Source organism: Nonomuraea dietziae, from assembly GCF_014195505.1.
Classification (GTDB): domain Bacteria; phylum Actinomycetota; class Actinomycetes; order Streptosporangiales; family Streptosporangiaceae; genus Nonomuraea; species Nonomuraea roseola.
Window position 1 is genome coordinate 883,956 of sequence record NZ_JACIBV010000001.1, and the last position, 54,465, is coordinate 938,420.

Sequence of the window (54,465 nt, forward strand, 5' to 3'; positions counted from 1 at the left end):
GGCGGCCGAGCCCGACAAGTTCCTCATGCCGTCCGAGAGCGACCTGCGCTTCCACTGGGTGCAGGCGCGCATGGCCGCGCTCGACGAGCCCGAGATGCGCGAATTGGTGACCGAGGCGTGGCGGATGGCGGTGCCGAAGAAGGTCTACGCCGCCTATCTGAAGACGCTCAGGTAGAGCTCGCGCGCCAGCGCGGTGGTGCGCTTCACCGAGTCGCTCCAGCCGCCGCCCGCCGGATGCGCGGTGAGCAGCACCAGGATCAGCCTGTCGTCCTTGCCGACCAGCCCGGTCGTGTGCAGGACCGGCCTGCCCAGGTCGGGAACCCCTGATCGCGCCGCCTGGCTCGCGGGAGCCTGGGCGGCGGGGGCGGCCATGGGGGCGGCGGCCACGGGAGCGGTCGAGGAGAGCGCGGGAGTGGCCGGGGCCGCGAGAGCGCCGCCCGCGGGGCGCCCCGAGCACTTCACCGGCGGCACGGTCCCGAAACCCGACCAGCCCTGCTTGACCGCCCAGGGGCGGGGCACGCCGTCCGGGATGCCGAAGGTCTGGTCGAAGCCGTCGCTGCCGCAGGGGGTCGCCTGCCTCAGGTGCCCGACGATCAGGTCGCGCACCCTCGGCGCCGCCCTGTCCATCAGGTAGCGGTAGGTCCTGGCCACGTCGTAGGCGCTCAGCGAGGTGTAGCCCCAGAAGCCGGGCTTGTCGGCGGGCGGCGGGGCGGTGTCGGCCAGGCCGAGCCGCCTGGCCGTACGGGCCACGATGGCGCCCTTGCCGCCGCGATCCCAGAAGGCCGAGGCCGCGTCGTCGTCACTGGAGCGCAGCATGATCTTGAGCTGCGCGAGGTCGCGGGCGGACGGTTTGGCGGTCCGCTCGAGGAAGTCGATCGCGATGAGAATCTTGATCACCGAGGCGGACCTGAACGCCCTGTGCGCGAGCCGGTGCGCGACGATCTTCCCCGCCACCCTGTCGAAGACCACGTAGCCGGCCGTCGTCCCCGCGGGCACCTTGGGGGGAGCGGCGGCCAGCGCGGGCGTGCCCGCCAGAAGGGGGACGGCGGCGGCCACGGCCAGCCATGGCTTGATTCGCATCCGCCATGTCTATCAGAGGCGGGCCACAACAGCTTTGCCGCAGGCTGGGCTTGTATGGGGAAATGTCCGGCAACGGGCTTCTTATGTCGGATACGCCATTCGGGTCCTTCTTCGGCGACCCATTCAGAGGGTTCGAACAGCTCAGCGGCCGGGTGTTCGGCGGTATGGAGTCCTGGCCTCCCACCCGGCCCAGCGTGCAGCGCGTCGACGTGGGCAGGCTGCTGAGCGAGCCGGCCAGGCAGCTGCTGGCGAGAGCCGTCCAGATCGCCGCCGACAGGGGCGCCCCCGACGTCGACGTCCTGGACCTGCTGGCCGCGGCCACCGAGGAGGAGCCGGGCCGGGCCCTGCTGCTGTCGTCCGGCGCCGACCCCGGCAAGCTGCGCGAGCGCGTCGAGAGCGTGTCCCAGGGCGGGGCGCCGGGCGAGGCGCCCACCACCTTCTCCCCCGCCGCCAAGCGTGCGGTGCTCGACGCCCAGCGCGTCTCACGCGCCCTCGGCGCCTCCTACATCGGCCCCGAACACCTGCTGCTCGCCCTCGCCGCCAACCCCGACTCCACCGCCGCCCGCCTGCTGGCCGAGCAGGGCGTCTCCGCCGGCGAACTGCAGACCGCCACCCTCGCCGAGCCCGAGCGCGGCGTCACGCCGAAGGGGGAGACCCCCGCGCTCGACGAGTACGGCAGAGACCTGACGGAGGAGGCGAGGAAGGGCGGCCTCGACCCCGTCGTCGGCAGGGAGGAGGAGATCGAGCAGGCCATCGAGGTCCTCTCGCGCCGCACCAAGAACAACCCGGTCCTCATCGGCGAGCCCGGCGTCGGCAAGACCGCCATCGTCGAGGGCATCGCCCAGCGCATCGTCAACGGCAGCGTGCCCGACACGCTCAAGGACCGCAGGGTGGTCGCGCTCGATCTGACCGGCATGGTGGCGGGGTCGAAGTACAGGGGCGAGTTCGAGGAACGGATCAAGAAGGTCATCGACGAGGTGCGCCAGCACTCCGACGAGATCGTGGTGTTCATCGACGAGGTGCACACCCTGGTCGGCGCGGGCTCGGCCGAGGGCGGCATGGACGCGGCCAACATTCTCAAGCCTGCCCTGTCCAGGGGCGAGCTGCACGTCGTCGCGGCCACCACCATCGACGAGTACCGCAAGCACATCGAGAAGGACGCCGCCCTGGAACGCCGCTTCCAGCCCGTGCTGGTGCCCGAGCCGAGCGTCGAGGACACCGTCGGCATCCTCGCGGGGCTGCGCGACGCCTACGAGGCCCACCACCAGGTCCGCATCACCGACGACGCCCTCGACGCGGCCGCGAGCCTGTCGGCCCGCTACATCGCCGACCGCTTCCTGCCCGACAAGGCCATCGACCTGATGGACCAGGCCGCCGCCAGGGTGCGGCTGCGCGCCCGCACGCCCGCCGCCGACGTGCGCGAGCTGGAGGAGCGGGTGGCGTCGCTGCGCAGGGAGAAGGACCAGGCGGTCGCGGGCGACGAGTTCGACAGGGCGAAGGAGCTGACCTCGGAGATCGACAGGCTCAGGCCCGAGCTCGAGAACGCCCGTCACGGCCACGACACCGTGCCGGAGGTGACCATGGCCGACATCGCCGAGGTGGTCTCGCGGCGCACCGGCATCCCCGTCTCGCAACTCACCGAGCAGGAGCGCGACCGGCTGCTGCGCCTGGAGCAACACCTGCACGAGCGCGTCATCGGCCAGGACGAGGCTGTCACCGCGGTCGCCGAGGCCGTACGGCGGGCGAGGGCGGGCCTGTCGGACCCCAACAGGCCGATCGGCAGCTTCCTCTTCCTCGGCCCGACGGGTGTAGGCAAGACCGAGCTGGCCAGGGCTCTGGCCGGAGCGCTGTTCGGCGGCGAGGACCACATGGTCCGCATCGACATGAGCGAGTTCGGCGAGCGGCACACCACGGCCAGGCTGGTGGGCGCGCCGCCCGGATACGTCGGCTACGAGGAGGCGGGACAGCTGACCGAGGCCGTCCGCCGCCGACCGCACACCGTGGTGCTGCTCGACGAGATCGAGAAGGCGCACCCCGACGTCATGAACCTGCTGCTGCAGATGCTCGACGACGGCCGCCTCACCGACGGGCAGGGCCGCACGGTCGACTTCACCAACGCCATCGTGATCATGACGAGCAACCTCGGCGCCCAGCTCATCCTGCATGGCGGCGACGACGTCGAGGAGCGGCTCATGGACCTGCTGAAGTCGACGCTCAAGCCTGAGCTGCTCAACCGCATCGACGAGACGATCATCTTCACGCGCCTGGCCGGCGAGCAGCTGCGCCAGATCGTGGACCTGCTGCTGGAGAAGACCAGGCAGCGGCTGCGCGGCCAGGGCATCGAGCTGAGCGTCAGCGACCAGGCCAAGGACTGGCTGGCCGAGCACGGCTACCAGCCCGAGTTCGGGGCGCGGCCGCTGCGCCGTACCGTGCAACGCGAGCTGGACAACCGGCTGTCGTCGCTGCTGCTGGGCGGCCAGGCGAAGGAGGGCGACACCGTGGAGGTGGACGTGAGCGGCGGCGGCCTCGAGGTGAAGGTGGCCGCCGCCCAGGCGGCCTAGCGGCGGCGCAGCCTCGCGTCGGTCAGCGCGGGCGGCTGCCAGCCGCTGTCGCCCGCGTTCAGCGTGACGCCGGGCGGGACGATCTCGTCGATCCTGTCGAGCACGTCGTCGCTCAGCTTCACCTCGTCGGCGCCGAGCTGACCCTCCAGGTGCTCCATGGTCCTCGGTCCGATGATGGCCGAGCTCACCCCTGGATGCCGCAGGGTGAAGGCCAGGGCCAGGTGGATCAGCGTCAGCCCCGCTTCCTCAGCCAGCACCGCGAGCTGTTCCACGACCTCCAGCTTGCGCTGGTTGGCCGGCAGCGACAGGTCGTAGCGCTCGGGGATGCGCGCGGCCCTGCGCGACTGCGGCGTCTCGGCGCCCTGGCGATAGCGTCCCGACAGCCAGCCGCCCGCCAGCGGGCTCCACACGATGGCGCCCATGCCGTACTTCTGGACCACGGGCAGCACGTCGGCCTCGATGCCGCGCACCAGCAGGGAGTACGGCGGCTGCTCGCACACGAACCGCTCGAGGCCGCGCCGCTCGGCCGCCCAGTGCGCCTCGACCAGCTGGTGGGCGGGGAAGGTGGAGCTGCCGACGTAGCGGACCTTGCCCTGCCGTACGAGGTCGGTCAGCGCGCCGAGCGTCTCCTCGATGTCGGTGTCGGGGTCGGGCCTGTGGATCTGGTAGAGGTCGATCCAGTCGGTGCCCAGGCGGCGCAGGCTGTCCTCGACGGCCTGGAAGATCCAGCGCCTGGAGTTGCCGCGCTGGTTGGGTCCCTCCCCCATCACGCCGTGCACCTTGGTGGCCAGCACCACCTCCTCGCGCCTGCCCGACTTGGCCAGGGCCCCGCCGACGATCTCCTCCGACTCCCCCTGGGAGTAGACGTCGGCGGTGTCGATGAAGTTGACGCCCGAGTCGAGGGCGCGCTCGATGATCCTGGTGGACTCCTCCACGGAATGCTCGCCCCATCCGCCGAACATCATGGCGCCGAGGCAGAGCGGACTGACCTTGAGACCGGTTCTTCCGAGTGCGCGGTATTCAGTCACATCTCTCAGAGTGCCTGAACCGCCCTGTCGAGGGGCACGTCGCCCTCCACCAGCTCCAGCGTCATGCCGGCGGTGCGGGGCGCGTCGAGCAGCGCCACCACCACCGCGGCCACGTCGTCGCGCGCCACCTTGCCCCTGGGCACCGGCGACGGCGCGAGCAGGACCCCGCCCGCGCCCGGCTCGTCGGTCAGGCCGCCGGGCCGCAGGATCGTCCAGTCGAGGTCGCGGCCGCGCAGGTCGTCCTCCGCCGCGGTCTTGGCGGCGATGTAGGCCGCCCACACCTCGTCGGTGCCAGGGCGCGGCGGGGCGCCCGCGCCCATCGAGGAGATCTGCACGAACCTGCGCACGCCCGCGCGCTCGGCGGCCTCGGCCAGCAGCACGGAGGCCCCCCTGTCGACGGTGTCCTTGCGGGCCGCCCCGCTGCCGGGACCCGCTCCCGCCGCGAAGACGACCGCGTCGGCGCCGTCGAGGAGCTTGGCCACCTGCTCGGCCGAGGCGCTCTCCAGGTCGCAGACGACGGCCTGGCCGCCCGCCGACTCCACGTCGGCCCGGTGATCGGGGTTGCGGACCAGCCCCACGGCCTGGTCCCCCCGCTCGGCCAGCCTGCGCTCCAGCAGAAGCGCGATCTTCCCGTGTCCACCAGCGATCAGCACACGCATGGCTCCAGCGTTTCACACGGGGAAGGCATGCGTTTCACCCGGTCACCTCATGACAGCGCGCATCTGGGACCCGCGAGCGACCTCCCGCACGCTGAAGCCATGACAAAGACAGCCGCACTCCGCTTCGCCTGGCACTTCGGCGAGATGCTCGTCGCGATGATCCTCGGCATGGTGCTGCTCGGCCCCGTGTGGGACGCGCTCACCTCCTGGCTCGGCCTCGCGGCCCTGTTCGCCAGGACCGACGTCGCGGTCATGGTCATGGCCGCCGACATGACCGTCGCCATGACGATCTGGATGCGCTACCGGGGCCACTCCTGGGCCCCGGTCGCCGAGATGGGCGCGGCGATGTTCGTGCCGTTCCTGCTGCTCCTTCCGCCCCACTGGCTCGGCGCGCTGTCGGGAGAGGTCGTGATGATCGCCGGGCACGTCCTGATGCTGCCCGCCATGCTGGCCGCGATGCTGTGGCGCAGGGACGAGTACACGCGCGGTCACAAGGACCACGCGAGCCCGCCCGCCGTCGGCCGCCCGAGGTGACCTGACCACAATGGAGCAATGGACTACACCGCACCACCGGGGCCCGCCTTCCTGTTCGACCTCGACGGCACCCTAATCGACAGCGTCTACCAGCACGTCATCGCCTGGCGCAGCGCCCTGTCCGGCATGGGGGTCGACCTGTCGGTGTGGCGGATCCACCGCAGGATCGGCATGAGCGGCGGCCTGTTCGTCACCGCCCTGCTCAGGGAGACCGGCCTCAGCCTCACCCAGCAGCAGATCGACGACCTGCAGCAGGCGCACGCCGCCGCCTACCTGGATCAGATCGACACGGTGCGGCCGCTGCCGGGCGCCATCGAGCTGCTGCGCGAGCTGACCCAGCGCCAGGTCCCCTGGGCCATCGCCACCAGCGGATACGCCAAGACCGCCCGCAGGGCGCTGGGCATGCTGAAGCTCCCTGACGACACCCCCATGGTCACCCGCGACCTGGTACGGCGCGCCAAGCCAGACCCCGACCTGTTCCTGGCCGGAGCCGCCCTGCTCGGCGTCGACCCCCGCCACGCCATGGTCGTCGGCGACAGCGTCTGGGACCTGCTGGCCGCCAGAAGGGCGGGCGCGCTCGGCATCGGCCTGCAGTCCGGCGGGTACGGCAGGGACGAACTCGAACGCTCGGGCGCCTTCCGCGTCTACGCCGATCCGGCCGACATGCTCAGCAGGCTCGACGAGCTGGGCGTGCGTCTGGGGGAATAACCGCGGGGCGCCGAACCGATCTGGTGAGGGACGCGTATCTTCCCGCGAACACCTCGCGCGTTCGTGCGAAACAGGAGCTGACATGGATCTGGCAGACATCGGCGTGACGGGGCTGGCCACGATGGGCCGCAACCTTGCCCGCAACTTCGCCCGCAACGGCTACGCGGTCGCGGTGCACAACCGCTCGCACAGCCGTACGGAGGCGCTGGTCAAGGAGTTCGGCGGCGAGGGCACCTTCCTGCCGTCGGAGGACGTGGCCGACTTCGTCGCCTCGCTCAAACGGCCCCGCCGAGCGATCATCATGGTGAAGGCCGGCGCGGGCACCGACGCGGTCATCGACCAGTTGGCCGACCTGATGGAGCCGGGCGACATGATCGTCGACGGCGGCAACGCCCACTTCGAGGACACCAGGCGCAGGGAGGCGGCGCTGCGCGAGCGCGGCATCCACTTCGTCGGCACCGGCATCTCGGGCGGCGAGGAGGGCGCGCTGCTCGGCCCGAGCATCATGCCGGGCGGCTCCCGTGAGTCCTACGAGGCGCTCGGCCCCATGCTGGAGAGCATCGCGGCCCAGGTCGACGGTGTCCCCTGCGCGACCTACGTCGGGCCTGACGGCGCGGGCCACTTCGTCAAGATGGTGCACAACGGCATCGAGTACTCCGACATGCAGCTCATCGCCGAGTCCTACGACCTGCTGCGCCAGGCCCTCGGTGCCACGCCTGCCGAGCTGGCCCAGGTCTTCAGGGAGTGGAACCAGGGCGACCTGGAGTCGTACCTGATCGAGATCACCGCCGAGGTGCTCGACCAGGTCGACGCCGAGACGGGCCGCCCGTTCGTGGACGTCGTGGTCGACCGGGCCGAGCAGAAGGGCACCGGCCGCTGGACCGTCCAGAGCGCGCTCGAACTGGGCGTCCCCGTCACCGGCATCGCCGAGGCGGTCTTCGCCCGCGCCCTGTCGGGCCATCCCGCCCAGCGCGAGGCCGCTCGGGGGCTCGAAGGCCCCTCGCTGTCGGGCGTCGCTGGCAAGGAGCTGGTCGAGGACGTGCGGCAGGCGCTGTACGCCTCCAAGATCGTGGCCTACGCCCAGGGCTTCGACCAGATCGCCGCCGCTTCCAAGGAGTACGGCTGGGACGTCGACCTCGGCGCGATGGCCACGATCTGGCGGGGCGGCTGCATCATCAGGGCGCGTTTCCTCGACAGGATCCGCGCCGCCTACGACGCCGACCCCACGCTGGCCACGCTGCTGGCCGACGAGGGCTTCGCGGGGGCGCTCGCGGCCGCGCAGGAGGCGTGGCGGCGGGTGGTGACCACGGCGGTGAGGATCGGGGTGCCGACCCCCGGCTTCTCCTCCGCGCTGGCCTACTACGACGGGCTGCGCAGGGACAGGCTGCCGGCGGCGCTGGTGCAGGGGCTGCGCGACTATTTCGGGGCGCACACCTACCAGCGGGTGGACAAGGAGGGCGCCTTCCACGTCGACTGGTCGGGCGACAGGGTCGAGCACACCGCGTGAGCGCCTTTACATTGTAGATTTTTCTGGAGCGCCGGGGATTTTACCCAATTCCCGGCGCTCCGGCGTCTTCCCATGCGTCTAACCGTGGACAGCTGACCTGCTAGGTCCTGGTTTCTCACCGTCTCGGCCGAAAGGACAACCGCGCCCCATCTGACGTCAAGAGGCCCGTGACGGGGTACGGGCCTGATGTGACGGCCGGACCGAAGTCCTGCTGGAGTGGCGTGCATGGACAGAGGGTCACCGGTGACTACGGTGGGCTGTCGGAGGCTTGCCGTACAGCGGCGGGCAGGTGAACGTCGGGTGAGCACGCTCACCCGCGGGCACGGCTGCGACGGAAGATGGGTGGGTGAAGTGGCCCGAAGCGGATGTGGTGGGGCCGTGCGTGAGCGAGCCGGTGACGGTCTTCGCCACGGCGGACAGACGTGCGGACGGAGAGCTGGCGCACGAGGGCAACAGGGTTCCGGACATCGCGGTGCTCGATCAGGACACGCTGGTGGTCGGCTGGAGGTCGGGGGTGGCCGACCCCATGGACGCCACACCCGCCGACCAGGGTTCGATCGGCTTCGCCCGCTCGGCCGACGGCGGGCGCACCTGGACCACGGGGACGCTGGCGGCGGCGACGGACACGCACCGCTACCACTACGTGATCTTCCTCAACGACTCCGGTGTGCTTTACGCCCTGCTGGGACGTATCACGATCAGCGACGATCGCGACAGCGCGGGCAACGTCGACGGCTTTCCTGTCAGGATGGTCGCCAAGCGCAGCGCCGACGCGGGTGTGACATGGGAGGACTTTCCCCTCACGGTCGAGGTGCCGGACAACGGCAGGGGTGTCGTCGTGGCCGGCAAGCCGATCAGGCACGAGGGTGTGTGGCTGCTGCCGTTCTGGCGGCAGACGGGGAGCGGCACCAGGGCCGGGGTGCTGCGATCGACGGACCTGCGGACGTGGCGCTCGGGCCGGCCGGCCGAGCCCCCGCGGGGAATCGGGGTGGAGGAGCCTCAGGTGGCGCCCGCCCAGGAGGGTGGCCTGGTGATGGTGGCCAGGGCGCTCGACCTGCGGGGCGGCTCGTCGCCGGAGGCCAGGGACGCGAGGTACCGCGCCCACGCGGCGCACGCGGCGGTGTCGAGGAGCGCGGACGGGGGACTCACCTGGGAACCGATGTCCCTGGACCCCCAGCTCCCGAATTATTACGTCAAGGGGTTCTTCACCACGGATGCCGAGGGGCGGTATCTCACGATCTACAACACCTTGGCGGGCCCTTTCAGGGGTGAGAGGCCCGAGCAGTACCGGGAGGTACTGCACTACAAGGTGAAGCCGCAGGGCCGCCCGTGGGGGCCCGGACGGCTGTTCGCCGACGGGACCAGGCTGACCAGGGGCGCGGCGCGAGGCTGGGACGTCTACGCCAGCGCGCAGGAGTACGCGCCGGGCCGCTTCTTCGTCGTGTGGGAACACAACCAGATCGCGATCAGGGTCGCCAGGCTCGACCTGACCCGCGCCTTCACCGGTGTCCGGCTGTCCGGCCCCGGCTCGGCGCCACAGGCCCCGCCCGCCGGGTTCGTGGCCACCGTGGAGGGCGACGACTTCGAGTTCACCATCGCCGGCCGGATGACCCTCGCGGTGGGAGCGGGCGGCGTGTCGCTGGACGGGCGCGCCGTCCTGGAGCCCGGAGGGACGCGCTGGCGGGTGGTGGCCGACCGGCGCGGCGAGGCCGGTCTGTGGCGCGACCTCACCGACACCGGCCTGCGCTGGCGCCTCCCGCCCGGGCCCGACCTCGGCGAGGTCACCCTGACGGGACGTGCCACGGTCGAGGTCACCGACAACCTCGCGGGACTGCCGTGGGCGGGCTGGACGCTGTCGGGCAGCCGCGTCACCGACGGCAGGCTCGACCTGCGCGGCTCGGCCACCGTCCCGCTGGAGATCGCCGAGTCGTGCGACTTCACGGTGGAGTTCAGTGGCAGGGTCGTCGACGACAGCGCCCTCGACCCGGTCACCGGTCTCGGCGTCAGCCTCGGCACCAAGGTCGCCAACGGCGCCCGCAGGCTCATGATGACCGTCCAGAAGGGAGAGGTCTGGGCGATGCCCAAGGGCTCCTCACGATGGGAACGCGTGCACAGGGGCCGCGCGGGGCTCTGGCGGGTCAGCGTCGACAGCGCGGGGGTGGCCAGGCTGTTCGCCGACGGCGCCGACACCGGCGCGAGGTGGGTGGTTCAGGACAGCCGCGAGCGCCCGCAGGCCACCCACTGGGTGAGCGCGACGGCAGGCGGCAACACCGCCGCCGCCCTCCTCGACTGGACCCTGGTCACCGCAACGCTCGGCTAGGAGGGTTGGCCACCGCCGTCACCGTCACGTACCCGATCGGTCCCTGCGCGTCGTGCATGACGCACTGCCCGAGCGCCACCCCTTCGTTGCCGAGGTGGCCGATGGTCTCCAGCCCGAGTTCGGGACTGCGCGGCAGGCGGCTGAGGGTGAGGGTGTAGTCGGCGTTGATGTAGTGCAGGCCCTCGGTGCCGACGTTGCTGAGCGGGCTGGCGAAGTCGGCGGCCAGCGCGGCCAGCGTGAACGGCGAGACCTCCTCGCCCTCGACCAGCGGGCGGACCTCCCTGACCCATGCCCTGTGCGGACCCGGCCGCTCGCCCCAGCCGGTGAGCTGCCACAGCTCGAACGGCAGCGGCGGCCCTCCTGGCGGCGGCGGGCCCTGCGGCAGCGGCTCCTCCCACGCCCTGGTGTGGGTCAGCGCCCCGGGGGGCTGCTCGCCGTTGCGCAGCAGGACGGCGCTGGCCCTGGCGACCTGGCCCTGCTCGGTCGAGAGGACGGCGTCGGCGACCCTGATCCTGCGGCCGTCCCTGACCCTGACGGCCTCCACCGTCAGCGGGAGCAGCGGGCTGTTGCGGAACAGGTCGACGGTCAGCCTCGCGAAGTGCAACCCCTCCTCGCCGTGCTCGGCCTCGATGGCCCTGGCGGCCAGGCCGCCGAGCAGGCGGCCGTGCAGCATGTCGACGGCCCAGGGGCTGTGCGCGTGCGGCGCGGGGACGTACTCGCCTTTGGTGAGGGCGAAGAACGCCCCGAGATTATCCACAGAATGTGATTCTAAAACGTCGGCGGGGCGAGAGGTGGCGACAATCGAGGTATGAGATTCGGCGTGCTCGGCCCGACAGAGGTCTCCGGCGTCCCTGTGAGAGGCGCGGGGCTCAGCGGCCTGCTCGTGCTGCTGGCGCTGGAGGCGGGCCGGGTCGTCTCCGTCGACCGGCTGGTCGAGGCGCTCTACGGGCCCTCGGGCACGGTCAACGCGCTGCAGTCGCAGGTGTCGCGGTTGCGGGGGCTGGTCGGGGTGCCGCTGGAGCTCGGGCCCGCCGGTTACCGGCTGGTGGTCGATCCGCTCGAGGTCGACGCCCACCTGTTCACGCACGCGGTGGCCGCGGCGCGCAGGGCGTCCTCACCGGGTGAGCGGGCGCGGCTGCTGCGTGAGGCGCTCGGCCTGTGGCGCGGTCCCGCGCTGGCCGACGTCCTGACGCTGCCCTTCGCCGAGGCGGAGGCCGCCGCGCTGGAGGAGCTGCGCCTCTCGGCCGTGGAGGACCGGGTCGAGGCCGACCTGCTCACGGGCTGCGCCCCGCTCGCCGAGCTGGTCTCCGAGTTGGGCGAGCTGGTGCGGCGGCAGCCGCTGAGGGAGCGGCTGCGAGGTCAGCTCATGCTCGCCCTGGCCAGGTCGGGGCGCAGGGCAGAGGCGTTGGAGGTGTTCGAGGAGGCGCGCAAGACGCTGGCCGAGGAGCTGGGCGCCGACCCCTCGCCCGAGCTGGCCGCCCTCCACCTGAGCCTGCTGCGCGACGAACCACCCTCCGCCGTGGCCTCGCCCGCCGCCTCCGCCGGCCCGCTCGCCGTGGGGCGCCTGCCGGCGGCGTCCGTCTCCGCTGAGGCCCTCGGCGCGGCGTCGGCGCTGCGGCCCCGGGCGCCCAGACCGCGGCTGACCAGCTTCGTCGGGCGCGACCACGAGCTTCGCCTGGTCGGCCGGCTGCTCGGCCGAGGCCGTCTGCTGACGCTCGCGGGGCCCGGCGGCGCGGGCAAGACGAGGCTGGCCGTCGAGGCGGTCGAGGCGGCCCACGGCCTCGGGGAGGTGTGCTTCGTCGAGCTGGCCCCGCTCGGCCCCGGCAGCGACGTCGCGCTGGCGGTGCTCACCGCGCTCGGCCTGCCGTACGGCCACTCCGAACCACCGGGCCCGCTGTCGGCCGCGCGCCAGGACCCTTCGGCGTCGATGTCCCTCCCGCGTGGAGTGCCGCCTGTCGACGCGCTGGTGACGGCCCTCGGCGACCATCGCGTCACGCTCGTCCTCGACAACTGCGAGCACCTCGTCGAGGCGGCCGCGCTGCTCGTCGACCGGATCCTCGCCGAGTGCCAGCGCGTGCGCGTGCTGGCCACCAGCCGCGAGCCGCTGAACATCGACGGCGAGCAGGTCCTGCCCATCGCCCCGCTCCCCCAGCCGCCGCACGGTCTCGACCTCGAGCAGGCGCGCGAGCACCCCGCGGTGCGGCTGCTGGCAGACAGGGCGGCGGCCGTCCGCCACGGTTTCACCGTCACCGGCGACAACCTCGAGCCCGTCCTGCGCATCTGCAGGGCGCTCGACGGGCTGCCGCTGGCGATCGAGCTGGCCGCCGCCAGGCTGCGGGCGCTCACCCCCGCCGAGGTCGCCGCCAGGCTCGACGACCGCTTCAGGCTGCTGACCGGCGGCAGCCGTACGGCGCTGCCCCGCCATCGCACGCTGCGCGCGGTCGTCGCGTGGAGCTGGGACCTGCTCGACCCCGCGGAGCGCACCCTGGCCGCCAGGCTGTCGGTGTTCGTCTCCGGCACGACGGCCGAGGCGGCCGAGCGGGTCTGCGGCGGCGACCTCGACCTGCTCTCCGCGCTGGTCGACAAGTCGATCGTGCAGGCCGACGGCGGGCGCTTCGGCATGCTCGAGACCGTCAGGGCCTTCTGCGCCGAACGGCTGGCCGAGTCGGGTGAGGAGCAGCGCGTCAGGCAGGCGCACGCCGAGCACTACGCCCGCATGGCCGCCTCCGCCGAGTCCCAGCTTCGCGGACCCGACCAGCTGCGCCGGCTGGCCGAGCTGGCGGCCGAGCACGACAACCTGCGCGCGGCGCTGCGCTGGGCCATCGACACGGGGCGGGCCGAGATGGCGCTGCGCCTGACCGCCGACCTGTGGATGTACTGGTGGCTGCGCGGCCTGCGGCACGAGGGGGCGCTGCTGTCGGCCGAGGTGCTCGACCTGGTGGGGCCCGAACCTCCCGAGGGCCTGGCGGAGGACCACATCATGTGCGCGCTGCAGATGGTGACGACGGGGCGGCCGCTGGAGGAGGCGCGGGAGCGTCTGGACAACGCCGAGCGCCTTGCGCGCGGTATGGCCGAGCCGCCGCGCCACCCGCTGATCGCCATGGTCAGGCCCTATCCGGCGATCGCCTCCGGCGACTACACCCTGCTGCTGCCCGCGCTGCTGGCCGCCACCACCGCCTCCGATCCCTGGTCGAGGGCCTTCGCCAGGCTGCTGCTCGGCTACCTGCGGCTGGGCGCCGGCGAGGTCGAGGCGGGAGAGCGCGAGCTGCGGCTGGCGCTCGACACCTTCCGCATGGCCGGCGACAGGTGGGGCGTGGGTCAGGCGATGCTCCAGCTTTCGGAGCTGTCGGGATGGCGCGGCGAGCACAAGGAGGCGATAGCGATGGCGGAGGAGGCGCTGGAGGTGATCGCGCCCTTCGGCGCCACCGAGGACACCGCGCTGCTGATGTCGCGCCGCGGAGCCGAGCTGGCCCGCGCGGGCGACCTCGCCGCCGCCGAGGTGGAGCTGGAGCGGGCCGCCTGCATGGCGCGCCACCTGCCGGGCTCGGAGGCGGAGGCGATCGCGACCTACGGGCTGGCCGAGCTGGCCCGGCTGGGCGGCGACCCCGCGCGGGCGACCGAGCTCTACATGGCTGCCCTGGCGGGCTGCGAGGCGCACTGGCTCGGGGCGCACGAGACGCGGGGTCGCGTCCTGATCGGGCTCGGCAGGGTGGAGGGCGACGGAGCGCGGCTGCGCGAGGCCTACGACCTCCTGGTCGACGTCCTCGATCTGCCGGGCGCCTCCGGCGCGGTGGAAGCCATGGCCGAGCTGGTGCTTCGCGAAGGGCCGGCCGCTCGCGCGGCCTTCCTGCTGGGGGCGGCGGTGTCGCTGCGCGGCGCCGCTCTGACCGACGGGCCCGATGTGGTCCGTACGGCGGGCGAGGCCAGGCGGGTGCTGGGCGACGCGGCGTTCGAGCGGTCCTACCAGCGTGGCTGCTCGACACCTCGCGACCAGGTCGCCGACCTGCTGCCCTTCTGACCCCCGCTACCCGTGTCACGCCCTCCCCCGCGCCCGGTGTTCCCGGGGCCGGGAGGGCGGCACCAACCACTCCCACCACACCGGAGGCTGCTCCCGCGCCTCGATGTCGAGCGCGGCCGCGCCGGTCGGCGGCCCGTTGCGCGGGCCGCCGACCGGCTCGTGTCAGCCGTCCTTCTCGCTGGTGCCGGGGCCGTCGGTCCTGTGCTCGGCCTTGCCGCTGGTGCCCTTCTCGCTGGTGCCCTTCTCGCTGGTGCCCTTCTCGCTGGTGCCCTTCTCGCTGGTGCCGGGGCCGTGGCTGTCGTCCCGCTTGTCGATCCTGGACTCCCACTTGCCCGGCGTGGGCAGGGGCATCGGGACCACCTCGCAGGGGCCCACCGTCCCCTCGACCACCTCGAGCGCCATCCCGACCGGCGGCCGGTCGAGGTGCTGCGGGTCGGAGGAGACCGTCATGACGAGCGTCTGTCCCGCGGTGATCTCACCTTGCTTGATCTTGAAGACGATGCCTCCGCCTTCGACGCTGCCGATGCTCGCCTCGAACCTTCCGCCCGAGGCCTTGGCCCTGCCCCTGGGTGCCTTGCAGGTCTGGCCCGCCGGCAGGTAGGTGACGTCGGCGTTGACGTTCTCGTCCCTCAGCCTCCGCTCCAGGTCCTCGGGGTCGCGGAACTCGCTGATCCGCACCTCGATGGAGCCGTCGGCCTGCTTCTCGACGGCGAAGGCCGGGCTCGCCGTCCCGCCGTACAGCACCAGCGTGGTGGCCGCCGCGGCCCCCGTCACCGCGGCGGCCAGCCCCAGCAGGCGGCCGTGGCCGCGCCGCGCCGGCGTCACCGTGACCAGGTTCTGGCTGGCCATGTCGTCCTTGAGCGCGCTGAGCAGGCGCTCCTCGAAGTTGCTCATGCCTGTCCCTCCACATACACAGCCGACGGCGAAACGACCTCCAGAAGGGCACGTCTTGCCCGATGCAGACGGACTCGCGCGGTCACCTGCCTGATGCCCAGGGCCGCTGCCGCCTCCGCGACAGAGAGCTGGTCGATCGCCACGAGCTCGAGTACGGCCCGCTCACCCTCGGGCAGGTCCCGCATCGCCTCCAGGGCGTGCCGCATCTGCCGTTCGGCGTCGATCTTCTCGACCATCCTGCCGAGATCGTCATCGTCCATCAGCCGCCTGCCTGCCACACGGCTGGTCAGCTGGGCCTCCCTCGCCGTCCTGCGCAGCTGGGCGGATACGACGTTGCGCGCCACGCCGTACAACCATGCGATCTCGCTGCCCCTGCCAGGGCGGTAGGTGTGCGCTGAGTCCAAAGCCGCCAGAAAGATGTCGGCGGTCAGGTCGGCGGCCAGGTGAGGATCGTTCACCCGGCGTACGACGAACCGCATGACAGCATCGATGTGACGGCGATAGAAGGCCTCAAAGGCCGCGGGGTCTTCGTTGAGGCGCACTGGCCTCGCTCCCTTCGTCGTTCGCCCTTACATCACTGCTTGGCCTGAGCGAGGCGAAGCGTTTCCTGGCGCGGGCCGGTCCACCACCCCGCACGACCCCGACCACCCTCCATCGGCGAGCCGCCCGCTCGAACCCACCGCCGGGAGAGCGTGCTGTGGGGCGGACCCTACTGCGCCGTCGGGTCTCGACGGGGCGGCGCGGCTCATGTCCGTCCGGCCCACTGCCCATGCGCTCACGGCAGCCCACAGAACCGCCGGTTATACGCGGGCGTGCGGGCTCGTGCGGGCTCGTGCGGGCTCGTGCGTGCGGGGTGCGAGCCGCGTGCGCGCCATGCTCCAGCGTGGACGGCATGACACCCGTGAGCAGGACCAGACGCTGGGCAGCACTGGCCACCCTGTGCCTCGCCGTCTCGCTCATCGCGATCGACGGCACCGTGCTGCACCTGGCGATCCCGCGCCTGACCGAGGCGCTGCACCCGACCAGCACCCAGATCCTCTGGATCGCCGACATCTACGGGTTCGTCCTCGGCGGCCTGCTCATCACCGCGGGCAACGCGGGCGACAGGTTCGGCAGGAAACGCGTCCTGCTCATCGGGGTGGCGGCCTTCGGGCTGGCCTCGCTGGCCACCGCCTACGCTCCCACGGCCGAGCTGCTCATCGTCGCGCGAGCGGTGCTGGGCGTGGCGGGCGCCACCATCATGCCGTCCACCCTGTCGATCATCCGCAATCTGTTCACCGACCCCCGCGAGCGCACCACCGCGATAGGGCTGTGGAGCTCGGTCACGACGGCCGGCGCCGCGGCGGGGCCGCTGCTGGGCGGGCTGCTCCTCGACAACTTCTGGTGGGGCTCGGTCTTCCTGATCAATGTTCCGGTGATGGTCGTCGTCCTGATCGTGGCCGCGCTGACCCTGCCCGAGTCCCGCAACCCCGACCCCGGGCCGCTCGACCTGCGCAGCGTGCTGCTGTCCATCGTCGGCGTGATCGGCGTCATCTACGCCGTCAAGGAGGCGGCCCACGCGGGGCTCGCCCAGACCGGCGTCCTGGTGGCCGCGGCGCTGGGCGTGGGCGCGCTGATCCTGTTCTGGAGGCGGCAGAGCAGGCTCACTCACCCGCTGATCGACGTCAGCCTGTTCAGGCGCAGGGCGTTCTCCGGCGCGGTCGGCGGCGACATGGTCGCGGTCTTCGCGCTGGTGGGCACGCTGTTCTTCCTCTCCCTCTACCTGCAGTTCGTCCTCGGCTGGACACCGCTGCAGGCCGGTCTCGCCCAGCTGCCCGCCATGGGCGCCTCCATGGTCGCGGCGCTCCTCGCGGGCAGGCTCGCGATGGCGTGGGGCAGAGCGGTGGCGATCTCCGTGGGGCTCGCGCTGTCGGCGGCAGGGCTGGCGGTGCTCGTCGTGCTCCCCACGCAGTCCGGCTATCCGGTGGTGCTCGCCTCACTGCTCCTCATCGGCATCGGCGCGGGGCTGTCGTTCACCGTGACCGCCGACACCGTGCTGGCGACCGTGCCGAAGGAGCGGGCCGGCTCGGCCTCCGCGATCGCCGAGACCGCCTACGAACTGGGCGCCGCCCTCGGCATCGCGCTGATCGGCAGCCTGCTCGGCGGCATCTACCGGCAGACGTTGCGGCTGCCGGGCGGGCTTCCCGCCGAGGCCGTCGACGCCGCCCGCGACTCCATCGGTACGGCGCTGCACGCGGCGGCGTCCCTGCCTGCGGAGCTGGCCGCCGGCGTGATCGCGGCGGCCTCGGCCGCGTTCGTGCAGGCCGTCAACGTCACCTCCCTCATCTGCGGTGTGGCGGTGGCCGCCGTCGCCGTGACCGCCCTGTTCACCCTGCGTGGCCTTGGCACCGTCATCGAGGAACACCCGCTGGATCGTCCACTTTCGTCTCAGAGCACCGAATCCAAACAAGGAGCAGACCGATGAGAGCGATACCCACAGACCGAGGCGCCTGCCCGTTCGACCCGCCCGCCGGAATGGCCGACGAGCCGCTGAGCAAGGTGCGGCTGTCGAACGGCGACCAGGTCTGGCTGGTGACCAGGCACGACCTGGTCCGGCAGGTCCTGGGCGACACCCGTTTCAGTTCGGAGATCGACGGCGGCTTCCTCGACGTGCCGTTGCATGCCGTACAGCCCCAGCCGGGCATGTTCATCCAGATGGACCCGCCCGAGCACACCAGGCTCAGACGGCTGCTGACCGGACGGTTCACCGTCCAGCGGATGCAGCGGCTGCGGCCGAGGATCGAGCAGATCGTCACCGAACGGCTCGACGCGCTGGAGCGGGCGCCGCGCCCCGCCGACCTGGTGGCGGAGTTCGCGCTGCCGATCCCCTCGCTGGTGATCTGCGAGCTGCTCGGCGTGCCCTACGCCGAGCGCGCGTCGTTCCAGGAGGCCGGCGCCAGATTGCTGACCCTCACCGGCACCCAGGAGGAGCTGGAGGAGGCGATGATGCGGCTCGGCGGCTACCTGGCGGAGCTGATCGCCCGCAAGCGCGCCGAGCCGGGCGAGGGCCTGCTCGACGACCTGCTCGACAGCGGCCTCAGCGACGAGGAACTGGTCGGGATCGCGATCCTGCTGCTCATCGCGGGTCACGAGACGACGGCCAACATGATCTCGCTCGGCACCCTGCTGCTGCTCCAGCATCCCGACCAGCTCGCTCTCGTACGGCAGAGCCCCGAGGCGGCCAGGACAGCGGTCGACGAACTGCTGCGCTACCTGTCGATCGTCGACGTCGGAATGTTCAGGCGCGCCTCCACCGACCTGGAGCTCGACGGGCAGATCATCAAGGAGGGCGAGTTCGTGACCTGTTCGCTGGCCGCCGCCAACCGCGACCCCGCCCTGCTCGACCGGCCCGAGGAGCTGGAGGTGTCCAGGCCGAAGGCGCCACACGTGGCGTTCGGCTTCGGCCCGCACCAGTGCCTGGGGCAGAACCTGGCGAGGCTGGAGATGGAGATCGCCTACCCGGCGCTGTTCCGGCGGCTGCCTGACCTGCGGCTGGCCGTACCGCTGGAGAAGGTGCCGTTCAAGAGCGACATGGCGATCTACGGCGTGCACCGGCTGGAGGTGGAGTGGTGATCAAGGTAGACCGCGAGCGCTGCGCCTCGTCAGGCCAGTGCGCACTGACCGCGCCCGAGGTGTTCGCTCAGGACGAGGAGGACGGACGCGTGGTGCTGCTCGACGAGCACGCCACGGGTCCCGAGGTACGGCGAGCCACCACCGGCTGCCCCACCCAGGCGATCAGCTCGGACTGAGGCAGTGGCAGGTTGACATCGCGTTCCGGCTGGCGGAGGTCTCACCCCACTCGCGAACCGGAACGCCCCGCCACCTCGCGGTCGCGTGCGGGCATCCACCCAGAGCACACCGGCACGCGGACCTCGACTCCGGCCGGGAGCCGCCGGAGCACGAGGACGCTACGGCCCCGCGGCAGGGCCGTTCCCGCCCCGCAGGGGGCCGTTCCCGCAGCCCCGCGGGGAGTCGTGTTTCGACGGCTCCCCGCGGGACTACGCCACCTCGGCGCGCTCCTGGCGGACGAACGGAAGCGGCGACACCTGCCGGGCCGGGTCACGCGGCGATGCAGAAGACGTGCCCCTCCGGATCGGCCAGCACGATCCACTCGCCCGCCCCCGGCTGGAAGTCGGGCTTCGTCGCGCCGAGGTCGAGCAGTTCCTTGGTCGCCGTCTCCAGGTCGGTGACCTTGAGGTCGAGATGCGCCTGCTTGGTGCCGCCCGGCCAGGCAGGAGCCTGGTGGCCCTCGACCCGCATGAAGGACAGCTGTGCCTGGCCCGCGTCCAGGTAGGCGGAGTCGTCGTCGCTGTGCGTGATCCGCCCGCCCAGAACCGAGCGATAGAACTCGGCCAAGGAGGCGGGACGCGCGCAGTCGATGACGTGGGCGGATATCTCAGCGATCGCGGGTGTGTGCGTTGTCATGCGTCCAGGCTGCCCCGCCGCTCCTCCCCCGGTCTTGAACATCCTTGCGCCTGACCCGCTGAGCCCTCCGAGCGCCGCGGTCCAGAGTCGCAGTGCCACCGCCCACGAAGCTGGTCACCGTCGCCCCGAAGCTGAGAACGGCTCCGTCAGCTTCTCCGACAAGGGCAGGGAGGCCGCTCTCGCGCTCGCTGCCGGCGAAGGGTGAACGCCGTCACCCCCATGAGGCGAACACGAAGGCGAGGCGGCGTGGGGCGCCCCGCCTGTGATAGCCGTCGACAAGACGGCCACTGCCCGAACCGGGGTGGGGCCCGGCGTAGACGTCCAACCAGAACGGAGCAAGAGCGTGATCGACCCCCAGCTCTCCGGGCAGAACGTGCTCGTCACCGGCGGAGGCGCCAACATCGGCGGCGCGATCAGCCGGGCCTTCGCCGCGCAGGGGGCTCGCGTCGCCGTCCACTATCTCGCGCAGGAGCCACCCGCGCCCGACGGTACGGCGTGGGCCCACCTCACCCCGAGCGCCGCGTCAGCCGAGCGGCTCGCCACCGAGATCGGCGGGGTCGCCGTCAGCGCCGACCTGTCCCACCCCGACTCCGCCAGGCAGCTCGTCGACGCGGTCGAACGACGTCTCGGGCCGATCAACGTGCTCGTCAACAACGCCGCGCACTGCGAGAGCGCCGACACCCTCGACACGTTCGACGCCGCGTCGTTGGAGCGGCACTACCGCGTCAACGTCGTGGCCCCGGCCCTGCTGATCGCCGAGGTGGCCAGGCGCCACACCGCGGAGGTCCCGTTGTGCGTCGTCAACGTCTCCACCGATGCCGCGCGCGCCTTCCCTGGGCAGATCGGGTACGGGACCTCGAAGGCCGCGCTCGAGGCCCTCACCCGGGCCACCGCGCTGGAGCTGGGGCCTCGAGGGATCCGGGTCAACGCGGTCGCGCCCGGCCCCGTGCAGACCGGCTGGATGACGGAGGCCATCGTCGAGCACTCCACGTCGGTGATCCCCATGGGACGTGTCGGAGAGCCCTCCGACATCTCCGACGCGGTCGTCTTCCTCGCCTCCCGTCAGGCGCGGTGGATCACTGGCCAGGTGCTCCAGGTCGCGGGAGGCCACGCCCTCTGACGTGGTCCGTGATCCAGGCGAGGGGCGCGGAAAGCGGTGGTGTTCAGCCTCGGGACCAGTCTGGAGCGCGCCCCAGGACGGCGACGATCTCGTCGAGACGTGACCCGCTCGACCACGCCACTTCCGGCGCGAAGGCGGCGCCGGGGCCGAGACGGCTTTCACCGCCCGGTACGGCCCTGGCGACGGCGAGCGCCACGTCGAGCAGTCGGGGCTCGAACTCCACCGCGAGGTCCAAGGTCTTCGCCACGTCCCAGGAGTGCACGACGTAGTCGATGAAGTGGAAGCTGATCGCCCGCGCCGCCGGGAACGGCCGGTCGGCGCTGATCTCGGGCAGCGGGAACGACCGGCTGAGCACACCGTCGGCGGCGAAGGCGGCCAGGACGTGCTCGGCCGCGGACCGGTAACTCCCGACCGGGTCGTCACCCAGGGAGCGCAGCTCCCACCAGGCGGGGTCGCCCTCGCCACGGGAGGCCGCCGCGAAACCGTGATGCTGCGTGGCCATGTGCGCGAGCAGGTCGTGCAGGCGCCATCCGGCGCAGGGGGTGGGTCTGGCCAGGTCCGCGGTCGTGACCTGCGCCACCACCTCGACGCTGGCCCGGACGGCCTGCTCATCGAGCGCGACGAGCTCGGCGCCGTTGTCGAGCGGGTTGGGCGAGGCGGTCGAAGATTCGCTATGCATGCGCTTATGATGTGCGCTTGCTTATCGTAAGTCAAGGGGTATCGTAGGTGGGTGACCGAACGTCGTGACCTCGCCGCGATGCTGCAGCCCCTGGTGAAGTCCCTGATCGCCGCGGAGCTTCGGGTGCTGGAGGAGCACGGCATCTCCATGTGGAGCTATGTGGTGCTCAGCGCGCTGGACGACAGCCCGATCCGCACCCAGGCCGCTCTGGCCGAGGCGATCGGCGCGGACAAGACGCGCATCATCAGCACGCTCGACCGGCTGCAGGAAGCCGGGCTGATCTCCCGCGAACCCGACCCGGAGGACCGGCGCGCCCGGCTGCTGGCCATCACGCAGGACGGCCGATCGGCGCGCAGGGCCGCCCAGGCCGACATTCGGGCGAACGAGGAGCGGGTGCTCGCCGCGCTCTCCGCGGCTGATCGGCAGGCATTCCTGCGGGCCGCCCAGGCGTTGTCGGCGATGCCGCACGAGGAGATCGTCGGCTGACCTAGCCGGTCGGGCGCCCGGCGACCAGGTCTTGCACCGTGCGCTTGAAGCGCTCCACCGGCTCGCGGATCTTCTGCTCCCGCCGCTCGGCGCGGCGCAGCTTGCGCGATCCGTCCCTGTAGCGCCAGCGCGCCCACGGGGAGCCAGGTCTGCCCAGCCGTACCGCCCCGACCAGGGCCAGTGGGGTTAGGTAGATCCCCACCAGCCCCGTCCAGACCTTGCCCTTGAGCAGGGTGATCACCGCGAACAGGATGTTGGCGCCGACGATGACCCCGCCGTCGAGGAGGCTGTCGCTGGCGAGCGCCTCCCCGATCTCCAGTGGGCTGACGCCGACCAGCCCGAGCCCGCACAGCGCTATCGCCATGAAGACGGTGTCCACCGAGAACCGTCCCTGCTCGGTCCAGTACACGTCGTCGAGGTGCAGTACCAGCGCGAACTCGTCGAGCACCAGCGCCGTCCCCACCCCGAACAGCGCCGCGGTGACGCCCGCGGCGAAGGACCGCCCATCATGGACGGCGAGGCCGCCGATCCCGCCTAGGCACATGAACACCAGCCCGAACACGACGTGGTGAATGTGCATCCCGCCGGGCGTGACGTTGCCGGGCCACCACCGCACCTGCTTCCTGATCATCCGCACGCTGATCCTGATGAACAGGAACGTGCACAGGAACAGCACGAAGAAGCAGAACAACCGCAGTTTCCCCGCCTCTGCGACCTCCCGGGCGAACCACTCCCACATGTCCCGACTGTCCCACGTGCCCGGCCACCCTCCGGTAAAGGCCCAGTACGCCGGAAGGTACGGCAAGCCGCCGCCTTCGCCGCGATGGCATGGCCCGCGGTCCCAGGGGCCGGCACCCAGACCCGCGGGTCAGACCCAACGGGACGATGCGGGGCTGCTGCGACCTGCGGAGCAACGGCAGGAACGCGTGTGTGACCCGCACCTGACCGAAGACGTTCACCTCGTACAGCGCACGGAGCGTGTCGGCGTCCATGTCGGCGGGATCCAGCGACGGGCCACCCGACTCCGGCGTTGTTGACGAGCACGTCCAGGCGATCCACGCGCTCGACGACCGCCTTCACCGCCGCCGCCACGGACTCGTCCGAGGTCACGTCAAGCTCGACGAACTCCGCCTCGATCCCCTCACCCGCCAGCGTGTCCGCGGCTTCGATGCCGCGTCCCCGGTCCCGCGCGGCCAGGAAGACCTGCCACCCCTTGCCCGCCAGGCGGCGTACGGTCTCCCGGCCCAGCCCCTTGTTCGCTCCGGTGACCAACGCCACCGTCTTCGCCTCTGTCATGGAGCCGATCCTCCCTGCGCACGCCCGGGGCCCACCAGGACCGCCGAGGCATGGGACCCGCGGTACCACCCGGCCTAGGCGTTCCAGGAGGCATGCTCGAAGAGTGAATCGTGCCGAACTCGCCGAAGTACTCCGCACAGCCCTAGCTCGCGTACGACCGCACAAGGCTGGCAGCGTTTTCTCGGCAGCAGCCGCTGCCAGGTCGCCGTGGGCCCGGACGAAGACGACGCGGCAGGCCGCGCCTCGGTCGGTACGCTGCGTGCCGCACAGGCCCGTTACCCTGACGACCCCGATCTGGTCCGGCTGATCGCGGAACTACGTCGTGGCAGCCCTCGGTTCGACGAGCTCTGGCGGGAGGGGCGCTCCTCCCCGTGGCGTACCGCCACCAAGAGCGTCAGCCATCCCAGTCTGGGCACGGTCTCGCTCGACTGCGACGCCATGCTGCTCCCGGACGGCCACCAGACGGTGCTCGTGTACTCGGCCGAGCCGGGATCTCCCCAGGCGACGGTGCTCGACATGCTGCGAGTGCTCGGGCTGCCACAGGTGTGAGGTGCTGCGGACGCGTCCATGCAGCCTCAAGGTCAGGCGCCCGCTCCAGCGGAAGCACTCACGCGTACCCGGCGACGTCACTCGGTGTGCCGGGGTCGGCGATTCGTGCCACACTGCGGCCGTGAAAGACGAGGAACTGGCGCGAGCGGCGGCATTGCGCGCGGAAGACCGGCATGAGGAAGCGCGCGAGGTGCTGGTGGCGCTCGCCGCGCGCCATCCCGACGACGGCGAGGTGGCGAGGGAAGCGGCCTACGTGCATGACCGGCTCGGGCTGGAGCACGAGGCGGTGCCGTACTACGAGAGAGCGTTGGAGCTCGGCGCCGACGACAGGATCGGCCTGTTCACCGGCTTCGGCAGCACGCTGCGGGTCATCGGCAGGTATGACGACGCGCTCGCGGTCCTGGAGCGCGGGCTGGCCGAGTTCCCCAGGGACCCGGCGATGCGGGCGTTCAGGGCGATGGCGCTGCACAACGCAGGACGGCATCGCGAGGCGGTGAGCACGCTGCTGCACGTGCTGGCCGAGGGCGGGCAGGCCGGAGGATACGCTCGCGCCCTCGCCTACTACGCCGACCACCTCGACGAGATCTCTGGTTGATGAGTTACGGCTGATCGCCTGCGGACTCTTCGTCTGCCGCGCGCGGGGAGGCCGCCCGTCGCTCGCCGACGACGAGGCTGGCCGCGGCCAGCAGGTAGAAGGGCGACAGGAGCAGCAGGTATCCCACCGACAGGTCGCTGCTCTCCAGCGCCGTCATCGCGACGTACCCGAGGATCAGCCCGAACAGCGCCAGGGCGCCAGCCGCGCACGGGGTGGCGCGCCGGCGATGCTCGCGAGGCAGTACGAGCACGATGGCAGCCACCAGCAGGACCAGGCCGGAGTCCAGGACGTACTCGAGCAACCGGTGAGACAGCGGCGACGCGCCGACCGCCACCGCTACCGCCAAAGCGCTCTCCTCGCTGTGGTCGGCCTGAGGCGCGCCGGCGAAGGGGTATTCGGTGGCGATGAGCTGCGGAAGCGCTGCCAGGACGAGGGTCAGCACGCGCCAGAACGCGGGAGACCGCTTCCACCGCTCGAACCGTGTCATCGTGCCTCCGCGGCGTAGGGATGCGAACGTGAGCAGGTGATCTTACTCAGTTGTCCCTTACGGCCGCCCGCCGATCTGGACGGAACCGGCGAACCGGGGAGAAGCGGCCGGCCGCGACGCGGATTCAGGTTCGGGTGGTGCAGCCACGACGGAAGGCGGCGGCCCGCGGAAATGTCGGTGCCGCCACGTAACGTTCGCCGCATGCGTTCAGCTCGTCGTCTGGGCACCGGGCCCGGCTTCACCGTCGACGTCGTGACGTGCGTCGACGACCACCGGCGATGGTCGCCGCCCGAGGTCGGCGACGACTACAGGGTGGTGCTCGTCCGCACGGGCAGGTTCAGGCGGAAGACGGACGAGGTCGCCTCCCTGGTCGATCCGACGACGGCCTATCTCGGGGTCCCCGGAGAGGAGGAGCGGTTCGCGCACCCGGCGGGAGGCGACGTGTGCACCTCCCTCAGCCTCTCCCCCGCGCTGTGGCGATCCCTCACCGGTGAGGGACGCCGGAAGCTGCGCCCCACCGTCTACGTCGACGCCCGCGTGGAGCTGGCCCATCGCGCTCTCCTCACCGCCGCCCGGAGCGGCGACCAGCAGTTCGCGCTCGCCGAACGCCTCCTCGCGCTCCTGTCCTCGGTCCTCGGGCAGTCGTCCTCCGACCACGCGGACGGCAGCGCCACGACGGGGTCCAAGGCCCGCCTCGTCACGGTCACACGGGCCGAGCGGCTGGTCACGGCCGCTCGTGAGGCGATCGCCGCGGGGCATCCGGCCGCCGAGGGGCTCGTGCCGCTCGCCGAGCTGCTGGGCGCCTCGCCGTACCAACTGAGCAGGGCCTTCTCCCGGGAGATAGGCGTCAGCCTCACCCACTACCGCAACAGGGTGCGGGTCGGGCGCGCTCTCGACCGGCTGGAGCGCGGTGAGACGAGCCTCGCCGCGCTCGCCGTCGAGCTCGGCTTCGCCGATCAGGCCCACCTCACCCGTACGGTCCGCCGTCATCTCGGCCACACGCCCACCGCGCTGCGGCGCCTGCTCACCGGGAGACCCGCCCATGAGCGTTGACGAGACCGCGGTCGTCGCCGCCTCCGCCGAGCGCGTGTGGCGGGCCTTCGCCGACCATGACGATCGCGCCGAATGGTGGCACTACCTCTATCTGGAACCGGTCGCGGGCGGCTCTCTCGAGGAGCGCTGGACCGACGAGCACGGCACACCCGTGGTGACGCGCGGCGAGGTGACGCACGCGGCGGCGCCGAAGCTGCTGGCCTTCACGTGGGCCGACGAAGGTCAGGAGGCCTCGACCGAGGTCGAGATCACGCTCACGCCGCTCGAGGCGGGCACGGAGGTCCGCATCAGGGAGACCGGTTGGGAGCGGCTACCCGACGGCCCGTCCCTCGCCGCCGACCACCGCGCCGGCTGGCGTGTCCACCTCGCCAACCTCCGCCGCCACGTCGCACCCGGCTGACCGCAGGCCCTGTGGCGGGAAACGCGGAATACCGGAACACCACCGCCACCGCAGGACGCCCCTGGGAGTCCGAGATCCCCGACAGAACGCCTCATCGGACCCCGGAAGCTCGGCAGAACACGCACACCGGGACGCTGAAAGCCCGGCAGAACACCCACACCGGGACACCGGGCGACCCTGGTAGATGACCCTTCGGAGGCCGGGATCCCACCCTAGGGAGCCAGTCGCTGCCCTCCCCCACCGCGCGACTTCCCCACCGGGGAATCCAGGATCCACCGGCGAGAGCTACCAAGCGAGAGTCCCGGATGCCGAACCGCGAAGTGTCGCCCCTCCCCCACTGCGCGACACCCCACCCCCTGGAGTCCTGGAACCCAGAAAGGGATGCCCGTACCAGGATGTCAGCTAATCAAGTTTGACCAGTCGCGCTAGAGGGGGCTAACCTGAATCCCGGTAGTCAAATTTGACCACTGAGTCCGGGAGGATGTGTGGCTGGTCATGAGCTGGCGATCGTCGCGGAGGGCCTCGAAAAGTCCTACCGCGAGAAGAAGGCCCTGGACGGACTGAGCATGACGGTGCCGAGCGGCACGGTCCACGGGGTGCTCGGCCCCAACGGCGCGGGCAAGACCACGTTCGTGCGCACGCTGGCCACCCTCCTGCGGGTGAAGGCGGGCAGGGCGGAGGTCGCCGGGATCGACGTGCGCCGCCACCCCGAGGAGGTCCGCAGGCGGATCGGGCTGCTCGGGCAGCACGCGGCGCTGGACGAGGATCTGTCGGGCCGGCAGAACCTCGACCTGTTCGGCAGGCTCTACCATCTGGGCACCCGCCGCGCGGCCGCGCGCGCCGACGAACTGCTCGAGCGATTCGGCCTCACCGACACCGGCCGAAGGCCTGTCAAGGCCTACAGCGGGGGCATGCGCCGCCGTCTCGACCTCGCGGCCTCGTTCATCATCGATCCGCAGGTCCTCTTTCTCGACGAGCCGACGGCGGGCCTCGACCCACGCGGCCGCAGCGAGGTGTGGAACGCGGTGCGCTCGCTGGTCGGCGGCGGCACCACCGTGCTGCTGACCACCCAGTACCTGGAGGAGGCCGACCAGCTCGCCGACCGGATCTCGCTGATCGACCATGGCCGGGTGATCGCCGACGGCACCGCCGACCAGCTCAAGGCGAAGGTGGGCGGCGACCGCATCGACGTGGTCGTGCGCACCGCCGGCCAACTGCAGGCCGCGGCCGCCGTACTGGCCGGGGTCTCCGGCGGGGCCGTGGACGTCGACGAGGACACCCGCAGGATCAGCGCGCCGGTCGCCGACCGGATGACCGCTCTGAACCACCTGGTACGGGCGTTGCATGACGCCGGTATCGAGGCCGAGGACCTCGCTGTGCGGCGTCCCACGCTCGACGAGGTGTTCATGCGGTTGACCGGCGACGGCGGCGGCCGCCCGAGCGGCGTGCGCGAGGAGGAATCGGTATGACGACGCTCACGGCGCCGGCGCGGTCCATCGGATCGGACGTCGGCTGGTGGCTGGCCGACTCATGGAACATGACGCGGCGCGAGCTGGCCCACTGGGCGCGCAGGCCCTGGCAGCTGGCGATCGGCCTCACCTTCCCTGTGATGATGCTGGTGATGTTCGCCTTCTTCTTCGGCGGCGGCATGCGGGTCGCGGGTGGCGGCGACTACAAGGAGTTCCTGGTCCCCGGCATGCTCGTGCTCACCATGGCCTTCGGCCTCGAAGGCACGATGACCGCGCTCACCCAGGATCTCAACACGGGCGTCGTCGACCGCTTCAGGTCCATGCCGATGGCGCCTTCGGCGGTCCTGGTCGGCCGCAGCGTCGCGGACATGCTGGAGTCGGTGGTCAGTCTACTGATCATGGTCGGCGCGGGGCTCGCGATCGGCTGGCGCTGGCACGGCTCGTTCGCGGCGGCGCTGGCCGGGGTCGGGTTGCTGCTCCTGCTGCGCTTCTCGATGCTGTGGTGCGGCATCTGGCTCGGGCTGATCGCCGGTAGGCCCGAGCTGGTCATGGCCGTGCAGATCCTCGTCTGGCCGGTCTCCTTCAGCTCCGCCGTCTTCGCCTCGCCCGAATCCATGCCGAGCGTGCTGGGCGTGATCGCCGAATGGAATCCACTGTCGGCCACCGCCACGGCGGTACGCGACCTGTTCGGCAATCCGGGGGTGGGCGGCGCCTCATGGGCCGCCGAGCACGCCCACCTGCTGGCCGTGGCGTGGCCCCTCGCGGTGCTGGCGATCGCCTTCCCCATGGCGGCGGCCCGCTTCCGCGGCCTCAGCCGCTGAGGCCGAGCGAGCCCAAATACTGGGCCCCAATGACCGTCGTGGCGCCGTGGCGGGTCTGCTGCTCCGGCGCCATGACGGTCAGGCGGGCTCGCCCCCGTGTGAGCCGCAGGCCTCCTGCGGGTTCTCGTGCTCCTCAGCGAGAACGCCCTCGAAGGGGTCGCCGTCCTCGCCGGCGAAGATGTACGCCCCTGCCTCGATCCGCTCGATCAGCCCGCGTGTCCACTCCGCGCCGACGTCCGCGGAGTGGACCCACATGTGCATGATCTCGCCGATATGGCCCAGCTGCTCGGGCCCTTCCTCCGGCTTGTAGTACGCGGTGACGCTCTCCCGCCACCCCTCGATGCCTTTGATCCGCCGCCTCAGCAACGTGACGGCCTCCTCGCGGGACAGGTCCACGATGAAGCCGATCCCGGCCGCGAGCAGGTCCATCTTGTCGCGCGAGGTGAGGGCCTCGCGCAGCAGCGAGAAGTACTCGGCGGTGCCCTGCTCCGTGACCTCGTACTCGGTTCGCGGCGGACCGCCCGCCGTGCTGGGGGCGCTCTCGTAGGCGTGCAGCAGCCCCTGCTTGGCCATCTGCTTCAGCGCGTGGTAGATCGAGCCCGGCTTGGTGTTCGACCACTCGTCGGCGCCCCAGAACTCCAGGTCGTTGCGCACCTGATAACCGTGCGCCCGCCCGTGGCGCCGCACCGCGCCCAGGACCAGCAGCCGAATCGCCGACATCCGCGCACTCCCCCGCTCGACCTTCTATTCAACTTTGACTAGGGTATGCGGTGCCGGCAGCCGGGTCAGTCGGCGGGGGCCGAGAAGAGCAGACGGATCTCGGAGTTGCGGTAGCCCGCACGGGCGAACGCCGCCGCCATCGGCGCGTTGGTCGTGTCGGTGGTGGCCGTGATCAGCTCGGCGCCGTTCTCCGCGTGGATCCGGGTGATCTCGGCCAGTACGTCGTCGACGTACCCCTGCCCCCTCATCTCGGGCACAATTCCGAGATATCCGACATTCACGTTGTACGGCGTGGCCGAGGGTATCGCCAGGCCCGCCACGGCCCCGTCCTGCGTGTAGGCGATGCGCCACCACGAACGCTTGCCCGGACGCTCCAGGTAGAACTCCATCTCCTCCCGCGCCGCCTCGACGGCGCCCATCGCGGCGACCTTCCTGCGCGTCTCGGCGTCCAGGCTGCCGACCGCGATCAGCTGGAAGACCTCGAGGAACTCCTCGTCCGACGCCTCGGCGAACCGGAGGCGCCCCTTGGTCTCGGGGACGCCGATCTCGGGCGTCCACTCCAGCCTCAGGCGCTCGACCTCGTCCGTGAGCCCCGCCGCACGAGCGGCCTCCTTGCGCCAGGCGACCGCGGAGGCCACGGCGGCGTCGTCACGCCATCCGTTGGGGAGGGTGAGGTTGTAGAGCGGCGGCTTGGGCGCGCCCTGCCGCGCGAAGGCGGCGTGTCCCGCTTCGAGCAGCCCGGCCGCGACGCTCACGCGGTCGCCGGCCGACGGGTCGAGGTGCAGGCAGTCGAGCGCGATCGGGTGCTCGCTGTCGGACTGGCCCCACCAGAGCGCCCGGCCCACGACCCTGTCGCCGGCCTCGGCTATCCACGTCCACTCGGGCCGGTACATCCCCTCGGCCAACTCGGCCAGGTAGCGGTCGGCGGGGATCCAGCTGACGGGCTCGTCGACCGCGAAGGCGGTGACGCGATCGAGGTCTGCCTCGGTCGTGGGACGGAACAACATGCGGCCTCCGGGTCGCTGAGGGAGGGCTGATGCTACAAGCCCCCTGTCTGGCGCCCGTGCACGGGGTGGCGAACCCCGAGTGGTCTAGGCTCCGAGTGTGCGAGATCACCAGGATGACCCCCGCCCCCTGCGCGGCGCGGTCAAAGAGATCTACTCGGTGGACCGGGCCGCGGCCCTCGCCTACTCTCCCGACCTGGACGGCATGGCCGACCCTGGAGAGATCGTGTGGGCGTGGGTGCCGTACGAGGAGGACCCGGGCAGGGGCAAGGACCGCCCGCTGCTGGTCGTGGGGCGGCACGGACGCAGGCTCTTGGCGATGATGCTCTCCAGCAGGGGCGACGACGGGCCCGAATGGCTGGAGGTCGGCTCGTGGGGCGGCGACGGGCGGGTGTCGTACCTGCGCCTCGACCGGGTCTTCGCGCTGGACGAGGACGACATCCGCAGGGAGGGCGCCGTGCTGCACCGCGACAGGTTCGCGGTGGTGGCCAAGACGCTCATGCGAACGCACGGGTGGGCCGCCGACGGCTGAGCCTGCGGGAGGCGGCGGGAGGCCGCGGGAGGCGCGACCTGCCCGGGCCGCGCCTCCTCGGCAAAACGCCGGTTCAGGCCTGGCGCCACTCCGCGACGGTGCCTGCCTCGTGCAGGCAGTAGTCAGGGGCGCCCTCCAGCGCCTTCTCCTCCCCGCCTGGCGTGTACGTCACGATGAGGCGCAACGGCCGCCACGTGGAGTTGAACGTGGAGTGGAAGGCCCCGGCCGGGATGTGCACCGTGTCCCCCTCCCTGATGGGGAACGGTTCGCCGTCGCCGACCATCTGCGTCGCCTCGCCGGAGATCACGTAGATGATCTCCTCGGCGTTCGGGTGGTTGTGGCGGGCGTGGCCGCGTCCCGGGTTGACGATCACCTCGCCGAGCGTGCTGCCCGCGCCGGGGATGGCGGACGGCGTGACGAACCACTTGATCGACCCCCAGTCGAAGGTCATCGTGGGGACCTGGGAGGGGCTCACGAGCATCTAGATCTCCAGATTCTTGAAGGCGGCCACCTGCGCGGTGATGGCGAGCTCGGTGGGCAGCCGCTCGACGGAGGAGGCGCCGAAGAAGCCGACCACCCCCTTGGTGCGCGACAGGACATAGGCGGCGTCGGACGGCTCGGCGATCGGGCCGCCGTGGCACAGCACGAGGATGTCCGGCCTGATCTCGGCGGCGGCGTCGCGCATCTCCTGGACGGCGGCGACCGCCTGGTCCAGCGAGAGGGCGGTGCCCGCGCCGATCGAGCCCTTGGTGGTGAGGCCGACGTGCGGCACCAGGACGTCGGCCCCCGCCGCGGCCATCTCACGGGCCTGGGCGGCGGTGAAGACGTAGGGGGCGGTGACCAGGTCACGCTCGTGCGCGAGCCGGACCATCTCGATCTCGAGGTCGAAGCCCATGCCGGTCTCCTCGAGGTTCTGCCTGAAGACCCCGTCGTACAGGCCGACGGTCGGGAAGTTCTGCACGCCGGCGAAGCCCATGTCCTTCAGCGTGTCGAGGAAGCGTGGCATCACCCTGAAGGGGTCGGTGCCGCACACCCCCGCCAGGACGGGGGTGTCGCGCACGACAGGCAGGACCTCGCTCGCCATCTCGACGACGATCTGGTTGGCGTCGCCGTACGGCAGCAGCCCCGCGAGGGAGCCGCGCCCCGCCATCCGGTAGCGCCCCGAGTTGTAGATGATGATGAGGTCGACGCCTCCGGCCTCGGCGCACTTGGCCGACAGGCCGGTGCCCGCGCCCGCGCCGATGACGGGCCTGCCCTCGGAGACGGTACGGCGGAGCCGTTCGAGTACGGTCTGGCGGTTCATCCCTCACCCCTGATCAGGTCGTGCAGCCGGTCGGCCATCGCGCGGCCGAACTCCGGGTCGTTGATGTGCAGGTCGAGCCGGGTCGTGCGGGGGAAGTCGCCGAGCGCCTCGAAGCAGGCGTCGTCGGCCTTGGGGTCGTGGAAGGGCAGTCCGGGCGCGTCGAGCGCGGAGACGCCGCCGAGCGGCACGAACAGCGCGGTGGGCCCGGTCGCGGCGGCGAGCTTGACGGCGACGCGGCGACCGAGTTCGGCCATCTCGGCGGGGGTGGTGCGCATGAGCGTGACGGTGGGGTTGTGGACGTGGAGGTTCCTGTCGGCGAAGCGCTCGGGCACGGTCGAGAGCGGCCCGAAGTTCACCATGTCGAGCGCGCCGGGCGCGACGACCTGGGGCACGCCGTGCCGTCCTGCCGCGGTGAGCCTGCCGGGCCCTGCCGACAGGACGCCGCCGACCAGGTCGTCGGCCAGTTCGGTGGTGGTGAGGTCGAGCACGCCCGCCAGCAGCCCGCTGGCGGCCAGGCCCTCGAGGGCCTGGCCGCCCGAGCCGGTGGCGTGGAAGACGAGCACCTCGTAGCCGAGTTCGGACAGGCGTTCGCGGGCGGCGTCGACGGCGGGCGTGGTCACCCCGAACATCGACGCCGCTACCAGCGGGCGCTCCTCGCCCTCCGGCGAGAGGCCCGCTGACGAGGTCGTCGCGGCCGAGGCTCCAGCCGCCGTGGAGGCCGCCGTGGACGCCGCCGTGGACGCCGCCGTGGAGGCCGCCGTGGACGCCGCCGTGGAGGACCAGCCCGGAGGAACGGCGACCGAGGATGAGGCGGACCAGGCGGCGGCCATGCCCGCGATCGCCGCGACCGCGTTGCCCAGGATGAGGCGGGAGACGCGGTTGATCCCCGCGATGTCGACGACGCTGTACATGATCGTGACGTCCTTCGCCCCCACGTACGGCGAGACGTCCCCCGAGCCCATCGTGGAGACGATCAGCTTGGGCAGCCCGATCGGCAGGTCACGCACCGCCCGCGCGGCGATCGAGGACCCTCCGCTCCCTCCGACCGCGAGGACCCCGTCCACCCGTCCTTCGGCGTGCAGCTCGGCCAGCACCTTCGCCGCGCCCTCGCCCATGACCGTGACGGCCGCTCCTCTGTCGCCCGCCGCACGCAGCGAGGCGAGCTCCGCGCCCCCCGCGGCGGCGACGCGCACGTTGGAGACGTCCTCGGGCGAGGCGCTGGCGGGCGCCCCGAAGTCGCTGACCGGGCCGGTGCTCTCCTGGCCGACGCCCGCGTCGACGACGATCACCTCGCGGCCGAGCTCGCTCAGCCGCTCCCTCAGCCACGCGTATTCGCGGCCCTTCGTGTCGAGCGTGCCGATGAGTACCACTGCCACCTGCGCCACCTCCCCGTCGAGGACCTCCTGCCCAACCTAACCGTCTGAGATCATCGGGTACATGAGGATCACCGTGATCGGGAGCGGAATTGTCGGGGCGGGCGCCGCCTACCACCTGACCCTCAGGGGCGCCGAGGTGACGGTCGTCGACGGCGGGCGGGCCGGTGAGGCGACGGCGGCCGGCGCGGGCATCGTCTGCCCGTGGGTCGACCACGAGGACGACGACGCCTGGTACCGGCTGACCCTCGAAGGCGCCCGTCACTACGCCGTCCTTCCCGAGAGCGTGGGGCACGCCAGAGTGGGCGCGCTGCTGGTGGCAGAGGACCCCGCCGAGCTGGAGCCCGTGCGGGCGCTGCTGGCCGCCAGGTACGCCGAGGCTCCGGAGATGGGCGAGGTGCGCCAGGTCGCGCGGCCCTCGGAGCTGTTCCCGCCGCTGGACCCGAAGCTGTCGGCTCTGCTGGTGCCGGGCGCGGCCCGCGTCGACGGCCGCGTGGTGCGCGACGGCCTGCTCCGGTCGGCGGTACAGCGGGGCGCCACGGTTCACGAGGGAGCCGCCTCCCTCACCGGCGACGGCGTGGTGACCGTCTCCGGAGGAGCCAGGCTGGAGGCCGACGCGGTGATCGTCGCGGCCGGCGCGTGGACGGGTCAGGTGTGCGGGCCCCTCGGAGTCGATCTGCCCGTCTTCCCGCGCAGGGGCCAGATCGTGCACGCCACGCTGGAGGGCGCCGACAGCTCGGCCTGGCCCATCGTGCTGCCCAGGCGCGGGCCCTACCTGCTGGGCTTCCCAGGGGGACGGGTGGTCGTGGGGGCCACGGTGGAGGAGGTGGGGTTCGATCCGAGGATCACCGTGGCGGGCCTCAACGAGGTCGTGGCCGCGGGGCTCGCCGTCGCGCCTGGCCTGGCCGGGGCGACGCTCACCGAGACCAGGGTGGGCCTGCGCCCCGTCATGGCCACCGGCAGGCCGCTCATCGCGAGGGTGAGCGACAGGGTGGTCGCGGTGACGGGTCTGAGCGCGTACGGGCTGACCGCGGGGCCCTTCGCCGGGCTGCTGGCGGCCGGTCTGGCCCTCGGCGAGAAGCCTGCGCTGGACCTGGCGCCCTTCGCCGTATGATCAGACCCTCCCCCGATGAGACGATCATCTGGGGGACGACGTGCGCGTTGTGGCGCTGGGGGCCGTGGCCGTCCTGCTGACGGGTTGTTCGGCGCCGCCGGTCCCCGCTCCCGCGAGCGGCTCTGCCGTCTCCTTCGGCACGGCGAGGGCGCAGCCGCCGTACGGGAGCGCGCCAGCGCCGCAGGTGAAGGTGCCGAGAAGGGGCAGCGGCCGCTACACCGTGGTCGGGGGCAGGGCGGCGCCGAGGAGGGGAGGCGGTCCCCTGGTGCGCTACCTCGTCGAGGTGGAGAAAGGCCTGCCCTTCGACGGCGAGGAGTTCGCCGCCGACGTGCACGCCACGCTGAACGATCCGCGCGGCTGGGGCAGGTTCCTGCGCGTCGACCACGGCCCCGTCCGGCTCAGCGTCGCCCTGACCAGCCCCTTCACCACCGACCGCGAGTGCTGGCCGCTGCGCACGGGCGGCCAGCTGTCGTGCTGGAACGGCCGCAGATCGGTCATCAACGCCCGGCGCTGGGCCAGGGGCGTCGCCCAGTATCGGGGCGACCTGGAGGGCTACCGCCACTATCTGGTCAACCACGAGGTGGGGCACGGGCTCGGTCACCACCACGTCGGCTGCCCTCGACGGGGGATGCCCGCCCCCGTCATGGTGCAGCAGTCGAAGTCGCTGGAGCGCTGCCTGCCCAACCCCTGGCCGTTTCCGGCCAGTGGAAGCCGGGCTTCCGCCCGCTCCCGCCGGTGATCAGACTGGCTGTCATGGTGCGCACAACCGCAGGAACGGTACGGGGATCCAGGGAGGACGGCCTGTCCGTCTTCAAAGGCATCCCGTTCGCCCAGGCCCCGTACGGCGAGCACTGGCTGGCCGCGCCCGCTCCCGCGCGGCCGTGGGACGGCGTGCGCGAGGCGACGGCGTTCGGCCCGAGGCCCGCCCAGGTCTCGATCGCCCCAGGGGTGCCCGAGTGGAGCGCGGCCGAGGGCCTCGAGTGCCTCACGGTCAACGTCTGGACACCCGACGAGGGCGGCTCCGGCCTGCCGGTGATGGTGTGGATCTACGGCGGCGCCTACCAGGCGGGCTCGGCCGACATGCCCGAGTACGACGGCTCGCTGCTGGCCGCCGAGGGCGTGGTGGTCGTCACGTTCAACTACCGCGTCGGGCTGCAGGGCTTCGGTCACGTGGACGGAGCGCCCGCCAACAGAGGCTTCCTCGACCAGGTGGCGGCGCTGCGCTGGGTGCAGGACAACATCGCGGGCTTCGGCGGCGACCCCGGAAGGGTCACCGTCTTCGGCGAGTCCGCGGGGGCCGGCTCGGTGGCGGCGCTGATGTCGATGCCCATGGCTCGCGGCCTGTTCGGGCGGGCGATCGCGCAGAGCGTGCCTGGCACCTTCTTCAGCGCGGCCTACGCGCGCAAGGTGAGCCGCGACCTGCTCGAGGGCAGGTCGGCGCACGACTGCTCGCCCGAGGAGCTGCTGGCCGCCGCCCGGCGCTTCGTCGCGCGCAGCAAGGGCGTGGCGCTGCCGTTCTCGCCGGTGGTGGACGGCGAGGTGCTGCCGGAGACGCCGTGGGAGGCCTTCGCCGACGGCGCGGGCAGCGACATCGAGCTCGTGGTGGGCTACAACCGCGACGAGTTCAGGATGTTCGCCGCCATGGCCCCGCCCGCGACCGAGCACGACCTGGCCGAGGTGCTGAAGGAGTTCGCGCTGCCCGACGCCGACGTCGTCTACCGCACCGCGCATCCTGACGCGGGAGCCGTCGAGCTCTACAACGTGGTGCTGTCGGACTGGCTGTTCAGGATGCCGAGCGCGCTGCTGGCCGACGCGCACACGGGCGCGACCTACGCCTACGAGCTGACCTGGGCGCCGACCGAGCTGGGCGCCTGCCACGCCCTCGATGTCCCGCTGACCTTCGGCACGGTGAACGGCGCGCTGGCCGGATGGATCATCAGGGGCGCGCCCGAGGCCGAGGCGGTGTCGAGGCAGTTCCGCGCCGCGTGGACGCGCTTCGCCAAGACGGGCGATCCCGGCTGGCCCGCCTACGAGCCGGTCGCGGCCTCGACCCACGTGTTCGACGTCGAGCCTTCGGACGTCCGCGACCCCGAGGCGGCCTCCAGAGCGCTGTGGTCCAAGCGCGGGTTCCCCGTGATCGACGAGTAGGCTGTCCCCGACGATCACCCCGATCACTCACCCAAACATATCGCGATATATCGTCGTAGCCAGGAACATGTGGGCCTCCGGAAGCAGTTGTCCGGAGAGAGACTGATTTCTGGAGTGTGAGCGATGGCAGGTATGCGGACGGTACGGCGGGCTCTCGCGGGCGGCGCGGCCCTGGCCGTGGCCGGATGGGCGCTGCGCGATGTGCGAGCCGAGCTCGGCGTGCGCCCCCTGACCTCGGGCGAGGAGCGCGCGAGCAGGATCCGCAGCTCCCCCCAGTTCAAGGACGGCGTCTTCCACAACCCGATGCCCGAGCCGACCAGTCTCGCCGCCCCCTCGCCGGGGCTGCTGAGGGAGCTGGCCAAGGACAGGGAGTCGCGCCGCCCGCCGGGGCCGATCCCGCTGCGCAGGCCCGCCGCCGGCCTGCCCGCGGCCACGGGGTTGAACGCCGTCTGGTACGGCCACGCCTCCACCTTGGTCGAGATCGAGGGCAGGCGGGTGCTGTTCGACCCGGTGTGGAGCGACAGGGTCTCGCCCACCCGTTTCGTCGGCCCCAGGCGCCTGCACCCGCTGCCCGTCCCGCTCGAGGAGGTGCCCGCCGTCGACGCGATCGTGATCTCCCACGACCACTACGACCACCTCGACCTGGCCACCGTGCGCAGGCTCACCCGCATCTCCAGGGCGCCCTTCCTGGTCCCCCTCGGCATCGGCGCGCATCTGGAGCGCTGGGGCGTGCCGCTGTACCGGATCGTCGAGCTCGACTGGGAGGAGGAGACCACGGTCGCGGGCCTGCGGTTCGTCGCGACGGCCGCCCGCCACTTCTCCGGACGCTCGCTCAGGCGCAACGACACGCTGTGGGGCTCGTGGGTCGTCGCGGGCGCGCACCGGCGGGTGTTCTACGCCGGAGACTCGGGCTACTTCGAGGGCTACGCCAAGATCGGCGCCGACCACGGGCCCTTCGACCTGACGCTGATGCCGATCGGCGCCTACAACGCCGCCTGGCCCGACATCCACATGAACCCGGAGGAGGCGGTGAACGCGCACGTCCAGCTGGGTGGGTCGCTGCTGCTCCCCGTGCACTGGGCGACGTTCACGCTGGCGCTGCATCCGTGGTCGGAGCCGGTCGACAGGCTGTGGCGGGAGGCCAAGGCGCGCGATGTCAAGATCGCGGTGCCGCGTCCCGGCGAGCTGGTCGACACCGCCTCCCTCCCGTCCGTGGACGCCTGGTGGCAGGCCGTACAGTCGTAGCGTGAGCAACGTGGAGCAAGACCCGCAGGAGCTGGTGTGCGAGGCGGGCGAGCCTGCGCGCGAGCTGGTGAGCGGCCACCAGGTGGCCCTCGGCGGGCCGCGCGCGATGACCGTGACCCGGACGCTGCCCGCGGTGGGCAGGCGCATGGTGGGCGCGTGGTGCTTCGTCGACCGCTACGGGCCCGAGACGGCCGCGATGAGCGTGCCGCCGCACCCGCACACCGGGCTGCAGACCGTCACGTGGCTGCTGTCGGGCGAGGTGCTCCACCGCGACAGCGTGGGCAGCCTCCAGCAGGTACGCCCCGGCCAGCTCAACCTGATGACGGCGGGGCGGGGCATCTCCCATTCCGAGGAGTCGCCCGAGATGGAGCTGCACGGCGTGCAACTGTGGGTGGCGCTGCCCGAGCAGGCCAGGCACGTGGCGCCCGGCCTCGAGCACCACGCCGACCTGCCGGTGGCGCGCGGCCCCTCCTACGAGGCGCGGGTCGTGATGGGCTCCTTCGGCGGCGTCAGCTCGCCCGCCACCACGTACACGCCGCTGGTGGGCGCCGAGGTGGTGGTCGACGGCGTGGCCGAGCTGCCGCTGGAGCCGGGTTTCGAGCACGCCGTGCTGACACTGGACGGATCACCGGTCGTCGACGGCGACGCGCTGCCCGTGGGCCCGCTGCTCTACCTCGGCCAGGGCCGCTCCTCGCTGCCCGTGTCGGGGCGGGGGCGGCTGCTGCTGATCGGCGGTGCGCCCTTCGAGGAGCAGATCGTGATGTGGTGGAACTTCGTGGGCCGCTCGCACGAGGAGATCGAGGCCTTCCGCAAGGAGTGGACCGAGGGCGCCCTGTTCGGCACGGTCACCGGCTTCGACGGCGACCCGCTGCGCGCCCCCGCCCTCCCGACCGCGAGGCTGAAGCCGCGCGGCCGGGTCAGGTGACGGCAGGTTGTGCTCGATGAGCGTCGCCGACAGCCGCAGGACCTAGGGGATCGTGCCGACGCTGTGACTGGACCCGCCTGCCGCATCGGGTGGCCTCAGAGGGCCTCGATCAGGCGGGCCAGGTCGTCCTCGGTGTTGTAGTAGTGCACGGAGGCGCGCACCGCCGACTCCGGCGCCACGCTGTCGAAGCGCTGGTCCGGATCTGTCGCGCTGACGTTGACGCCCCGCTCGCGCAGGCGGTTGGTGAGCTCCTCGCTGTCCTGGCCCGCCACGGTGAAGGTGACGATGCCCGACCGGCGGGCGCCCCTGTCGTGCACGGTCACGTCCGGCCGCTCCGACAGGCGGGCGCGCAGGTCCGAGCCCAGGTCGCGGACGCGGGCCTCGATCGCGTCGATGCCGAGCGCGAGCGCGTAGTCGACGGCGACGCCCAGGCCGATCTGACCGGCGAAGTAGCGCTCCCAGTTCTCGAACCTGCGGGCGTCGGGACGGATCTCGAAGGTCGAGGGCGTCAGCCAGCTCGCGGCGTGCAGGTCGATGAAGGGCGGTTCGAGCTCGGCGAGCAGGCTGCGCCGTACGTAGAGGAAGCCGGTGCCGCGCGGGCCGCGCAGGAACTTGCGGCCGGTGCCCGACAGCATGTCGCAGCCGAGCTCGGCGACGTTCAGGCGCAGCTGGCCGACCGACTGGCAGGCGTCGAGCAGGTAGAGCACCCCCGCCTGCCTGCACAGCCTGCCCACCTCGGCGGCCGGGTTGACCAGGCCGTTGTGGGTGGGCACGTGGTTGATGGCCACCAGCCTCACGCCGCCCTTGCCCAGCTCGGCCTCCAGCGCCTCGAGCGAGATGGTGCCGTCGGCGTCGTCGGGCACCACCTCGACGCTCACGCCCCGCGAACGGGCCATCTGGAGGTAGGCCAGGCCGTTGCTCACGTACTCGCTGGTGGTGGTCAGGATTCGGTCGCCGGGTTTGAAGGGGACGCTGTAGAAGGCCATGTCCCACGCGCGGGTGGCGTTCTCCACGTAGGCGATCTCGTCGCGGTGCGCGCCGAGCAGCTCGGCGAGCGCGTCGTAGAAGCGGTCCAGCTCCGGCGCCGCCCGCTCGCGCGCCTCGTAGCCGCCGATGTGCGCCTCGAGGTCGAGATGGCCCTTCACGGCGTCGAGGACGGCGCGAGGGGGCAGCGCCGCGCCGGCGTTGTTGAGGTGGACCACGTGCGCGCAGCCTGGAGTCTCGGCCCGCGCCTTCTCGATGTCGATCATGCGTGAAGCTACCTCTCAGCGATGGTCGTCTCCCTCCCCCTCTGCCCGTCGAGGAGGGTGCGACGCGCCTTCGAGGGTCAGTAGACCGAGATGTGGGGGTGGTCGTAGTGGTTGGCCGTGGTGCCGCCCCTGTTGGACATCACCTTCCAGGCGCCCGTCCTGGCGTGCCAGATCCGCTGCCGGTAGATGATGTACATGATCCCGAGCCGCTGGGCGTTCTTGATCGCCCACGCCGAGATCTCGTTGCCGCGCCGCACCTCGGCGGCTGACGGCATCGCGCCGCCTCTGCTCAGCATGAAGTCGCAGGCGCGGCCCAGCGGGTGCTCGCCGCCGTCCTGGATGGAGCGGTAACACCCGATCCCGTACGGCACGCCGAACCGCTCCGCGATGAGGTTCCTCACCAGCCGCATCCTGGGAGTGATGTTGTCGGGGCCCGACGGCAGCTGCGGCACCCACGAGCCGTCGGGCCTGCGCACGCCGGGCGTCGGGTAGAGCCGGTCGATCCGGTCCTTGATCTTGTCGATGACCTTCTCCGCGGCCTTCTTCTGCTTCTCGAGCTCCTTGATGCGGTCGCTCAGCTCGTCGGCGCGGTCCTTGGCCTCGGTCCTGGCCCGCCGGTGCCTGTCGCGCACGTCGGTGAAGCCCTGCAGCCTGGCGCCCTGCTCGGCGGCCATGGCCTCCGCCAGGGCGAGGCCGTGGAGGTCGACCTCGCCGAACATCACGCCGATCGCGCCCGTGCCGCCCGAGATGTACTGCTCGGTGGCCATCAGGCGCAGCTGGGCCGACTCTCTGTCGTAGTCCGCCTGGGCCACGCGCAGCCGCTCGCGGGCCGCCTTCTCCGCCTTCTCCACCTTCTGCAGCTCGTGGCGGCTGGAGTAGTACTCGGCGATCAGCTTGTCGGAGTTCTTCTGCAGGGCGGACAGCTCCTTGCGCAGCTGCTTGGCCGTCGGCTTCGGGTCCGCGTGACCGCCCGAGGCCGGGACGGTCATCGGCAGGCTCACCGCCAGTCCCACCGCGAGCAGCACGCGGAGCGGGGCGCGCCGCCGGTCGCCGGGGGCCGCAACCGCCACGCTTCTCCTTCGTCCGAGGGTGAGGGCGGGCGAGAGCCGCCTTCCGTCCGATGGACGATAGTAGAGGATCAGCGGAGAAGTGCGACATTCGGCCCCGAGGCTACGGCTCCCTCCTGACGCGGCGGGGCCGTACGAGCGTGGGCCCGCGGCCGAGGAGGAGCACACCGGGCAGGAAGGCCCCGCCGAGCAGGTCGCCGCCGATCCTGATGCCGAGACCCGCGTCGACCAGGCCCTCGCCCTCGCCGCTGAGCGGGGGGAGGTTCACCGACGCCGATACCTCGAGCGAGATCAACGGATCCGCGCCCTGCGGAACGCCTGGGAGCACGGGCCCCTGATCGCTGGGGCCAGGAGCGCCGGGACCCGGCTTGCTCACGCCTGGGTCGCCAGGATCCCCTGGACCCGGGGCTTCGGGGCCGGCATCTTCGGGGCCGGGATCTTGGGGGCGGCCGGGGCCTTGAGGGCCGGGGTCGGCCGCTTCGGTGATCTCGGACCGGGCCGGCTCGCGTTCGGGCGCCGATTCGGGCTCCGGCTCCGGCTCGGGCTCCGGTTCTGGGGCGGGCTCGGGGGCGGGCTCGGTGGAGCGCGTCGGGGACGGTCTCGGCTCGGGGGCCGCGCTCCCTCTGGTCGTCGGCACGGTCCTTGGCCGCTCGGGCACACCGGGCTCCGGCTCGGGTTCGGCCAGGCGCTCGGGCTCGTCGACGGGGACGAGGAGGGTCGGCTCCAGCGTCGGCTCCGCCGTACCGGGCGAGGGCGTCACCGCTGGGGCGGACGGCGGGGCGGACGGCGGGGCGGGCAGCGCGGCCGGCCTGGAGGCGGCCGGACGCTGTGCCTGCACCGGCTCGGCGGGAGACTCGCGCCACACCGTGAAGGTGGCGATCACCGCCGCGACGGCGGCGACGGTCACGGCCGTGGTGACGGCCAGCCTGCCCCCCGGCATTGTCAGGGCCAGCGTGCTGGAGGTCTCGGCCACCGGAGTGGACAGCGGGAACAGCGCGCTGTACGGCACCGTGAGCACCGCCAGGTCCGTCCTGCCGCGCTCCTGCCAGTTGTCGCCGTACGCGGCGGCCGCGGCCTCGAGCTCGGCGAGGAAGTGCCCGGCCGAGGCGGGCCTGTCGGCGGGATCCTTCGCCATTCCGTGCGCGACCAGGGGCCTGAGCGGTTCGTCCACCTCCTCGAGCGGCGGCGGCAGGTGCTGGTGCTGGAAGGCGAGGACGGCCGGGTCGTCGCCGTCGAAGGGGCGGTGACCCGTGAGGCATTCGTAGAACACCACCGTGGCGGCGTAGACGTCGGTGGCGGGGCCCGCGGGGGTGTCGCGCCACTGCTCGGGCGCCATGTAGCTCGGCGTTCCCTCCGGCGGGCCCTCCTGGCCCGTACGGGCGGCGACGCCGAAGTCCACCAGGCGGCTGCGGCCCTCGGCGGTGACCATCACGTTCTCGGGCTTGAAGTCGCGGTGCACGACGCCCGCCGCGTGCGCCTCGGCCAGGCCGAGCAGCGCGCCCCTCAGGATCAGGAGCGCCGCCTCGGGGCCCGTGGCCCCCTCGTGGGCGAGCAGGTGGCGCAGCGTGACACCGTCGACCAGCTCCATGACGATGGCGGCGCCCTCGTCGTCCTCGACGTACTCCATGAGGCGGGCGATGTGCGGGCTGTCCAGCCCGGCGATCAGCACGGCCTCAGCCCTGAATCGCTCGATCAGGTCGGGGTTGGACAGGTGTTTGACGGCGACGGGTAATCGGTCGGTGTCGCGCACGGCCAGCATGACCCGTCCTGCGCCCCCGTGGCCGAGCTCCCTTGTTTCGGTGTAGCCAGGCACCCGCATATCCGGGACGTTAACCCGATCCTCACAGGCTGTCGAGATCTCCAGTGGAACTATGCCCTGTAGTACTCTGTGGCGTGATCTCACGACTTGACCGGCATCTGGCCGACTGGCTCGGCGCATGGCCGCCCTCCGCCCCGCTCTCCGTCGTCGGCAGCATCCGGCGCTCCACTCCCGGCTGGGACGGCGACGTCCATCCGGCGATCGGGGTCGGCTCTCCTGCGGGAGCCGTGCTGTCGGTGGCGCCGCCGTACGGGGAAGAGGTGGCCGCGCGCGCCGGCGAGGGGCTGGCGGCGCTCGGGCCGCTGGTGCCGGCGCTCGTGGGGTTCGGCGAGCGGGGGTGGTTCACCGCCACGTTCCGATGGAGTACGGCTCCCGCCGCGCTGCCGGACGCCGGGGTGTGGAAGGCGGCGGACGACGCTTCCGTGCCCGAGTGGCTGCGGCCGTTCGGCGGCCAGGTGCTGGTGGCGGAGGATCCCGCCTCCGGCGAGCATCTGGCGGGGGTGGGCGTCAAGCGGCACGACGCCCATGGGCACGAGCTGTCGGTGGTGACCGCGCAGGCCGCCAGGGGCCAAGGTCTGGCCAGGCGGCTGGTGGCTCAGGCGGCCAGGCGGGTACTGGACGAAGGGGCGGTGCCGACGTACATGCACGCCACGTCGAACGCGGCGTCCGCGGCGGTGGCCGAGGCCGCCGGATTCCCCGACCAGGGGTGGACCGCCTTCGGAGTAACGGAACGACCCCGCTTGCCCTGATACCCGTAGGGGGTTTAGGTTACGGGGAGATTAGATCGCTTTGGGTGGATGGAGCAAGTTATGTCCGAACCAACGGCTCACGGGCACGCGCACGACGAGCACGCGGGACACCGCGGCTCGCACGGCGCGCACCGCATGACGGAGGGCGCGCCCGCGACCCACGGAGCGCATGCCGCGCACGGGAGCCACGCCGACCACGCCGGTCACGGCGGTCACTCCGCCGGTCATGGGGGTCACGGCGGGCCTGCCGCCGAAGGCGTCTCGTGGCGCATGGCGATGACCGCGACGCTGCACTGCCTGACAGGGTGCGCGATCGGCGAGGTGCTCGGCATGGTCATCGGCACCGCGCTCGGCTGGTCCAACGGACCGACGATCGCCCTGGCCGTCGCGCTGGCCTTCGTGTTCGGCTACCTGCTCACCATGATCGGCGTCCGCAAGGCGGGGCTCGGCTGGGGCCAGGCGCTCAAGGTGGCGCTGGCCGCCGACACCGTCTCGATCCTGGTGATGGAGATCGTCGACAACGGGGTCATGCTGATCATCCCTGGCGCGATGGACGCGGGGCTGGCGTCGTGGCTGTTCTGGGGCGCGCTGGCCGTGGCGTTCCTGGTGGCCTTCGTGGTGACGACCCCGATCAACAAGTGGCTCATCGGCAAGGGCAAGGGTCACGCCGTGGTGCACGCCTACCACCACTGAGCGTCACGCCCCGGCGGGCTCCGGCCGTTCGTGGGCGCACGAAAGCCCGCCCGGCCATCCGCGGACCCTCGCGGAAACCGGCGATAGGGGCCCCGCGTCGCCTTCGCCTCGCCGGCCGATGACACACCGTCAATACGGCTGGCTCGCCTGGCGGAAGACGATCGCGACGCCGAGCGCCTGTGCGGCGGGCACGAAGAGGTCACCCCCTGCGCTCCGGACGAGCGGGAAGCCGTTCCCGCGCAGGAGGCGCTCGGTCGCGGACAGGTCGCGCACCGCCACGCCGTACGCCACGAAGGCGGGCAGCACGGGGGCGCGCTCGCCGGGGAGCAGCCGGTCGAGCGCGGACGCGGCGACCAGTACCACCTTCGCGCCACCGAGGTCGAACACCCGCGTGAGCGCGTCGCCCCTCGCCGGGCGGCCGAGGTAGCTCTCGTAGCGCCGCTCCGCCTCGGCGAGCTCGCCGTCCGCGACGCACAGCACGCACTCGGCAAGGCCGATCGCGCCGTTGGGGTGGTCGACGCGCCGCTGGGCGTCGACCAGCTCCGCCGAAGGGCTCTCGGCGAGGCCGACCCTCCCCTCGGGCACGCGCCCGCGCGGCATCGCAGGGTCTTCGCCGTCGATCTCCAGGTAGCGGACGGGCTCCATCCGCGTCCCCTCCGCCGTCTCGACCGGGCGCTGCACGGCGTGCACCCCGCCATGCCCGACTCCGCCCGCCTCCAGCCGTCCCGCCGCCCTCTCGACGTCGGCGGAGTCGAACATCAGGATGTGCATCCCCTCGAAGCGCCGCAGGCACGCGGCCAGGTTCTCGGCGGTGCCGCGCACGGCGGCCATGACCGCGGGCAGCTTGTCGTCCGGGACCCGCAGCGGGACGAGGTGGGCATCGGCAGGAACGACGCCGCCACCGTCGTCGACGACGGTGACCAGCTCGACGAAGTCACGGGGGAAGTAGGCGTGGGTGTTGCCCGCGCCGAACGGCTCGGCGGGCGCGCCCGCGGCTCCCGGGAGCGCGGGGTAGGCCGGGGGCGGCAGCGTGAAGCCCAGGAGCCGGTAGCGTTCGAGCGCCCGCTCCATGTCGCGCACCACGTGTCCCACGTGGTGCAGGCCGTCGATGTCATGACCCATGCTCGGGGTCTCCTCCCTTGGTGGTTCCGTAGGCGACGGCCCCGTACTCGCGGGCGAGCCGCTCGAAGATCTCCACGACTTCCGGCGCCGCGGCGGCCAACCTCGCCGGGGACGGCGGCCTCGCGGGACCGTACGTCCGGCGCAGCACGTCGGCCAGCTGATCGGCCTTCTCCTCGAGGCCCAGCGCGAGCTCCTTGGGCAGCAGCGGCTCGATGGCGAAGAAGCCGAAGGCGATGGTGGGCAGCGAGTAGTCGAGATCCTCAGGACGAAGGTCCTCGCGCAGCAGGCCGTGGTCGGCGAGCGCACCGAGGTACTCGCGCGAGGCGAGCAGCTTGGCGCCCTGCAGCGGCTGCCTGGCGGGGCTGGACAGGAACCTGTCCAGCGTGTCGGTGTCCCTGGTGAAGAGGGCGCGCAGCACGGGCCGCCGCATCGCCTCCAGGAAGAACCTGCGCATGTAGGCGTGCAGCGCGATCTCGGCGGGGTCGGCCCGCATCGCGGCGGCCACCGCCTCGATCATCGCCACGGCCTCCCTCGCGCCCACCGCGAGGAACAGCTCATCGCGCGTGCGCCAGTGCAGGTAGACGGTGCCCTTGCCGACCCCGGCGCGCTTGGCGATCTCGTCGATCGTGACCCGGCGGTATCCCCATCGCAGCAGGAGGTCCTGCGCGGTGTCGAGGATCCGGTCGGCGCGTTCGAGCTGGGACACGATCCCCCTTTCATGGGTGACTGATGACTGGTGACCAAACTAGCATTATGGTCACCGCCTGCCTACCCCTTCCGTACGTGGTAGACCTCCAGCAGGCCGCACATCCCCCTGCGCTCGCGCTCGCTCGGCCCAGCCAGCTCGTGGACGGCGGCGGCCTCGAAGTGCGCGAGGTCGCCGCGCTCCAGCGCGTCCAGCTGCCTGCCGGTCTCCTCGGCCACCGCCCGCGCCCCGCCCTCCCAGCGCCGGCGCCACTCCGCCAGCCGCGGACGAACCAGGCGGGCGGCGGCCTGGTGGAACGTCTTCAGCGGGCCGAGGTCACCCGCCTTCGCCGCTTCAGCGAGCACCGTGAAGCCCTCGACCGCCAGGTCCCTCCGCCTGAACGCGGCTCCCAGGTCCGATCCGGGGGCGCCGCCGTCCGGCAGCGTGGCGGCTGCGGCGTAGGTCTCGGGATCGTCCAGCAGGTGCTGGGGGAAGGTCAGGACCGCGTCGCCCGCCTCGGGCAGGCCGCTGTTCTGCATGAGCACGACGATCTGCAGACCGCCGTGGTTGACGAGGCGGTGGATGGTGCCAGGGGTGAACCAGACGACGGCGCCCTGCCTCAGCGGCGTCCGGGCGAAGCCGTCCAGGTTGAGGGTCTCGACCAGGCCTTCGCCCGAGGTGACGACGTAGGCTTCGCTGCAGCACAGGTGGAGGTGGGGGGTTCCGCCCACCTGACCGTCGGGGGCGAGCGTGTCGTAGACGCACAGCCGCGAGACGCCGACGGCGCCGGGGAGCTCAGCCACGGGGACCTCCATACGAGCTGGGAAAGGGCTTTCCCGCAAGCTAGGCCCACATGATCCCGACGTCAACGCCCCTGCGGGCCCCGGCCCGGCTCCCTCGTGAAGGGATCAGGGGGTGACGGCCACCTGGCCGGAGGCTCGCGTGGCGGTGAGGTGGCGGCGGACGTTCAGGGCGGCGGTACGGCCCGCACGGTTGGCGCCGATCGTGCTCGCCGAAGGGCCGTACCCCATCAGCTGAAGCCGGGGTTCGGCCACCGCCTGCGTGCCGTCCACCTGGATCCCGCCTCCGGGCGTGCGCAGCCGCAGCGGGGCCAGGTGGTCGAGCGCGGAGCGGAACCCGGTCGCCCACACGATCGTGTCGGCCTCCTCGAAGCGCCCGTCGGCCCAAGCGAGGCCGTTCGGCTCGATCCTGGAGAACATCGGCAGCCGGTGCAGCGTCCCCTTGGCCAGCGCCTCCAGCACGACGGGCGTGTAGCCGAGGCCCGTCACGCTGACCACGCTCTGTGGCGGCAGCCCCTGGCGGACCCGCTCCTCCACCATGGCCACCGCGTCCCTGCGCGCCTCCTCGCCGAAGTCGTCGTCGCGCCAGACCGGCGGCCTGCGGGTGATCCAGAGAGTCCCCGCCGCGACCCCGCCCAGCTCCGACAGGACGTGCATCGCCGAGGCGCCGCCGCCCACGACCGCCACCCTGCGCCCGGCGAACTCGGTGGGCCCCCTGTAGGAGGCGTAGTGCAGCTGCCTGCCGAGGAAGCCCGCGCCGCCCGGGTAGAACGGCCAGTACGGACGCGTCCAGGTGCCCGTCGCGTTGACCACCGCCCGTGCCGCCCACTCCCCCGCGTCGGAGGCGACGACGAGCCTGTCGTCCTCGCCTCTCGTGACGGCGCCCACCCGCACCGGCCGTACGACGTGCAGGCCGACCGAGCGCTCGTAGTCGCCGTAGTACGCGGGCACCACCAGCGCGGCGGGGGCCCGGCCGTCGGCCGTCGGCTCCCTGCGCACACCGGGCAGGTCGAAGATGCTGTGGATCTTGTCCATGGTCAGCGAGGGGGATCTGTGCCGCCACGCGCCGCCGGGACCGTCGGCCGCGTCGAGCACGACGGGGTCCAGGCCGTAGCGGGCCAGGAAGTAGGCGCTGGACAGTCCCGCCTGCCCCGCGCCGATGACGACGACGTCCGTACGCTTCACGTTCATGCCCAACCGCGATGGATGTCGCGCTCTTCCCGCGCGTCCCACGAGCGCCGCCGGTGCCGGGCTCGGTCTTCGGCCGCGTGGCGGCCGGGAAGGCGGGCGAACTCCAGGCGCTCGCGCTCTGGCCAGCCGGCGGTGACGTACTCGAACGCCGAGCGCTGATGACGGCGGAAGCGCGCCATGAGTTCGACGCCTTCAGGACTGAGGTGCAAGACGGTGCGGCGGCCGTCCTGCTGCGAGGCGGCGCGGACCAGATGGCCCGCCTTGATGGTGTCGCTGACCGTGCGGCCGGCCACCGAGAGATTTCCGTGAGTCTCTACAGGAATGTGTTGACATGAATTTATGTGCATGACAGCATGCACATGCTTTCATCAACGAACGGAGATTCCCATGACCACTCTCGTGACCGGCGCTCGCGGCACAGTCGGCCAGGCCGTCATCAGCCGCCTCCACACCGCCGGCCTGCCGGTGCGCGCCGCCAGCGCCAACCTCGCCGAGCTGACCGTTCCGGCCGGCGTCGAGGCCTTCCACCTCGAGCTCGACCGGCCCGAGACCTTCGCCACCGCGCTGCGCGGCGTCCGCCAGGTGTTCCTGTATCCCGAGCCCGGCGGCATCGACGCCTTCGTCAAGACCGCGCAGGACGCCGGCGTGGAGCACGTCGTGCTGCTGTCGTCCGCCTCGGTCCTCAGCCCGGACGCCGAGAGCAATCCCCTGGCCGGCCACAGCCTCAAGGTCGAGCAGTCCCTGAGCGCCTCCGGCCTCCCCAGCACGTTCCTGCGGGCCGGCGCCTTCGCCGGCAACGCCCTCGGCTGGGCCCACTTCATCAGCAGGAACCTGCCGATCGAACTCGCCTACCCGGAGGCCGATGTCGCCCCCATCCACTCCGCCGACATCGCCGACATCGCCGTCGAAGCGCTGACCGGTCCCTCGCTCAAGGGCCGCGCCGCCGTCCTGACCGGACCGGAAGCGCTCACCTTCCGCCGGCAGCTGGCCGTCCTGTCGGAGGTTCTCGGCCGCGACATTCCGCTCGTGCGGATCACCCACGCCGAGGCCGAGCAGCAGATGAGCCGGTACATGCCCGCTCCCGTGGTCGGCTCCCTGCTCGCGTACTGGGCCGCCGCCTCCGAGGAGCCCGCCGCCATCGAGGACACCACCCAGACCCTCCTCGGCCGGCCCGCCCGCACCTTCCGGCAGTGGGCGGCCGAGAACGCCGCCGCCTTCTCCGGACACTGATCCCGACCTTCGACAAGGCAGACCAATGACCACCCTCCCCGCTTCCGCGCCACCGCGATCCACCGATCGAAGGCGCTGGGCCGTCCTCGCCGTCATCCTTTTCGCCGCGATCCTCGATCTGCTCGACGCGACGATCACCAACATCGCCGCACCGACCATCGCCGCCGACCTGGACGGTGGCGACGCCCTCGTCCAGTGGCTCGGCGCCGGCTACGCCCTCGCCATGGGCGTCCTGCTCGTGGTCGGTGGCAGGCTCGGTGACAAGTACGGACGACGCCGCCTGTTCCTGACCGGCATCATCGGCTTCACCGTGGCCTCGATCGCCTGCGGCCTGGCCTTCGACCCGGTCTCCATCGTCGCCTTCCGGCTGCTCCAGGGGGCCTTCGGCGCCCTGCTCATCCCTCAGGGGTTCGGCATCCTGGGCGCCGTCTTCCCCCGTGAGGAGCTCGGTAAGGCCTTCAGTGTCTTCGCGCCCGCCCTCGGCCTGTCGGCGATCTGCGGCCCCGTCCTGGCCGGGGTCCTCATCGACGCCGACCTGTTCGGGCTCGGCTGGCGCTCCATGTTTCTGATCAACATCGTGCTCGGCGGCCTGGCGATCGGCCTGGCCGTCCGGCTCCTCCCCCACGACGACGGCGACCGTGGCGTCACCGTCGACGGCCTCGGCTCAGGTCTCCTGGCGGGCGCGATGCTCGGCCTGCTCTACGGCCTGATCGACGGCTCCGGCCACGGATGGACGCTGCGCCCGGCCTCGTGCCTGGCCGCGGGAGCCGTCCTCCTCGCCTTGTTCTGCCTGCGCCAGCGCACCGCGTCCAGTCCGCTCATCGAGCCCTCGCTGCTGCGCAACCGCGGCTTCGTCTCCGGCCTGGTCCTCGGCCTGGTCTTCTACGCGGCGATCTCCGGCCTGCTGTTCGTGCTCTCCCTCTTCCTGCAGGACGTGCTGCACCGCACGCCGACCCAGGCCTCGCTCGGCCTCGCGCCGATCGCGGCGGGCATCGTCGTCGCCTCGATCGCGGCCCACCGGCTCATCGCCCGCCTGGGCCGTACCCTCGTCCTCGCCGGTCTGGTCCTCACCCTGACCGGCACGCTCTGGCTCCTCGCGCTGGGATCGGGGCCGGCCGTCCCCGCGCTCGTCGCGCCCGTCTTCGTCACCGGGCTGGGCATGGGGACCTGTTTCGGCACCATCTACCAGATCACCCTCGGCGGCATCGACCCGAAGGAGGCCGGCAGCGCCAGCGGTTCCCTCTCGGCCATCCAGCAACTGGCCAACAGCATCGGCGCGGCGGCCGTCACCACGGTCTACTTCCATGCCGCCGGCGGCACCGCCCTCAGCCTGTCCGTCGTCGCCGCCGGCGTCCTGAGCTGCTGCGCTCTCGTCCGCCTGCTGCCCCGCCACGCCCAGCCGCACCACTGAGCGCCTCACGACGAAGCCGCACGATCACCGTCGGGGTGATCGTGCGGAGCTCTCGATCGTCTGCTTCATCTCCGCCGCGCCCCGCTCGACGCGCACGCGGATCTCGGCCGCGACCGCGTGCGGCAGCACGTCGGTGGTCCAGATCAGCCGGCTCGCCTGCGCGCCCTCCGCCCTGACCTCGAATGCGGCGTGGTGGTGCTCGACCGGGGGCCGCGCGCCCTCGACGACGGCGTAGGCGAGGCGGCGGGCGTCGTCGTCGATCGTGACGATCAGCTCGCGGATCACGTGCCCGTCGGGAAAGGTCAGGTACCGCTGGTCGCCCTCGATCCGCGTGCTCGTGACGCGGCCTGGCAGCAGGCGCTCGTGCACGGCGCCGACGTCCCGAAGCACGTCCCAGGTGTGTTCGGGAGAGGCGTCGATCACCGTCTCGTGGCGAACGGAGGCCATGCTGGAGGATTCCTTCCTGGCAGGGACGGGCTGACGAACCTGTTCGTTCCGCGGGAGCCGGCCCGCTTCCCGCAGATCTTCCCATGCACCAGGTCGACGGCGCGCCTGAGCCCGGCCCGCCTACACTGGGAGACCGTACGCAGAGGGTCGGATGCGGGGCAGCGCCTGTACATGAGTGACTACGATGTGTTCCATGCCGACTGTCCGGCCCGCACCACGCTGGATCTGATCGCCGACACCTGGTCGGTCGTGGTGGTGTTCGGGCTGGGACGCGGCCCGCGGCGCTACAGCGATCTGCGCGACCAGATCGGCGGGATCAGCAACAAGATGCTGACCCAGACGCTGCGCAAGCTGGAACGCGGCAATCTCGTGGAGCGGCGGACCCTGGCCACCGCCCCGGCGGGCGTGGAGTATCGACTGACCCGCCTCGGCGAGAGCCTCCTCGAGCCGGTGTCGGTGCTCGCCCGGTGGGCCGAGGAGCACGCCGACGAACTGGGTGACGACTGACGCCGTGGGGAACCGGTCGGTGCCCCACGCGCTCCTAGCCTTGCGGCCATGAGAATCGGAATCTTCGGGGCCGGTGCGATGGCCGACGCGCTCGGCACCCAGTGGGCCGCCGCGGGACACGAATTGATGATCACCGGCCGGACGGCGGGCAAGGCGCAGGCGCTGGCCAGCAAGTGGGGCGCGCGCGCCGGCGGTTCCAGGGAGGTGGCCGAGTTCGCGGACGTCGCCCTGATCGCGGTGCTCCACCAGGGAATGGCGGGCACGCTCGCCGCGATCGGCGACGCGTTGCGGGACAAGCCCATCATCGACTGCAACAACCCGGTCGAGGTCGAGCACTTCACGCTGGTCACCCCGCCGGGCCGGTCGATGGCGCAGGACATCGAGCAGGCGACCGGCGGACATGTCGTCAAGGCGTTCAACCTCTGTCACGCGCGGGTCTGGCAGATGCGGCCGCCGGTGTTCGACCACCGCAGCCTGGTCGTGCCCTACTGCGGTGACGACCAGGCGGCGCTGGAGACGACGCGTCAACTGATCACCGACATCGGCTGCGACCCGCTGCCGGTCGGAGATCTTCGACATGCGCATCACCTCGAAGCGATGGCCGCGATCGTGATCTCGCTGCTGTTCGGCGGACATGACGCGCACACGGTCTTCAATCTCGTCGACCGCGCCGTCGTCCCCGCGAGCGCGTAGCCGCCGTCGCTGGAGGTCGCGAGGCCGCGGTCCTGGTCGTGGAGGAGGGCCGGCTGCCGAGGCGAGAGGTCAGGGGCGAGCGCGCCTGGGCAGCGTGGCGGCGGCCAGGACGAGGGCCAGGGGAAGCACCGCGACGAGGTAGGCGGTTCGCAGGTCGAGGGCGGCGCCGAGCGCGGCGAGGGTCGCGGGCGCCGCCAGGATCGCGGTGCCCGAGGCGAGCGCGCCGTATGCCGCCGCGCGAGCCGTGGGGAGGCCAGGCACCTGGACGAACCGGGCGAGCGTGACCGGGTAGAACGGCGCGACGCCGAGGCCGGCCAGGGCGAGCCCCAACGTGACCGGCACCGGCGCGTCGAACAGCGCGACGACGACGGTTCCGGCCGCCGCGAGCCCGCAACCCACGAGGATGACGGGGACTCGGCGGGCGATCAGGCGGGGCGCCGCCAGCCGTCCCGCCGCCATCCCGACCAGGAACGTGGTCGCGGCGGCCGCGGCCGCTCCCGCGGGCAGGCCGGTGGCCTGCAGCCTGGTGGTCGACCAGATCGTGAAGCAGAACTCGATCGACACCGCGACCACGATCGTGGCCCACACCCCCGCGGCCCGCCACACGGACGGCGCCCGCGCGACCTCCACCTGGGGCCGGGCGCGCTCCACGGAGCCGAGCGGCCCGTCACCCGTTCCACACCTCGAGCCGGAGCCCGAACTGGAGACGGAGACGGCATCCGAACTGGAGACGGCGTCCGAGAAAGAGACGGCGTCCGCGACAGAGACGGCGTCCGAGCTGGCGACGGTGGCGGTGGCTGAGACAGAGACGGCGTCCGAGCTGGCGACGGTGGCGGTGGTTGAGACAGAGACGGCGTCCGGCACAGAGACGGCGTCCGCATGAGGGCCCGTGGCGGCGGCTGAGCGGCGGGGACGGGCGTCGGCGGCCAGGAACAGCAGAGGAGGGACGGCGATCAGCAGGGCGAGCCGGCCGCTGAGACCAGTGGCGGCCAAGGCCCCGATCGCGAGCGGCCCGAACAGCGCGCTGACGCTCCCGGCCGCGTACGCCCGAGCCAGCCCTGCAGCGGCGTCCGGTCCGCCCAGCAGGGCGGGGGTGACCAGCACGAACCCCGCCGCGCCCAGGCCGAGCAGCAGCGCGCCTGCCGCCGCCATGACCGCGCTCGCGCCGGTCGCGAGCAGGATCGTTCCCGCGGCGGCGACCAGGGCGGAGCCGAGCAGGGCCGGCCGCGGGCCGGGGCGGAGCGCCCAGCGTCCGGTGACGCCGGCGACCAGCAGGCCGACGCCGAACGACGACGACAGCCACGCGAGCTCCTCCGGCGCGCTGTCCAGGTCGGCGGCCAGCAGCACGAGGCAGGCGCCGAGACTGTTGACGGTGAAGCCGAGCGCCGCCTGCGCAAGCCCGACCTGGCGGACCACGCGCCGGTCCCAGCTCATGGTTGCACCCGGTGGCCCACGGCTTCGCGCCTGGTTCGCGCGCGGCGCAGCAGGTCGGCCAGGTGTCCGAGGTCGCTCACGCGCAGGTCGCCGTCGAGGCCGCGGAGCGCCGCGGTGATCATCCCCGCCGCCGCGCCCGCGGCGAGGCCGGGCGCGGAGTCCTCGACGACGAGGCACGCGGCGGGGTCGACGCCCAGCTCGGCGGCGGCCCGCAGGTAGCCCTCGGGATCGGGCTTGCCCTGCCGTACGTCGTCGATCGTGAGAAGCAGCGGCGG

57 protein-coding genes (2 of these 57 running past the window's edge) are annotated in these 54,465 nt (G+C 72.1%); 30 read left to right on the top strand and 27 right to left on the bottom strand.

Annotation, left to right across the window (positions count from 1 at the left end; all coding sequences use genetic code 11):
* Positions 1-175, top strand: partial view of an MmcQ/YjbR family DNA-binding protein gene (locus FHR33_RS04515; protein WP_183643908.1) — the 3' portion only. The gene continues 173 nt to the left of window position 1, outside the view; 175 of the gene's 348 nt are visible here — the last part of the coding sequence; its start codon lies beyond the left edge, outside the window; the stop codon is at positions 173-175.
* Here the strand turns inward: FHR33_RS04515 and FHR33_RS04520 are convergent.
* Positions 154-1,080: a serine hydrolase gene (locus FHR33_RS04520; RefSeq protein ID WP_183643910.1), complete on the bottom strand. Its 927-nt coding sequence runs from the start codon at positions 1,078-1,080 to the stop codon at positions 154-156. The two genes, FHR33_RS04515 and FHR33_RS04520, sit on opposite strands and share 22 nt — an antisense overlap.
* 83 nt (positions 1,081-1,163) lie before the next feature.
* Here FHR33_RS04520 and FHR33_RS04525 point away from each other — a divergent pair, with 83 nt between their 5' ends.
* Complete coding sequence (locus FHR33_RS04525; RefSeq protein ID WP_183643913.1) at positions 1,164-3,641, top strand: ATP-dependent Clp protease ATP-binding subunit; 2,478 nt, start codon at positions 1,164-1,166, stop codon at positions 3,639-3,641.
* Here the strand turns inward: FHR33_RS04525 and FHR33_RS04530 are convergent.
* Together FHR33_RS04530 and FHR33_RS04535 are read right to left on the bottom strand one after the other, a co-directional pair.
* A complete protein-coding gene (locus FHR33_RS04530) occupies positions 3,638-4,669 on the bottom strand; it encodes an aldo/keto reductase (protein WP_183643915.1) in 1,032 nt (343 codons plus the stop codon). The genes FHR33_RS04525 and FHR33_RS04530 overlap by 4 nt on opposite strands.
* 5 nt (positions 4,670-4,674) lie before the next feature.
* Entirely contained in the window at positions 4,675-5,328 is a 654-nt protein-coding gene (locus FHR33_RS04535) for an SDR family oxidoreductase (protein ID WP_183643918.1), read from the bottom strand.
* A 99-nt stretch (positions 5,329-5,427) separates the two neighbouring features.
* Between FHR33_RS04535 and FHR33_RS04540 the strand changes: the two genes are divergently transcribed.
* The 4 genes from FHR33_RS04540 to FHR33_RS04555 all read left to right on the top strand — a co-directional run bounded on the left by FHR33_RS04540 (position 5,428) and on the right by FHR33_RS04555 (position 10,397).
* Positions 5,428-5,862: a hypothetical protein gene (locus FHR33_RS04540; protein WP_183643922.1), complete on the top strand. Its 435-nt coding sequence runs from the start codon at positions 5,428-5,430 to the stop codon at positions 5,860-5,862.
* Between the two features lie 18 nt (positions 5,863-5,880).
* The gene (locus FHR33_RS04545) at positions 5,881-6,570 is read left to right on the top strand and encodes an HAD family hydrolase (protein WP_183643925.1); all 690 of its coding nucleotides are present in this window, start codon (positions 5,881-5,883) and stop codon (positions 6,568-6,570) included.
* Positions 6,571-6,652: 82 nt separating this feature from the next.
* Entirely contained in the window at positions 6,653-8,077 is a 1,425-nt protein-coding gene (gnd, locus tag FHR33_RS04550) for an NADP-dependent phosphogluconate dehydrogenase (protein WP_183643928.1), read from the top strand.
* 346 nt (positions 8,078-8,423) lie between these two features.
* On the top strand, positions 8,424-10,397 hold the full coding sequence (locus tag FHR33_RS04555) for a sialidase family protein (RefSeq protein ID WP_183643931.1): 1,974 nt from the start codon (positions 8,424-8,426) through the stop codon (positions 10,395-10,397).
* Here FHR33_RS04555 and FHR33_RS04560 read toward each other — a convergent pair.
* Positions 10,378-11,154: an acyl-CoA thioesterase domain-containing protein gene (locus FHR33_RS04560; RefSeq protein ID WP_183643934.1), complete on the bottom strand. Its 777-nt coding sequence runs from the start codon at positions 11,152-11,154 to the stop codon at positions 10,378-10,380. The genes FHR33_RS04555 and FHR33_RS04560 overlap by 20 nt on opposite strands.
* A gap of 51 nt (positions 11,155-11,205) precedes the next feature.
* On the opposite strand from FHR33_RS04560, the gene FHR33_RS04565 reads away from it, so the two are divergent.
* Positions 11,206-14,415: an AfsR/SARP family transcriptional regulator gene (locus tag FHR33_RS04565; RefSeq protein ID WP_183643937.1), complete on the top strand. Its 3,210-nt coding sequence runs from the start codon at positions 11,206-11,208 to the stop codon at positions 14,413-14,415.
* A 162-nt stretch (positions 14,416-14,577) separates the two neighbouring features.
* Here the strand turns inward: FHR33_RS04565 and FHR33_RS04570 are convergent, their stop codons facing one another.
* Positions 14,578-15,309, bottom strand: a complete 732-nt coding sequence (locus tag FHR33_RS04570; protein WP_183643940.1) for a hypothetical protein — start codon at positions 15,307-15,309, stop codon at positions 14,578-14,580.
* Positions 15,306-15,851 (bottom strand): RNA polymerase sigma factor, encoded by a 546-nt coding sequence (locus FHR33_RS04575; protein ID WP_183643943.1) that lies wholly within the window; start codon positions 15,849-15,851, stop codon positions 15,306-15,308. Before FHR33_RS04575 ends, FHR33_RS04570 begins: the two co-directional genes overlap by 4 nt.
* A 350-nt stretch (positions 15,852-16,201) precedes the next feature.
* On the opposite strand from FHR33_RS04575, the gene FHR33_RS04580 reads away from it, so the two are divergent.
* Genes FHR33_RS04580 through FHR33_RS04590 form a run of 3 tightly spaced genes read left to right on the top strand, consistent with a single transcriptional unit; the run spans position 16,202 to position 19,097 of the window.
* A complete protein-coding gene (locus tag FHR33_RS04580; protein WP_183643946.1) occupies positions 16,202-17,773 on the top strand; it encodes an MFS transporter in 1,572 nt (523 codons plus the stop codon).
* The gene (locus FHR33_RS04585) at positions 17,770-18,921 is read left to right on the top strand and encodes a cytochrome P450 (protein WP_183643949.1); all 1,152 of its coding nucleotides are present in this window, start codon (positions 17,770-17,772) and stop codon (positions 18,919-18,921) included. The genes FHR33_RS04580 and FHR33_RS04585 overlap by 4 nt, the downstream gene beginning before the upstream one ends.
* Positions 18,918-19,097, top strand: coding sequence for a ferredoxin (locus FHR33_RS04590; protein WP_312895362.1), 180 nt, complete (start codon positions 18,918-18,920; stop codon positions 19,095-19,097). Before FHR33_RS04585 ends, FHR33_RS04590 begins: the two co-directional genes overlap by 4 nt.
* Before the next feature lie 310 nt (positions 19,098-19,407).
* On the opposite strand, the gene FHR33_RS04595 is transcribed toward FHR33_RS04590, so the two are convergent.
* Positions 19,408-19,773, bottom strand: coding sequence for a VOC family protein (locus tag FHR33_RS04595; RefSeq protein ID WP_183643956.1), 366 nt, complete (start codon positions 19,771-19,773; stop codon positions 19,408-19,410).
* A 343-nt stretch (positions 19,774-20,116) separates the two neighbouring features.
* Here FHR33_RS04595 and FHR33_RS04600 point away from each other — a divergent pair, with 343 nt between their 5' ends.
* The gene (locus FHR33_RS04600; RefSeq protein WP_183643959.1) at positions 20,117-20,893 is read left to right on the top strand and encodes an SDR family NAD(P)-dependent oxidoreductase; all 777 of its coding nucleotides are present in this window, start codon (positions 20,117-20,119) and stop codon (positions 20,891-20,893) included.
* A 43-nt stretch (positions 20,894-20,936) separates the two neighbouring features.
* On the opposite strand, the gene FHR33_RS04605 is transcribed toward FHR33_RS04600, so the two are convergent.
* Positions 20,937-21,572 carry a TIGR03086 family metal-binding protein gene (locus FHR33_RS04605; RefSeq protein WP_183643962.1) on the bottom strand — a complete coding sequence of 212 codons (636 nt, stop codon included), beginning with the start codon at positions 21,570-21,572 and terminating at the stop codon, positions 20,937-20,939.
* 51 nt (positions 21,573-21,623) lie between these two features.
* Here FHR33_RS04605 and FHR33_RS04610 point away from each other — a divergent pair, with 51 nt between their 5' ends.
* Positions 21,624-22,058, top strand: coding sequence for a MarR family winged helix-turn-helix transcriptional regulator (locus tag FHR33_RS04610; protein ID WP_312895363.1), 435 nt, complete (start codon positions 21,624-21,626; stop codon positions 22,056-22,058).
* A 1-nt stretch (position 22,059) separates the two neighbouring features.
* Here the strand turns inward: FHR33_RS04610 and FHR33_RS04615 are convergent, their stop codons facing one another.
* Positions 22,060-22,797 carry a hypothetical protein gene (locus FHR33_RS04615; RefSeq protein ID WP_183643964.1) on the bottom strand — a complete coding sequence of 246 codons (738 nt, stop codon included), beginning with the start codon at positions 22,795-22,797 and terminating at the stop codon, positions 22,060-22,062.
* Positions 22,686-23,354 carry an SDR family NAD(P)-dependent oxidoreductase gene (locus FHR33_RS53165; protein WP_221240930.1) on the bottom strand — a complete coding sequence of 223 codons (669 nt, stop codon included), beginning with the start codon at positions 23,352-23,354 and terminating at the stop codon, positions 22,686-22,688. The genes FHR33_RS04615 and FHR33_RS53165 overlap by 112 nt, the downstream gene beginning before the upstream one ends.
* A gap of 207 nt (positions 23,355-23,561) precedes the next feature.
* On the opposite strand from FHR33_RS53165, the gene FHR33_RS04625 reads away from it, so the two are divergent.
* Together FHR33_RS04625 and FHR33_RS04630 are read left to right on the top strand one after the other, a co-directional pair.
* Positions 23,562-23,903: an MmyB family transcriptional regulator gene (locus tag FHR33_RS04625; RefSeq protein WP_183643966.1), complete on the top strand. Its 342-nt coding sequence runs from the start codon at positions 23,562-23,564 to the stop codon at positions 23,901-23,903.
* A gap of 121 nt (positions 23,904-24,024) precedes the next feature.
* Complete coding sequence (locus FHR33_RS04630; RefSeq protein WP_183643969.1) at positions 24,025-24,498, top strand: tetratricopeptide repeat protein; 474 nt, start codon at positions 24,025-24,027, stop codon at positions 24,496-24,498.
* A gap of 4 nt (positions 24,499-24,502) precedes the next feature.
* Here the strand turns inward: FHR33_RS04630 and FHR33_RS04635 are convergent, their stop codons facing one another.
* Entirely contained in the window at positions 24,503-24,985 is a 483-nt protein-coding gene (locus tag FHR33_RS04635; RefSeq protein WP_183643972.1) for a hypothetical protein, read from the bottom strand.
* Between the two features lie 201 nt (positions 24,986-25,186).
* Here FHR33_RS04635 and FHR33_RS04640 point away from each other — a divergent pair, with 201 nt between their 5' ends.
* The 4 genes from FHR33_RS04640 (at position 25,187) to FHR33_RS04655 (ending at position 28,728) form a co-directional block, all read left to right on the top strand.
* Positions 25,187-26,038: a helix-turn-helix domain-containing protein gene (locus FHR33_RS04640; protein WP_183643974.1), complete on the top strand. Its 852-nt coding sequence runs from the start codon at positions 25,187-25,189 to the stop codon at positions 26,036-26,038.
* The gene (locus FHR33_RS04645) at positions 26,028-26,438 is read left to right on the top strand and encodes an SRPBCC family protein (RefSeq protein ID WP_183643977.1); all 411 of its coding nucleotides are present in this window, start codon (positions 26,028-26,030) and stop codon (positions 26,436-26,438) included. The genes FHR33_RS04640 and FHR33_RS04645 overlap by 11 nt, the downstream gene beginning before the upstream one ends.
* Positions 26,439-26,923: 485 nt before the next feature.
* Positions 26,924-27,907, top strand: coding sequence for an efflux ABC transporter ATPase subunit, DrrA-related (locus tag FHR33_RS04650; RefSeq protein ID WP_183643991.1), 984 nt, complete (start codon positions 26,924-26,926; stop codon positions 27,905-27,907).
* Positions 27,904-28,728 carry an ABC transporter permease gene (locus FHR33_RS04655; RefSeq protein ID WP_183643994.1) on the top strand — a complete coding sequence of 275 codons (825 nt, stop codon included), beginning with the start codon at positions 27,904-27,906 and terminating at the stop codon, positions 28,726-28,728. The genes FHR33_RS04650 and FHR33_RS04655 overlap by 4 nt, the downstream gene beginning before the upstream one ends.
* 78 nt (positions 28,729-28,806) lie before the next feature.
* Here the strand turns inward: FHR33_RS04655 and FHR33_RS04660 are convergent, their stop codons facing one another.
* Positions 28,807-29,448, bottom strand: coding sequence for a PadR family transcriptional regulator (locus tag FHR33_RS04660; protein ID WP_183643997.1), 642 nt, complete (start codon positions 29,446-29,448; stop codon positions 28,807-28,809).
* A gap of 65 nt (positions 29,449-29,513) precedes the next feature.
* Complete coding sequence (locus FHR33_RS04665; protein WP_183643999.1) at positions 29,514-30,455, bottom strand: GNAT family N-acetyltransferase; 942 nt, start codon at positions 30,453-30,455, stop codon at positions 29,514-29,516.
* A gap of 97 nt (positions 30,456-30,552) precedes the next feature.
* Here FHR33_RS04665 and FHR33_RS04670 point away from each other — a divergent pair, with 97 nt between their 5' ends.
* Positions 30,553-30,984 (top strand): type II toxin-antitoxin system PemK/MazF family toxin, encoded by a 432-nt coding sequence (locus FHR33_RS04670; RefSeq protein ID WP_183644002.1) that lies wholly within the window; start codon positions 30,553-30,555, stop codon positions 30,982-30,984.
* Positions 30,985-31,057: 73 nt separating this feature from the next.
* Here FHR33_RS04670 and FHR33_RS04675 read toward each other — a convergent pair whose 3' ends face one another.
* The 3 genes from FHR33_RS04675 to FHR33_RS49795 are packed head-to-tail and all read right to left on the bottom strand — an operon-like array spanning position 31,058 to position 33,663.
* Entirely contained in the window at positions 31,058-31,465 is a 408-nt protein-coding gene (locus FHR33_RS04675; RefSeq protein WP_183644005.1) for a cupin domain-containing protein, read from the bottom strand.
* Positions 31,466-32,287 (bottom strand): phosphoenolpyruvate hydrolase family protein, encoded by an 822-nt coding sequence (locus tag FHR33_RS04680; protein WP_183644007.1) that lies wholly within the window; start codon positions 32,285-32,287, stop codon positions 31,466-31,468. It lies immediately after the preceding gene.
* The gene (locus FHR33_RS49795) at positions 32,284-33,663 is read right to left on the bottom strand and encodes a Tm-1-like ATP-binding domain-containing protein (protein WP_183644010.1); all 1,380 of its coding nucleotides are present in this window, start codon (positions 33,661-33,663) and stop codon (positions 32,284-32,286) included. Before FHR33_RS49795 ends, FHR33_RS04680 begins: the two co-directional genes overlap by 4 nt.
* A 61-nt stretch (positions 33,664-33,724) precedes the next feature.
* Here FHR33_RS49795 and FHR33_RS04690 point away from each other — a divergent pair, with 61 nt between their 5' ends.
* From FHR33_RS04690 to FHR33_RS04710, 5 genes are all read left to right on the top strand, one after another.
* Positions 33,725-34,774, top strand: coding sequence for an NAD(P)/FAD-dependent oxidoreductase (locus FHR33_RS04690; RefSeq protein WP_183644013.1), 1,050 nt, complete (start codon positions 33,725-33,727; stop codon positions 34,772-34,774).
* A gap of 40 nt (positions 34,775-34,814) precedes the next feature.
* On the top strand, positions 34,815-35,513 hold the full coding sequence (locus FHR33_RS04695) for a DUF3152 domain-containing protein (RefSeq protein ID WP_183644015.1): 699 nt from the start codon (positions 34,815-34,817) through the stop codon (positions 35,511-35,513).
* Positions 35,514-35,527: 14 nt separating this feature from the next.
* Positions 35,528-36,922 carry a carboxylesterase/lipase family protein gene (locus FHR33_RS04700; protein WP_183644018.1) on the top strand — a complete coding sequence of 465 codons (1,395 nt, stop codon included), beginning with the start codon at positions 35,528-35,530 and terminating at the stop codon, positions 36,920-36,922.
* A 123-nt stretch (positions 36,923-37,045) separates the two neighbouring features.
* Complete coding sequence (locus tag FHR33_RS04705) at positions 37,046-38,167, top strand: MBL fold metallo-hydrolase (RefSeq protein ID WP_183644021.1); 1,122 nt, start codon at positions 37,046-37,048, stop codon at positions 38,165-38,167.
* A 1-nt stretch (position 38,168) separates the two neighbouring features.
* The gene (locus tag FHR33_RS04710) at positions 38,169-39,092 is read left to right on the top strand and encodes a pirin family protein (RefSeq protein WP_312895364.1); all 924 of its coding nucleotides are present in this window, start codon (positions 38,169-38,171) and stop codon (positions 39,090-39,092) included.
* 95 nt (positions 39,093-39,187) lie between these two features.
* Here FHR33_RS04710 and FHR33_RS04715 read toward each other — a convergent pair whose 3' ends face one another.
* The 3 genes from FHR33_RS04715 to FHR33_RS48950 form a co-directional block, all read right to left on the bottom strand.
* Positions 39,188-40,342 carry an aminotransferase class V-fold PLP-dependent enzyme gene (locus FHR33_RS04715; RefSeq protein ID WP_183644027.1) on the bottom strand — a complete coding sequence of 385 codons (1,155 nt, stop codon included), beginning with the start codon at positions 40,340-40,342 and terminating at the stop codon, positions 39,188-39,190.
* A 77-nt stretch (positions 40,343-40,419) separates the two neighbouring features.
* Entirely contained in the window at positions 40,420-41,412 is a 993-nt protein-coding gene (locus FHR33_RS04720; RefSeq protein ID WP_183644030.1) for a coiled-coil domain-containing protein, read from the bottom strand.
* Between the two features lie 100 nt (positions 41,413-41,512).
* A complete protein-coding gene (locus FHR33_RS48950; protein WP_221240931.1) occupies positions 41,513-43,228 on the bottom strand; it encodes a serine/threonine-protein kinase in 1,716 nt (571 codons plus the stop codon).
* Positions 43,229-43,302: 74 nt separating this feature from the next.
* On the opposite strand from FHR33_RS48950, the gene FHR33_RS04730 reads away from it, so the two are divergent.
* Together FHR33_RS04730 and FHR33_RS04735 are read left to right on the top strand one after the other, a co-directional pair.
* Complete coding sequence (locus FHR33_RS04730) at positions 43,303-43,977, top strand: GNAT family N-acetyltransferase (protein ID WP_183644033.1); 675 nt, start codon at positions 43,303-43,305, stop codon at positions 43,975-43,977.
* 60 nt (positions 43,978-44,037) lie between these two features.
* Positions 44,038-44,670 (top strand): DUF4396 domain-containing protein, encoded by a 633-nt coding sequence (locus tag FHR33_RS04735; RefSeq protein WP_221240932.1) that lies wholly within the window; start codon positions 44,038-44,040, stop codon positions 44,668-44,670.
* A 129-nt stretch (positions 44,671-44,799) separates the two neighbouring features.
* Here FHR33_RS04735 and FHR33_RS04740 read toward each other — a convergent pair whose 3' ends face one another.
* The 5 genes from FHR33_RS04740 to FHR33_RS04760 form a co-directional block, all read right to left on the bottom strand.
* Positions 44,800-45,792 carry a VOC family protein gene (locus tag FHR33_RS04740; RefSeq protein ID WP_183644037.1) on the bottom strand — a complete coding sequence of 331 codons (993 nt, stop codon included), beginning with the start codon at positions 45,790-45,792 and terminating at the stop codon, positions 44,800-44,802.
* Positions 45,782-46,498, bottom strand: coding sequence for a TetR/AcrR family transcriptional regulator (locus tag FHR33_RS04745; protein ID WP_183644040.1), 717 nt, complete (start codon positions 46,496-46,498; stop codon positions 45,782-45,784). Before FHR33_RS04745 ends, FHR33_RS04740 begins: the two co-directional genes overlap by 11 nt.
* A gap of 62 nt (positions 46,499-46,560) precedes the next feature.
* Positions 46,561-47,280: a cupin domain-containing protein gene (locus FHR33_RS04750; protein ID WP_312895365.1), complete on the bottom strand. Its 720-nt coding sequence runs from the start codon at positions 47,278-47,280 to the stop codon at positions 46,561-46,563.
* 105 nt (positions 47,281-47,385) lie between these two features.
* Positions 47,386-48,468, bottom strand: a complete 1,083-nt coding sequence (locus tag FHR33_RS04755) for an FAD-dependent oxidoreductase (RefSeq protein WP_183644046.1) — start codon at positions 48,466-48,468, stop codon at positions 47,386-47,388.
* Positions 48,465-48,761, bottom strand: a complete 297-nt coding sequence (locus tag FHR33_RS04760) for a winged helix DNA-binding protein (protein ID WP_221240933.1) — start codon at positions 48,759-48,761, stop codon at positions 48,465-48,467. The genes FHR33_RS04755 and FHR33_RS04760 overlap by 4 nt, the downstream gene beginning before the upstream one ends.
* Before the next feature lie 94 nt (positions 48,762-48,855).
* Between FHR33_RS04760 and FHR33_RS04765 the strand changes: the two genes are divergently transcribed.
* Together FHR33_RS04765 and FHR33_RS04770 are read left to right on the top strand one after the other, a co-directional pair.
* Entirely contained in the window at positions 48,856-49,698 is an 843-nt protein-coding gene (locus FHR33_RS04765) for an NAD(P)H-binding protein (protein ID WP_183644048.1), read from the top strand.
* A gap of 25 nt (positions 49,699-49,723) precedes the next feature.
* Positions 49,724-51,109, top strand: a complete 1,386-nt coding sequence (locus tag FHR33_RS04770) for an MFS transporter (RefSeq protein WP_183644050.1) — start codon at positions 49,724-49,726, stop codon at positions 51,107-51,109.
* A gap of 24 nt (positions 51,110-51,133) precedes the next feature.
* Here FHR33_RS04770 and FHR33_RS04775 read toward each other — a convergent pair whose 3' ends face one another.
* Complete coding sequence (locus tag FHR33_RS04775; RefSeq protein ID WP_183644052.1) at positions 51,134-51,556, bottom strand: SRPBCC family protein; 423 nt, start codon at positions 51,554-51,556, stop codon at positions 51,134-51,136.
* Between the two features lie 171 nt (positions 51,557-51,727).
* Here FHR33_RS04775 and FHR33_RS04780 point away from each other — a divergent pair, with 171 nt between their 5' ends.
* The gene (locus FHR33_RS04780; RefSeq protein WP_183644055.1) at positions 51,728-52,063 is read left to right on the top strand and encodes a winged helix-turn-helix transcriptional regulator; all 336 of its coding nucleotides are present in this window, start codon (positions 51,728-51,730) and stop codon (positions 52,061-52,063) included.
* A gap of 48 nt (positions 52,064-52,111) precedes the next feature.
* Entirely contained in the window at positions 52,112-52,756 is a 645-nt protein-coding gene (locus tag FHR33_RS04785) for an NADPH-dependent F420 reductase (protein WP_183644057.1), read from the top strand.
* A gap of 69 nt (positions 52,757-52,825) precedes the next feature.
* Here FHR33_RS04785 and FHR33_RS04790 read toward each other — a convergent pair whose 3' ends face one another.
* Both FHR33_RS04790 and FHR33_RS04795 read right to left on the bottom strand, forming a co-directional pair.
* Entirely contained in the window at positions 52,826-54,190 is a 1,365-nt protein-coding gene (locus FHR33_RS04790) for an MFS transporter (RefSeq protein WP_183644060.1), read from the bottom strand.
* A protein-coding gene (locus tag FHR33_RS04795; protein ID WP_183644063.1) for an HAD-IA family hydrolase crosses the window boundary here: on the bottom strand, positions 54,187-54,465 show its 3' portion. It continues 390 nt past the right edge of the window; only the last 279 of its 669 coding nucleotides appear in the window; its start codon lies beyond the right edge, outside the window — the gene reads right to left on this strand; the stop codon is at positions 54,187-54,189. Before FHR33_RS04795 ends, FHR33_RS04790 begins: the two co-directional genes overlap by 4 nt.

Excerpts from the sequence above, each read along its gene's own strand:
- FHR33_RS04580 (WP_183643946.1), top strand. The coding sequence starts at position 16,202 with ATGACACCCGTGAGCAGGACCAGACGCTGGGCAGCACTGGCCACCCTG.
- FHR33_RS04675 (WP_183644005.1), bottom strand. The coding sequence starts at position 31,465 with ATGCTCGTGAGCCCCTCCCAGGTCCCCACGATGACCTTCGACTGGGGG.
- FHR33_RS04635 (WP_183643972.1), bottom strand. The coding sequence starts at position 24,985 with ATGACACGGTTCGAGCGGTGGAAGCGGTCTCCCGCGTTCTGGCGCGTG.
- FHR33_RS04615 (WP_183643964.1), bottom strand. The coding sequence starts at position 22,797 with ATGTGGGAGTGGTTCGCCCGGGAGGTCGCAGAGGCGGGGAAACTGCGG.
- FHR33_RS04740 (WP_183644037.1), bottom strand. The coding sequence starts at position 45,792 with ATGGGTCATGACATCGACGGCCTGCACCACGTGGGACACGTGGTGCGC.
- FHR33_RS04660 (WP_183643997.1), bottom strand. The coding sequence starts at position 29,448 with ATGTCGGCGATTCGGCTGCTGGTCCTGGGCGCGGTGCGGCGCCACGGG.
- FHR33_RS04605 (WP_183643962.1), bottom strand. The coding sequence starts at position 21,572 with ATGCATAGCGAATCTTCGACCGCCTCGCCCAACCCGCTCGACAACGGC.
- FHR33_RS04520 (WP_183643910.1), bottom strand. The coding sequence starts at position 1,080 with ATGCGAATCAAGCCATGGCTGGCCGTGGCCGCCGCCGTCCCCCTTCTG.
- FHR33_RS04780 (WP_183644055.1), top strand. The coding sequence starts at position 51,728 with ATGAGTGACTACGATGTGTTCCATGCCGACTGTCCGGCCCGCACCACG.
- FHR33_RS04755 (WP_183644046.1), bottom strand. The coding sequence starts at position 48,468 with ATGAACGTGAAGCGTACGGACGTCGTCGTCATCGGCGCGGGGCAGGCG.
- FHR33_RS04765 (WP_183644048.1), top strand. The coding sequence starts at position 48,856 with ATGACCACTCTCGTGACCGGCGCTCGCGGCACAGTCGGCCAGGCCGTC.
- FHR33_RS04790 (WP_183644060.1), bottom strand. The coding sequence starts at position 54,190 with ATGAGCTGGGACCGGCGCGTGGTCCGCCAGGTCGGGCTTGCGCAGGCG.
- FHR33_RS04665 (WP_183643999.1), bottom strand. The coding sequence starts at position 30,455 with ATGTTGTTCCGTCCCACGACCGAGGCAGACCTCGATCGCGTCACCGCC.
- FHR33_RS48950 (WP_221240931.1), bottom strand. The coding sequence starts at position 43,228 with ATGCGGGTGCCTGGCTACACCGAAACAAGGGAGCTCGGCCACGGGGGC.
- FHR33_RS04525 (WP_183643913.1), top strand. The coding sequence starts at position 1,164 with ATGTCGGATACGCCATTCGGGTCCTTCTTCGGCGACCCATTCAGAGGG.
- FHR33_RS04565 (WP_183643937.1), top strand. The coding sequence starts at position 11,206 with ATGAGATTCGGCGTGCTCGGCCCGACAGAGGTCTCCGGCGTCCCTGTG.
- FHR33_RS04645 (WP_183643977.1), top strand. The coding sequence starts at position 26,028 with ATGAGCGTTGACGAGACCGCGGTCGTCGCCGCCTCCGCCGAGCGCGTG.
- FHR33_RS04545 (WP_183643925.1), top strand. The coding sequence starts at position 5,881 with ATGGACTACACCGCACCACCGGGGCCCGCCTTCCTGTTCGACCTCGAC.
- FHR33_RS04535 (WP_183643918.1), bottom strand. The coding sequence starts at position 5,328 with ATGCGTGTGCTGATCGCTGGTGGACACGGGAAGATCGCGCTTCTGCTG.
- gnd (WP_183643928.1), top strand. The coding sequence starts at position 6,653 with ATGGATCTGGCAGACATCGGCGTGACGGGGCTGGCCACGATGGGCCGC.
- FHR33_RS04775 (WP_183644052.1), bottom strand. The coding sequence starts at position 51,556 with ATGGCCTCCGTTCGCCACGAGACGGTGATCGACGCCTCTCCCGAACAC.
- FHR33_RS04690 (WP_183644013.1), top strand. The coding sequence starts at position 33,725 with ATGAGGATCACCGTGATCGGGAGCGGAATTGTCGGGGCGGGCGCCGCC.
- FHR33_RS04640 (WP_183643974.1), top strand. The coding sequence starts at position 25,187 with ATGCGTTCAGCTCGTCGTCTGGGCACCGGGCCCGGCTTCACCGTCGAC.
- FHR33_RS04705 (WP_183644021.1), top strand. The coding sequence starts at position 37,046 with ATGGCAGGTATGCGGACGGTACGGCGGGCTCTCGCGGGCGGCGCGGCC.
- FHR33_RS04540 (WP_183643922.1), top strand. The coding sequence starts at position 5,428 with ATGACAAAGACAGCCGCACTCCGCTTCGCCTGGCACTTCGGCGAGATG.
- FHR33_RS04655 (WP_183643994.1), top strand. The coding sequence starts at position 27,904 with ATGACGACGCTCACGGCGCCGGCGCGGTCCATCGGATCGGACGTCGGC.
- FHR33_RS04570 (WP_183643940.1), bottom strand. The coding sequence starts at position 15,309 with ATGAGCAACTTCGAGGAGCGCCTGCTCAGCGCGCTCAAGGACGACATG.
- FHR33_RS04715 (WP_183644027.1), bottom strand. The coding sequence starts at position 40,342 with ATGATCGACATCGAGAAGGCGCGGGCCGAGACTCCAGGCTGCGCGCAC.
- FHR33_RS04735 (WP_221240932.1), top strand. The coding sequence starts at position 44,038 with ATGTCCGAACCAACGGCTCACGGGCACGCGCACGACGAGCACGCGGGA.
- FHR33_RS04585 (WP_183643949.1), top strand. The coding sequence starts at position 17,770 with ATGAGAGCGATACCCACAGACCGAGGCGCCTGCCCGTTCGACCCGCCC.
- FHR33_RS04770 (WP_183644050.1), top strand. The coding sequence starts at position 49,724 with ATGACCACCCTCCCCGCTTCCGCGCCACCGCGATCCACCGATCGAAGG.
- FHR33_RS04785 (WP_183644057.1), top strand. The coding sequence starts at position 52,112 with ATGAGAATCGGAATCTTCGGGGCCGGTGCGATGGCCGACGCGCTCGGC.
- FHR33_RS04700 (WP_183644018.1), top strand. The coding sequence starts at position 35,528 with ATGGTGCGCACAACCGCAGGAACGGTACGGGGATCCAGGGAGGACGGC.
- FHR33_RS53165 (WP_221240930.1), bottom strand. The coding sequence starts at position 23,354 with ATGACAGAGGCGAAGACGGTGGCGTTGGTCACCGGAGCGAACAAGGGG.
- FHR33_RS04680 (WP_183644007.1), bottom strand. The coding sequence starts at position 32,287 with ATGAACCGCCAGACCGTACTCGAACGGCTCCGCCGTACCGTCTCCGAG.
- FHR33_RS04595 (WP_183643956.1), bottom strand. The coding sequence starts at position 19,773 with ATGACAACGCACACACCCGCGATCGCTGAGATATCCGCCCACGTCATC.